Genomic DNA, 57,671 nt, shown 5'->3' with positions numbered 1-57,671 from the left:
TAAGAACCAGCGAGCATCTGGCACGAGAGCGGTTAGCAACCTTGCAGGCACAAGAGAAACTATTGATTTTTCAGCAGGAAACCAACGAAGCACTCGAGCGGCGAGTGAAGGAGCGGACCCTGGCCCTGGAGGAGGCAAACCTTCAGCTGTCACGCCTGAGCCGACTGGATGCCCTGACCCAGTTACAGAACCGAAGTGCTTTTGAGGAAAACTTTACCGCCTCGCTTGCACAGGCCCTGGCAACTGGGCAAATGCTGAGTGTTGTCATGATCGATATCGATCACTTCAAGCAAATTAACGATACCTATGGTCATTCGACAGGTGACGAGTGTCTGGTCAAGGTTGGGCAGGTATTGCTGAATCATACCCAGGGGGCAGGCGATCATGCGGCGCGTTTTGGTGGAGAGGAATTCATTCTACTCTTCATGAATCGCACCCCGACTGAAATGGCAACGCTTGTTGAACGTATTCGACTCGACATGGCCTCCCTCGGCATCAAAACGGACAGCGGAACGCTGCGTTTTACAGTAAGTATTGGCGTTGAATGCCGCTTTCCTCGACCAGACGATACGCGTGTCGACTATTCCAGAGCGGCTGACACAGCGCTTTACCAGGCCAAGGCCGCAGGACGTAACCAGTCTTGTTTTGCCATTACTGTCCATTAGTCAGCACACCTCTCCTGCAACAGGCCAGCCTGCAAGAGACTGGCCTGCGGTATGCGCGATCAGTAGATGACCAAGCGCTTACCAGCCGCGTACATCGGGAGCCAGCTTACCGACGGCCTGGTGAGCCGCCTGGTGCAGCTCCGGTGCGGATGTCTTATCCGACGCGAGGATATTGGCCTCTTCTGCGCTGGGCTGAAGAGGCTTCTGACGGAATAGCAAGGTGTAGAAGGAGGCGGCGCAGGCATACCCGCCTGAGAAAGAGGCATGGCGCCCGTCAGCTATGTACAGCTTGGCCACTGAATCGCTTGCAAACGTACCCTTCCAAGACTCACCGCAAGGGGAGAGTTGGGCGCCCATCTTGCGCGCCAGGCTCACGTACTCCTTATAGATCTGTGGTTGCTTACCCTGTTGATTCTCGTTGGCCCAGGTTTCGAACAGAATCGGCTTAGCATGATGGGCACGGATCAGATCGTTGAATTTCAGTGCATATTCTTCCAGCCGTTCTGGCTGAAGCAATGGCCGAGCGGCGTGCTCCTGCAGGACTACATAGTCATAGGTGTTGCTTGCCAGCTTGCTTTGTACCGCTCCACTGTTCCAGTGCTGCTCAAGGGTATATGAGGGTTTGGCAATCGAGTCCGCCTCGATGGTGCAAGACGATGATGCGCTGTCGTGGGCGCGTGACGCCATTCCCATCAGGGTGGTCGTCAAACTGTTCGCATAGGTGTAGCTGTTACCAACGAACAACATGCGAATGGTGCACGAAGAAGCCTCAGAACTCTGAGCAGCAGCGGCGTAATGTGCGCTGGCGATGCATCCAGCAAAGAGTGTGGCAAGCTTCAGGGAACGGGTGAACAAGACCCTATCCTCCATATATTTGTGAGGGTTAAACAACAGGTTTGGGCTGCAAACGGCATCCTGGTGCGTTTGCGGGGGCGCATTGTGCGAGGAGGAGGCGGTATTTTTAAGGAGTGACTGTGCGGGGAGTCACGTACTGCTATTTGGAACAAGCGAAACGGCGAACGTGTGCAAAGTTCAGGAAAATTAAATCTCCCAAGATTTCGATGATGGTGGCTATTTAATAGCTAAATAATAGCTAAAATCAAGACTAAATAGTCTTATTTGCCTGATAAGAGCAATTTTTTAAGAGCGAGGCTTAGCTCGCTTGTGAGCCCTGCTGAGGCTCAACGACATCCTCATCGATATACCGGCCAGCTTTTTCCTGTTCCAGAAATGCCGCGTACTGATCCTCCGTGATCAGGTTTTCCAGCAGCAGTTGCCAGGCATAGGATTCAGCCGCCTTCTTGTTCCAGCGAATCTCTCCCAAGCTGTCCGGGTTTTTGATGCAGCGGATATAACGCTTCCAGTACGCGTCCATGGTGACTCCTGCTTCCTGCTCATGGGTAACGGGGCGCGTGGTATATCACAACTGATGGATTTGTGAAGCGGTGCGTATAAGAAGTGTCCAGCTTTCTGTTTGATAGAGGCGGCCATGCTGCCTCAGGCCAGCGAACGAGCCGGTCAGGGATCAAGGTTCAGCTGGCGACCGCTATGCCCGGGTTTTTCAAGTACATCGGCGACCTCGGCGGCGAGATGAAGAAGCTCATAATCTTCTTCGAGACTGGTCGAGTCGTTGGCTTCCCGTTCATCCAGAATGGGACAGTTGACCAGCGTCCAGTGAAGCGGGCTGGTATCGAGCCGCTCGTGAATCTTCTGGCAGACACGTCGCCAGCGAGGGTCGACATCCTCATCTTCCAGCGCAGCGAAATCACCTACTAGCATGAGCTGGGATACCTTGCCTTTGCGTAGGCCGCTGATGAGTGCAGCCACAGCATCGATCAGGTAGTTGGGATCTTCGACCTCAATTACTACGCGAGGTGGTTCCAGTACCGCGACGACTGCCTTCATTCCCGCCACCCCCTGGCTGACTTTATAGGCGCTGAACATATGGCCAGAGGTCGATTGGGGATAGGGGCGGGGCGGTAATGCCTTGAGATCCGCCTGTAGCGGCACGGCCTCATGTTCGCGATTAAGCAACTCGTTGATCAACGCCTGGCCCAGCGGGCTCTGCGCGCCGTAGACCGCGACCTTGAGCGCTCGCGCTGCTGCATACGTCATGAGAACCTCGCCTCTGTCAATCCTAGATGACTGACCGGACGGAGCGCCCAAGGTTCTGCCGCGACCGTACCGGCCATCCCACTGCTTAGGCTACATCGGCCGAATTGTCATAGGCTTTAAGAAAACAGTAGGACAATCCTCGTCGCTCTGTAGAAAAATATTGTAGCGCCGCTGAAGACCGCACGTGACTGGCCGATAGCCTCTATAGCCAAACAGAAATCTGTTAGCCAGACCTTATATATCCCCACCTTCAGTAGGGCCGAGTCGTATGCTCAGTAGAATAAAGTTCAGCCACAAGATCCTGGCAACGGCCTCGGTAGTGCTGATTGCTGCCTTCTCGTTGTTCATGACGTACAACGATTATCTGCAACGTACGGCAATCACCCGGGACCTGACCGTTCGCCTCAATGAACTGGGCACCAGTGCCTCCAGCAATATTGCCAACTGGGTAAGTGGGCGTATCACGCTGCTTGAAGGAGAGGCGCAGGCGGTACAGCGTGATCTTGCCCCTCAGGCATTCACTGCAGTGCTGGAGCAGAAAGCATATACCTCAAGCTTTGACCTGACCTATCTGGGGCAGGCGGACGGTACGTTTACGGTTCGACCCTCTATCAGTATGCCTGCCGGCTATGACCCGAGAACACGCCCCTGGTATCAGGGCGCCCAAACCAAAGCCGGTTCGATTCTGACCGAGCCTTATGTAGATGCTGCTTCGGGCGGATTGATCATGAGCCTTGCCACACCCGTCATGCACGAGGGGCAACTGGCAGGTGTTCTGGGAGGCGATCTGAGTCTGCAGACGATGGTGGGTATCGTCAATTCGCTCGACCTGGGCGGTATCGGTCATGCGATTCTGGTGAATAGCGAAGGCAAGGTACTGGTCAGCCCCAGAAAAGAGGAGGTGATGAAAAGCCTCGCTGAGCTGTTTCCCGCCGGTGCGCCTGCACTGGATGGCGCGCTCAAGCAGGTCGAGCTGGACGGCAAGCCTCAGCTTATGGTCTTCAAGCCGGTCACCGGTCTGCCATCGGTCAACTGGTACCTGGGCCTGATGGTTGATGAAGAGAAAGCTTACGCCCCGCTCAAGGAGTTCAGAACCTCGGCCGTGCTGGCCATGGTGATTGGCGTTGTGCTGATCATGCTGCTCCTGGGTGTGCTGATCCGTGTGCTAATGCGTCCGCTCACGACCATGAGCCAGGCGATGCAGGACATCGCACAAGGAGAGGGCGACCTGACCCGGCGTCTGGCCATCAATAGCCAGGACGAGTTTGGTGTGCTGGCCGCTGCCTTCAACCGCTTTGTCGAGCGTATCCATGGCTCGATCAGCGAAGTATCGGCCAGTACCCGCCAGCTCAACGAGGTCTCCCGTCAGGTGCTGGCAGCCTCCAACTCCTCGCTGCACAACTCGGACAATCAGGCCGGACGTACCGGAAGCGTGGCGGCAGCCATCAACCAGCTGGGGGCCGCCACACAGGAAATCGCCCGCAACGCTGCCGATGCGTCCGTACAGGCTACCAGTGCCCGGCAGCAGGCCGAGGAGGGTCGCCGCGTACTGGGCCAGACCCTGACGGCGATGGAAACCCTGTCCGCCAACATCAGCGCCTCCTGCGGCCGTATCGATGAGCTGAACCAGAAGACCACCCGCATCGGACATATCCTGGAAGTGATCCAAGGCATTTCCGAGCAGACCAACCTGCTGGCGCTCAACGCTGCGATCGAAGCTGCACGGGCAGGCGATGCCGGGCGTGGTTTTGCTGTGGTAGCGGACGAGGTGCGTGGTCTGGCACATCGTACCCAGAGTTCGGCCCGAGAGATCCAGAGCATGATTCAGGAGCTGCAAACCGGGGCGAGCGAAGCGGTTTCCACCATGACCGAAAGTCAGCGCTTCAGCGAGGACAGCATGACCATCGCGCAAAAGGCCAACGAGCGGTTGGGCTCGGTAGCCGAGCGCATTACCGATATCGATGGCATGACCCAGTCGGTGGCGGCCGCTACGGAAGAGCAAAGCGCGGTAGTGGAGTCGCTTAATGTCGACATTACCGAGATCAACTCGCTCAACCAGCAGGGCGTGGAAAACCTGAACGCAACCCTGGGCGCTTGCCATGCCCTGGAACAACAGGCCAATCGCCTCGATCAGCTCGTTTCAAGTTTCAGAATCTGACTTAGGAAAAGCCTCGCCATTAAGGCGAGGCTTTCTTTAGTTGTCTTGCAAAGGTGCAACCAGGTTGCTACCAATTTATGCACCTTTTTGATGCGGGTTGCACACATTGTTACCGTTATAAGCACAATTAAAGTGCGAGCTATTCATATGGGTGAAACCATTCAGCAAGCCTATAGCAAGGAATAAGCTTAAAAATCGTGCACATTGGTGGAAGTTCGCTCCAATTTATGGCGTTTAGCAAAGGTGTTTGGTAGCTGGCTCATATATTGCTGCTGAAAGGTTTTTCCGCTTTAGGTAGCACCTATGAGCCAAGTACATAATGAAAAAAGCCTTTCACCCGCTCTAAAACCCCGCCATGTCACTATGCTTTCAATCGCTGGGGTAATCGGTGCCGGTTTATTTGTAGGATCCGGCCACGCCATTGCCGCTGCAGGTCCCGCTGTTCTGCTGGCCTATGCACTGGCAGGCACCCTTGTCGTACTGGTTATGCGTATGTTGGGCGAGATGGCAGTAGCTTCGCCGGACACGGGTTCTTTTTCTTCTTACGCGCAACGCGGCATTGGACGTTGGGCAGGGTTCACAATCGGTTGGTTGTACTGGTGGTTCTGGGTATTGGTTATCCCCCTTGAAGCCGTTGCGGCAGCGTCCATTCTGAACTCCTGGTTCCCTGTAGTGGCTACGTGGCAATTTGCACTGGCTATCACTGCGCTTCTTACCGTTACCAATCTGTTTAGTGTTGCCAAATACGGTGAGTTCGAGTTCTGGTTCGCGCTGCTCAAGGTTATGGCTATTGTTGCGTTCATTGCGCTGGGTGCATTTGCCTTGGCCGGTGGGCTGCCAGGACGGGAAGTCAGCGGCCTAGGGCGCCTGATGGAAATGACCGGTGGGTTTATGCCCCATGGCTTTGGCGCAGTGCTGGGTGCCTTGCTTACGACAATGTTCAGCTTCATGGGCACCGAGATCGTGACCATTGCTGCGGCTGAGTCCAAGAATCCTTCCAAACAAATCAGCAAGGCGACTAACTCGGTTATCTGGCGTATTGCACTGTTCTATCTGGTGTCGATTTTCCTGGTTGTTTCCATGGTTCCGTGGAATGACCCCCAACTGCCTATCGTGGGTTCGTATCAGCGTGCGCTTGAGGTGATGTCCATCCCGCACGCCAAGCTGATCGTGGATGTTGTGGTGCTGGTGGCAGTAGCCAGTTGTCTGAACTCGGCCCTGTATACCGCCTCACGCATGCTGTTCTCGCTGAGCCGTCGTGGCGATGCACCTGCAATGACAGGGCGTGTCTCGGCAAACGGCGTCCCCCGCTCGGCTGTATTGGCCAGCACGGCCATAGGGTTTATGAGTACCATTGCAAACTACACTATGCCTGAAGCCGTCTTTGGCTTCCTGCTGGCAACCTCCGGCGCTGTTGCCTTGCTGGTTTATCTGGTCATCGCCATTTCCCAGCTGCGTCTGCGTCACAAGTTGGAAGCCCATGGCGAGGCGATCGAGTTTCGCATGTGGCTGTTCCCCTACCTGACCTGGGCAGTTATTGTTTTCATCGTTGGCGCATTGACCGTCATGCTGTTCAGCGAGGCGCACCGTATGGAAATCATGGCAACCGGCCTGCTGGCCCTGATCGTGGTCGCCATCGGTAATCTGGTGGGCAAGCGCCATGCGGCAGCCAACCGGGTACCTGCCGCTGTCGTTCAGGGACGCTGAAGGACGCTCAATAAAAACATCTGATACAAAAAAGCCAGGATCGGAGACGGTCCTGGCTTTTTTGTATGCAGCCTGGCGTATTACCCGGCCGCTGCTCGCCGTAAAGCTAGAAGATGCCGCCTCCCTGGCCGGTAAGTACATCGAAGAGCAGCTTGATGTTCAACGCAACGATCAGCAGGGCGATAAACCATGCCAGCGCCGCCACGCTACGACTAATGGCAAAACTGCCCATTAGTGTGCGATTTGATACGAACCGTACCAGCGGTATCACTGCAAATGGCAACTGCATGGACAAAACGACTTGACTCAGGACCAGCAGTTTTGCCGTGCCGCTTTCCCCGTACAGGATGGTAACCGCCACGACTGGAATGATGGCCAGCCCGCGAGTGATCAGGCGACGTGCCCAGTCTGGCAGACGCAGGTTGAGAAAGCCTTCCATGACAATCTGACCCGCCAGAGTGGCCGTCACAGTGGAGTTGATCCCTGAAGCCAATAGCGCTACCGCAAACAGTATCGAGGCGATACCTACGCCCAGCATCGGTGATAACAGGTGGTACGCCTGATCGATTTCTTCGACGTCTGTACGACCTGCCTGATGAAAGACAGCCGCTGCTGTAATCAGAATGGCCGCATTGACGAACAGGGCCAGCATAAGGGCAATGGTACTGTCCGTTACCGCCCAGCGAATACCCTGACGGCGACCTTCTTCCGTACGGGGGTAGGCCCGCGTCTGCACGATGGAGGAGTGCAGATACAGATTGTGCGGCATCACGGTCGCACCGATGATACCGATGGCCAGGTAAAGGGCTTCTGGATTCATCACCACTTCTGCCTGGGGCAAAAAGCCTTGGAGAATCTCGCCCACGGCGGGTTGTGCGAGCATCATCTGAACGCCAAAGCAGGCGAAGATAATGGTCAAAAGGGCGATGACAAAGGCTTCCAGCCAGCGGAAACCACGGCGCATCAAAAGCAGAATGATGAAGACGTCGGCGGCGGTAATGATGGCTCCCCAGACCAAAGGAATACCAAACAGTAGATTCAAGGCAATGGCGGTGCCAATTACCTCGGCCAGATCGCAGGCAATGATTGCTACCTCGCAGGCGATCCAGAGAAGGAAATTGACTGGCCTGGAGTATTGATGTCGACAGGCCTGCGCAAGATCCAACCCCGATGCGATACCCAGCCGCGCTGCCAGCGACTGGAGCAGAATAGCCATCAGGTTGGACAGCAGGATCACTGACAGCAGCATATAGCCAAACTTGGAACCGCCCGCGAGGTCGGTTGCCCAGTTGCCCGGATCCATATAGCCCACGGCTACCATGTAGCCAGGGCCGATAAAAGCCATCAGACGACGCAGCCAGTGCCCGGTTGCAGGAACAGGCACGCTGGCGTTCATTCGTCCCAGGCTGGGGCGCGGTTCTTCCCTGTCACCCCAGGAAAGTGCTGCATAAGTGGCCGACTCTTTCATGTAATGAACGCTCGCAAGGATTGTACAACGTAATACATATGAAACTTAGCCTAGGCTAAGTTTCCAAGCACGGGCAATAAAACTTATCTATTTCAAGGATTGACGGTTAAACATTTTGGCGTTGCAGAGGGGATCGGTCAGAATAGGGCGGCGCTATCCGTGTGTATCGGGCGCTTGATTCATTCTGGAGAATGTGTGGTGAGCAAAGTTCGAGGAGAAGCGGTATCGATGAAACCCCTGGTAGAGGCTTCCGTACACATGGAAGGCTTTCAGCAGGTGCGTGAAGCGCATCGGCAGGAACTCATTGAGGATTACGTCGAACTGATTTCAGACCTGATCCATGCCCATGGCGAGGCGCGCCAGATTGATATCGCCACCCGGATTGGCGTCGCCCAGCCTACGGTCGCGAAAATGCTTAAGCGTCTTGCTACCTGTGGCTATGTCGTCCAAAAGCCGTACCGGGGCATCTTCCTGACGCCGGAAGGGGAAGCGCTCGCCCAAGCCAGCCGTGAACGGCACTACATTGTCGAGTCCTTCCTCCTGGCCCTGGGAGTGGATCCAAGCGTTGCCCGACGTGACGCGGAAGGTATCGAACACCATGTCAGCAGCGAAACGTTGGACATCTTTCGCCGCTTCGTGGAAGCCAAGCACGGCTGACCTTTTATAAGGGCGTTCAACTCAAATCATGCAACGGCTTGTCCAGTGCAGGCCCAACGGTAAAGTCCGAGAATACGATTTCCAGGCCAGCGCGTTCGGGCGTGCAGCAGAACGGTCCGACTTCAACGGCGCTGGAGCCTGGAAAATAGGCCAGCCTTAGCAATGGCCACTCTTGCCCATCCAGCGAATACTGAATTCTCAAGGCGTTGTCCTTGAGAGTCGCCCTGAGCCAGAAGGTATCAGGCTCGCCCGGCAGTGCACCTACAGCCCAGTCCGAATGGCCCAGCGTCAACACACTACCGATGAGGCGTTGGCCATCACTGACCTCTATGCCCGCTTTACACCATGTGGTGTTGTTCAGACGGATCATGAGTCCTGCCTGATCATAGAGTTCGCTGAACCGACCCTCTATCTTCACCATTGCCGTAAAGTCAGCTCCCGCGGCGACATGAAACCAGTGCCCGGTGTCTCGAATAAAGCCATAGTAGGTCTCGCGCCAGAAGTCGGTACGCGCATCCGTTATCACGCGCAGGTGATCATTCTCAAGTGCCCAGCGGCTGGGCTCGTTCAACCATTTGCAGTGATTCCACATGATCCGGGCTCCAGGGGTCAGTGCGAAGGAGGGCTGGTACGATCGGCGTTGTCTATTGTTCTCAGCACCCGGCAGGGATTACCTACCGCCACCACATGAGCCGGGATATCTTTCGTTACGACGCTACCTGCGCCGATGACAGCGCCTTCGCCAATCGTCACACCTGGCAACACTGTAACGCCCCCACCAATCCAGACGTTGTCGCCGATGGTAATGGGATGCGCATATTCCAGACCCTGGTTTCGTCGTTCTGCATCCAGCGGATGGCCAGCCGTGTACAGTCCTACGTTGGGCGCTATGAATACGTTGCAGCCAATGCTGACCTTGGCGCAGTCCAGAATCACCAGATTGACATTGGAATAGAAATTTTCTCCCAGCTCGATGTTATAGCCGTAATCGCAATGAAAGGGCGCCTCGATGAGCACATGCTCCCCTGTCTTGCCCAACAGCGTTTTCAAAATACGCTTTTTGCCCTCAAGGTCCCGAGGATCAAGGTGGTTATAAGCATGAACCTGAACCTTGGCCTCCAGGCGCTGCTGGATAAGTTCAGCATCATTGTTGGCGTCATAGAGCAGGCCGGCGGCCGCTTTTTCGCGTTCATTCATGGCAGGCTTCCTTGATTCGACGTTCCGAATGCAATCGACTGTCTCGTACAGCAGGTGCCAGCAGAACCGTTGCAGCCACCAATACCAGCACAACCACCATGGCCATGCGTAACCCGTAGGCTTGTCCAATGAAGCCCAGCGAGGGCGGGCCGATCAGAAAGGCGAGATAGCCCACGGTTGCCACGGCTGCTACCCGCTTGGCCGACTGTTCGCCAGAGTCGCCGGCAGCAGAGATCCCCACCGGAAAACCCAGCGATGCGCCAAGCCCCCAGAAGAGTACAGAGGCCGCCGCCAAGATGGGGTTGTCAGAGAACGACACGAGGGCAATACCCAACGCACCGGACAGGGCACTGGCCCGTATGACGGCCTCTCGGCTGAATCGCTGGAGGATATAGGTTCCTGAAAAGCGCCCTATCGTCATGGCCGTGGTAAAGCCGGCATACACGAGTGCGCTGGACGCCGGATCGAAACCGTGTCCATCGACCATCAACAGCGGCAGCCAGTCAGTGGCGGAGCCTTCCGCCAGGGCAAGCGCCAGTACAATCAGACCAATCATGATCAGCGTCTTGTCTTTCCAGGGTCTGAAAGGCATGGCCGGCGGCTGCTCTGCCTTGCTTGCGGTATGTGTCTGTCCGGTACCCGGGGGGATGGCGAGGCACGCCCAGACGCAGGGAAGCAGGGTCGCCGCGCCCATGAGAATAAGGTGCCAGAAGACCGGCAGCGAAAGATGAGTCAGTCCCAGGCTGATCAGCGAGCCTGCCAATGTGCCAAGGCTGAAACAGCCATGAAGCGCGGGCAGAAGCGGTTTGCGTGTGGTGGTTTCAAGTTCGGCGCCCTCGATATTGATGGCAATGTCCGAAAGGCCCAGGCCTAGGCCGAACAGGATCATGCCCATTTCACTGGTAGAGGCACTCAGCAGGTCCCGGATATCGGGTGTCCGGGTTACCCATGACGCCAATAGGAGTCCGGGGATCAAAAACAGTACAAACAGAGCGGTACGTCTGCGCCGAATCGCGGGAGTCACGGATTTACTCCATCCTAGATAAAACAAAATCAGGGCTTATGTGTACGTTCGTACACATGGTAGCCTGTTCGTTCCATCCGTCCACCCGACCTATACGGTTACGTTGCATTGTTTTCGGAGACTGACACGGCATGCCCTCTGAACGACGTCTGGATCCTGAGCGAAGGAGTCGCATCATTGATGCCACTCTGGAGGTCATCGCGCGTGATGGCGTGTCAGGCGCTACCCACCGCCGCATTGCAGCCGTGGCTGATGTGCCACTGGGCTCGATGACTTATCACTTTGACGGCATCGAGCACTTGCTCAAGGAAGCGTTCACCCGTTTTGCCTGGTCCATTTCTGCCCGCTTCGATGCTCTCCTGGGCGCAGCCAAGACACCCGAGCAAGCCCTCGACGCCGTGGCTAATGTGATCTGTGGCGATTTCTGGCAGGAAGACAATGGCCGCGTGATGACGCTTTCCTATGAACTCTACGCCTACGCGAGTCGCAACCCCGCAATGAAGTCGATCATGCAGGACTGGATGTTTCGCAGTCAGCGGGCACTGGCGCAGCATTTCGATGCACGTACTGCCAGAACGCTAGATGCTCTGATCGAAGGGCTGACCATACATCGCTCCGTTGAGCAAGAGCCGACGACCCGTGAAGATGTTCTGCGGGTGATCAGGTTGATCGTCAATGGCTGAATGCATTTGTCTACGCGGATTCGCTTGCGTCTAATAGTTAATTATATTAACTATTAGACAGAGGTAACCGCTGCTGTCATCCGGTGTCGCCTCTGTGATTGCTCTTTGACTGCTCCGACAATAAACACAAGAAGGACGCACCATGAAGCGAACCATTACCCACAAGACGCTGGCCGTTGCCGGCTGCGTGAGTGCTTTAGCTTTTGTTATTCCCCTCGCCAGCGCTGACTCCACCCTCTCGTTGCAAGGTAGTTGCACCTCGCTGGCACGCAAGCTTGCCAGGCTTGATAACACTCTGTTTGACACAGCCACGCGGATTGATGCCGGTGAGCTCAAGGTCGGCGGGCATGATATTGCGGCCCACTGCCTGATTCAGGGGCGCATGAATCCTCGAACTGGTATCGATGGCGCCCATTATGCCGTTGGCTTTGAGATGCGCTTGCCCCTGGCCTGGAACGGACGGTTCTTCTATCAGGCCAATGGCGGGCTGGATGGCAGTGTAGTTACCGCTACAGGCGGGCTGGGCGGAGGGCCGGTCACTAATGCCCTCGATAAAGGCTTTGCCGTTCTGAGCTCCGATGCCGGTCATACGGCGCAACAGAACATGACATTTGGCATCGACCCGCAGGCCCGTCTCGACTATGGCTATCAGGCGGCCTTGAGACTGACGCCCATGGCCAAGCAGGCGTTACAGATAGCCTATGGCAGGCGGCCTGAACACTCCTACTTCGGTGGATGCTCCAATGGCGGTCGGCATACCTTTGTAGCCATGAATCGGCTGGCGAACGACTACGATGGCTTCCTGGCCGGCGCACCGGGCTATCGGCTTCCCCTGGCAGCGGTAGCCAGTATCTTTGGGGCGCAGCAGTATGCCAAGGTCGCCACGGATCCCAATGACCTGTCTACTGCATTCACTGCCCAGGAGCGTGCCTTGGTTGCAAAACGCGTCCTGGCACGTTGCGATGCCTTGGATGGTGCTACCGATGGGCTTGTGCAGGATTACCCGCGCTGCCAGCGTACGTTCAGCCTGTGGCGAGATGTTCCCACCTGTCGGGGTGAGCGCAACGGTCAGTGCCTGAGCATTGCGCAGAAGCGTGCCATAGACCCTATTTTCAAGGGAGCTACAACGCGGGTGGGCAAGCGATTCTATTCGAGTTTCCCCTATGACAGCGGTCTTGCGACCAAGGATGTAGCCTCCTGGGAGTTCGAGTCGCCTATCAGCCGTGACTCATTGGCTGTGGGTATTGTATTTGGCGTACCGCCGGTAAGCCCGGCGACGTTCGATGGCAAGTCGCTGGCCCTCAACAGCTCCATTGATGATCTGCTCGCACGAATCACACGTTCCAATGCGATCTACACCGAATCCGCCATGCGATTCATGACACCCCCGGATCCTACCCGTCTTGGTTTACTCAGGCAGCGGGGAGCCAAGGTCATGGTGTATCACGGTGTCAGCGATCCCATTTTCTCGGTTGACGATACTGTAGCCTGGTATGAGGGCCTTCAGAAGGCCAACCGAGGACAGGCAGAGCGCTTTGCCCGCTTGTATACCGTACCGGGCATGGGACATTGCCAGGGCGGACCGTCCACCGATCAATTCGACATGCTGACGCCTCTGGTCAACTGGGTTGAAAAGGGCAGGGCGCCAGAAGAGATCATTGCCACCGCACGCGGCGTAGGTAATGCAGGCGGAGTGAACGCTGACGTTCCGGCGGACTGGTCACCTGCACGGACACGTCCACTGTGTCCTTATCCGCGTATTGCTTTGTACAACGGCACGGGCGATATCGAATCGGCGGCAAGTTTCAGCTGCCGTGAACGGCCCCGTAGTTCGTCTGGAAAAACGGAGCTGTAAGTCTGGTAGAGGCGCTCCGAGGAATGCTTCGGAGCGCTTCTGGTTTACTGGCCGTTTCTGGCCATTTTCAAAGGCAGACCGCACCGTGCATTACTGGTGCGTTGTAACAGGTGTGGCGGCCACATGCCTGGAATAGGCTGGGCCAGACGGATTTTAAGAAACTCGGTCGCGTCTGCTGCCCGCTCGCGACCACCACCGCCCGGAAAGTTGTTGTCGTTGACCACCAGCAGGGTGCGCTCGTCCAGCGGCAGCACGTCTTCGATGGTGACATAGGGGAACGTGAATACATTTGAGCCATCGCCGTTCAGGTCGTCTGGGTCGTCCAGGCGCATCAGATCGACCAGCTCGGTCTTGCGTACCACGCCGCCATTAGGCACGGCACGGGTGTCGATCAGGTAGATCCGCTTGAACGGGACGCCATTGGTAGCTGTGCCGCCGTTACGCTCGATGACCAGAAAGCGATTATCGTCGATGGCTGTCATGTCCCCAATAGCATTGCCAGCAGCTTGGGTACGATAAAAATAGGTAACGCCAGTGAAGCGCTCATGATCGATATCGAATTCGTTGATACGCAGCTGGTTAGCCGGATCACCTGTCACCGGTTTTTCCAGTAGGGCATACAATTTGTCACCACGGGGGTTGATAGCCATACCCTCAAACCCACCCGAGCCGCCCAGGTTGGCCGTGGCCTTTCCTGCCACAACGTCCTTGTTTTCCGGCGCGTAAACGCCTGGGAGTGGGATTTCGCTCCGCAATACGGTTCCTGAGCCGTCTGTCTTGACCAGATAAGGTCCGAACTCATCGCCAAACCACAATGCACAGTTCTTGTCTCGGCGCACGGACTCGACGTCCAGATCAGCACCAGTGATCAGGCGAGAGAACTGAATGGCGGGATCCACTTCGGGATTGGTGCTTTTGTTGTAGTAGTGAGCGTAATCCGCCTGGATAGGCATGGTCAGTTTACGGTTGACATCGTTGAGCGTGATTCGCGACGGCTCGGTAAAGCGAGCCAGAGGCATGCCGGTCAGAGCGTTGCTTGCGGTAATCGTACCAGTACCGCCGCGGCGGGTCTTGAAATCAACCCGTGCGCTATACAGACGCAGCAGGGCATCGGCAGAGTTGGCCTGAGTACCGAAGCCATTGTCTGTCAGGAACAGAAAACTGTTTTCATCAGCGCCTGGCAACACCGCGGAAAACCCCTGTACGGGCTGGAGGCCCTGATAAGGCGGTAGAAAGGTGCCATACGAATTTGGACTGATGAACTGGCCAGAAGTAGGCCCATCGGAAAACGTATCAGGTGGCATGACAGCCCAGCCTACCAGCGTGTTATTGGGAGACGCCAGCGCATGGGTAGACAGCACAGCCGCCAGCGCGACCCAGAGAGGCCGTACTTTTTTCATTGTTATCTTCTCCGTCCAGGAAGTGAGTGCACCGGTCGCAAGCCCATGGCAGCTGCTCCAGTGGTACTGAGCACAATACGGCGCAAGTGTGTCAGGCATATGGCACCGAGCCGCGCGGCTGGCGGTACGTTGACGCCTGTGCCAGAGGGAGAGGTATACGCTGAGGTTATACAGGCTCAAGGTGCGTGAGGCCCTTTCGAGCCTATGAGGTGACGACAAAACATAGCCATGGCTAAAAAGATTAGCTCTATCTATCTGATAGACTTGATAAATTTCTTTGTGTATTGTGGCGGCTTCTTTGGGGAGTAGCCTGCTTTCGAATGCTTCGAAAGTGTTTATGTCAACATTCTCGGCATGCATGCCGTGGCATAAACGACCACCCGGTTGGCGAGACCATTGATATATCTGCGTTCAGGATCGGGCGCGTGGATATGTCATTGGACGTTAGCCCGATCGGTACGGAAATCGTGAATCCAGCTGCTCTCGTCTTACTTGCCTTAGCCATGTCCACGGATGCGTTCGCCGCTGCGGTGGGCAAAGGTGCCAGCCTGCATAAGCCTTGTCTGCGAGAAGCGCTGCGCACCGGTGCGATCTTTGGCACCATTGAGGCCATTACCCCCGTCATTGGCTGGGCTGCCGGCCTTGCAGCTGCTCAGTTTGTACAAGAGTGGGATCACTGGATTGCCTTTACGCTTCTGTTAGGTCTGGGTCTGCGCATGATCTGGTCTGGCGTGAGAGAAGCAGAAGAGGTCGTGGAAAAGCCCACTCAGCACTCGTTCTGGTTGCTCGCCATTACGGCGGTAGCCACCAGTATCGATGCCCTGGCGGTCGGCGTGGGGCTTGCTTTCATCAACGTCAATATCATTGGCGCGGCGCTGGCCATCGGCTTGGCGACCATGATCATGGTGACTATCGGCGTCATGTTGGGGCGCGTGATGGGGGCTGTCATCGGCAAGCGGGCCGAGATCATTGGTGGGGTAGTGCTAATCGGTATCGGCTCGGTCATTCTATATGAGCATCTGACCGCAGTAACCGGCTGATCCGGCTGGGTGCCGTCCGTAATCGTTGATCAATTACGTCCTGTTTCATGTTTTAAAACCAGAGCGCCTGCGGTAGATGTCTGCAGGCGCTCTGGTGTTCTGGGGAAGCGTTCCTGAGAAGGACTGGCGCTTCCTGGCTGCTTCGTTAACGCTGAACGTTAGGGAAGCGCTGCTTCAGGTAAGTATCCACTTCATTAAAGTCATAGCCCTGCTCTTTGGCCTTAAGGGCAAGGTCTGATACACATTTCGGACTTGGCGCATCTGCTGCCTCATCTTTACAGACGTCCGGCTGGGCCTGGGTAATGTATTCGCTGACTGAAGGTCTGGGTTTGACGGCATCGCCATCAAAGGTCTCGGACTTGGGCAGAATGAACTTGTTGACCACGATGGCAAACAGGATTCCCAGGATCGCAAGCGTTATGACATACGTAGCCGTAATGCGTTTACGCTTTGGGACATTCTCTAACTGGCTCAAATCAGCACTCCTTTCTAGAGGGATCGATAACATTGTCCTTCGGTTACGATTTAGTAACCCGCTTGTGACCAGAAGTTCAGCATTTTGCCGTGCAGGACGTTGATCCGAATCAATACCGAGTTGACGTTAGAGTGGGGTAGCAGGTCGGACTGTGGATTTCCAGCGTTTCAGCCTGAAAGGTTTTCCACTTATAAAGTGAATATGCTTGTGGATAATTATGCCTAGCCCATACACGGCAAGGGCTGGACAGAGTTGATCATTTTTTGATCAGTTAGGGCTCGAGCAGTGCCCAGCAGTAACCGGATCGCTTTGATTCATGAGGCGCCGACGCGATAGGGTGAAAAGGTGGGGCTATACCCATTCCTCCAGACTCTCAAACCAAACGCCCCCGTTAGTACGGGGGCGTTTGGTTTCATCGGGTACAGTGCTGTTTAGACCTGAGCGCTGCGCTCCTTGATTTCCTGGTGCAGAATGCGGTCGTTTTCGGAGTAATCGACCGGGCAATCGATTACATGTACGCCTGGTGTGTTCACGCAGCGCTCAACCAATGAGGCGAATTCCGCAGCGCTTTCCACCCGATGGCCCTGAGCGCCATAGCTTTCGGCATAACGGACAAAATCCGGGTTGCCATAATCCAGACCGTAGTCCTCAAAGCCCATCTGCGCCTGCTTCCAGCGAATCATGCCGTATCCGTCATCACGCAGAATGATGACCACAAGGTTCATCTTCAGACGTACTGCAGTTTCCAGCTCTTGGCTGTTCATCATGAAACCGCCGTCGCCGCAGACAGCAACGATAGGCGTCTGTGGATGAACCAGGCGTGCCGCCATGGCAGAAGGCAGACCAGCACCCATGGTAGCCAATGCGTTGTCCAGCAACACCGTGTTAGGCATGTAGGCCTTGTAGTTACGGGCAAACCAGATCTTGTAGATACCGTTATCCAGCGCCACGATACCATCCGACGGCAGCACCTTGCGCAGGTCTGCAACCATACGCTGCGGGTACATCGGGAAGCGGTCATCTGTGGAGCCTTCGGAGACATGAGCCTCGTTGGCTTCACGAATGGTCAACAGGCGGTCGAAGTCCCAGGTTGGTTGAACTTCAATGGCTTCCTTGATTTGCCAGATGGCATTGGCGATATCGCCTACCACTTCTACCTGAGGGAAATACACCGGATCGACTTCGGCCGAGCGGAAGTTGATGTGGATGACCTCCGTACCTCCACGCACCATGAAGAACGGTGGCTTTTCGATGACGTCGTGGCCAATGTTGACGATCAGATCAGCCGACTCCAGCGCACGGTGCACGAAGTCACCGGCCGACAGCGCCGCGTTACCCAGGAAACGGGGATGACGCTCATCCACCACCCCTTTACCCATCTGGGTGGTAATGAACGGAATACCCGTCTTTTCAATTAACTGACGCAGCACGCGCGCCGTCATCTTGCGATTGGCCCCCGCACCGATGACCAGGACTGGGCTGCGTGCGCCTTCCAGCTTGGATATGGCCGCCTGGATGGACTTGTATTCAGCGATGGGTCGGCGGGTCAGGCTGGGTGGAATCGGGGTGCTTTCAGTCTGCTCAGCCGCGATGTCTTCTGGAAGCTCCAGGTGAACCGAACCGGGCTTTTCTTCTTCAGCCAGACGGATCGCTTCACGAATACGCGAAGGGATATTGTCGGCAGAGGCCAGCTGGTGTGTGTACTTGGTGATTGGGTCCATCATGCCGCAGACATCGATAATCTGGAAACGGCCTTGCTTGGACTTCTTGATCGGCTTCTGCCCGGTGATCATCATCATCGGCATGCCGCCCAGGTAGGCATAGGCGCCTGCAGTCACAAGGTTTGTGGCGCCCGGGCCTAACGTCGACAGACACACGCCGGTCTTACCGGTCAGACGACCATAGGTCGCCGCCATGAATCCGGCGGATTGTTCGTGACGTGTCAGGATCAGTTTGATCTGGCTGGAACGGGAGAGCGAGTCCAGCAGGTCTAGGTTTTCTTCCCCAGGAATACCAAAGATGTATTCCACACCTTCGTTTTCCAGACAACGTACGATCAAATCAGAGGCCTTGGCCATCACTTTTTCCTTTAGGTAGGGCGGTTAGAGAAGCTCCGACCCAAGGGTGCAATGCTGATAGTGATTTGTCCATGCCGCATGGGCCGTAGAAGGACAAATTCAGTAAAGAAATTCATTTTTTTGCAAAAAAAGCGAGGCGGAACAGACGAAATGTAGTGGTTTAGCTCAATAGCTACATGCTGACGCCTTAGCCTGACCGGATGATAGTGAAGTGAGGCAATTTATAGCCAGCCTTAGGTTGTCTTTAAGGGTGCAAGGGGCTCTTTCAAATTCGTACGGTAGATCTGCATGGATACGAAAGAGATAACGTTAAGCCTGGGCCGTGACTGGAACCCTTCAGCAACATCAGTAATCAAGCGCTTTTAAGAAGTTGCCCAAGTCTGCTGGCCAGCGGAGCAAACAGTTCCGTCGCCGTATTGCCATATCCAATTACCAAGCCGTTGTCCTCGGGCAGCGGTGACAAGGTATAACGCGACAGAGCCGCTGGAGCCATATTGTAGCGACTGGCCGCTTCAACTACCTTCTGATCACAACAATGTGCGGGTAGACGTAACGTCAGATGCATTCCCGCATTTCCACCCATGAGTTCATAGGGCATAGGGATGAACTGCTGGAGCGCGGTGCGCAAGATCTGTTGGCGCTCACGGTACAGGCGCCGCATGCGGCCTAGATGACGGCTGAAATGTCCCTTCTCGATAAAGGACGCCATCGCCAGCTGCTCATAACGATGTCCTCCACGCAGCATTTCTGTCAGGGAGGCGCGGGTCGCTACCATCAGTGAGTGAGGCAGTACCATGAAACCCAGGCGAAGCGCTGGAAACATGGTTTTGCTGAAGCTGCCGATATACACCACCGGTGCATTCAGGACAAGGCCTTGCATGGCTTTTACAGGCTCACCGAAATGGCGAAACTCGCTGTCATAATCATCTTCAATGATCCAGGCGCCATGCGCTCGTGCCTGCTCAATCAATGTCAGACGGCGGCTTACGCTAAGTACTGACCCCATGGGATATTGATGAGAGGGAGTGGTGTAGATCAGGCGAGGTGGAGCAGTAACCCAGTCAGCGGCTGCTACTGCCAACCCTTCTGTATCGACCCGTTTGGGAACGATATGTAGATCACCTGCACGCATTGCAGTCTTTATACCCCGGTAGCCGGGATCTTCAATCCAGGCCGTATCGCCTGGATTGGTCAGCAGGCGAACAGATAGCGCCAGGGCTTCCTGGGTTCCTTCGGTAATGATGATCTGTTCTGCCGTGCAGTTAACCCCGCGTGAAAGCGAGAGATAACGTGCTAGCGAGGCGCGTAAACGTGGCTCACCCAACGGATCTCCATAGCCCAGACCCGAAGAGCCCGCACGGCTGATCTCCTGATCCAACACCCGTCGCCAGGTAGAGAGCGGAAAGTAGGAAAGTGCCGGGATACCAGGCCGGAGTGCACCGCTGGATTCGGCGAGCGCTGAGCCATTCCCTATCTGCTCAATGCGTCGGGCCAGTCCGGCCGTACATGGCATATCATCTACAGCGGATACAGGCCTCTCGGACAATCTCGCGACTCGGGTACCGGTAGAGCTCGCATGAACATACCCTTCGGTGGAAAGTTGCTCATATACGGCAATGACCGTGTTGCGTGAAATTGATAACGCACTGGCCAGTTCACGTGAGCCGGGCAGCCGAGTGTCTGCCGCCAACTGTCCCTTCAAAATAGCTGATTGGAGTCGTTCATAGAGCTGTGCCTGCAACGACGCCGCTGATGGGGCTCGAGAGAGTGGTGTGCCAAACAGCAACAGGGTTTCACGTATCGTATTCATCAGCTAAGTGTCTGGCTCTATAAAAAAGCTCAAATGTGGCTCTTTTGGCAGAGCCATATCCTGAATACCGTTATAGCTCATTCAACTGTTGGTCAGGTAGATGATGAATCGGGAAGGAATACGGAACGCGTACCAACAACCCATAGGGCAGCCTCTGGCAGAGTGGACAGAGCGTTCATGGCCGTCTCGTACGGTAAAGGAGGGTCGCTATTGTCGCCTTGAGCCACTCAATGCTGAGATCCACGCATCCGACCTGTACGAGGCGTATGGTTATGCAGAAGACGGCAGAGACTGGACCTATATGCTGTCCGGCCCTTTCACTCATGAAGCGGACTATTACCGGTTTGCCGAGCAGGCTGCTGCGAGTGAGGACCCGATGCACTTCGCGGTGGTCGATCTACGAAGCGGTCGCGCGGTTGGGACGTTGTCCCTGATGCGGATAGATCCTGCCAATGGCATTATGGAGGTTGGGCATGTTGCTTTCTCCATACTCATGAAGCGCTCGATACTTTCAACCGAAGCACATTATCTGCTTATGTATCATGCCTTCGAGGACCTGGGCTATCGGCGTTACGAGTGGAAATGCGATAGCCTGAACGAGCCCTCGCGCCAGGCTGCGCTTCGCTTGGGGTTTCAGTTTGAAGGTGTATTCCGGCAGGCTCTGGTCTACAAGGGACGGAGCCGGGATACGGCCTGGTTTTCAATCATTGACACTGAATGGCCGGTACTGCGTAACGCGTTTACAGGATGGTTAGACCCGGCCAACTTTAACGAGGACGGCCAACAGCTCTGTTCCCTTCAGGCATTCCAAAGAAGCGCTCGGGTAAACGATCCACTCGGTTGAACCGACTTGGTTGATTCAGAGAAAAGCCGTAGCAACTTTTACTCCGGCCTTCCTGCGCTTCAAACATGCTGGCCGCCATTGACATGGATCTCGGAGCCATTAATGTACGACGCGCCTCCTGTACATAAAAAGTAGATCAAGGAGGCCACTTCCTCGGGCTTACCCAGGCGGTGAAGTGGAATATCGCGTTGAACGATTTCTTCCGTTCCGGGTGAAAGAATCGAGGTATCGATTTCACCTGGAGCAATGGCATTTACCCTGATGCCGTGCGGGCCGAAGTCGTAGGCCATTTCCCGGGTCAGCGCCGAAAGGGCCGCTTTGGACGTTGCATAGGCTACGCCGGCGAATGGATGAACTCGCGACCCAGCAATAGAGGTGACGTTGATGACGCAGCCCCTGGCGGCCTTGAGCTCATTGAACAACCCTTTTGCCAGCAGGGCGGTAGAAAATAAGTTGACGTTGAATACCTTGATCCAATCGGCGTAGCCCATTTCTAACACACCCAGCCGTGAACCGGTCTCGCTTTTGGGTGAGATGCCAGCATTATTCACTAGCGCGTCAAGACGACCACCCAGTTTGTCGTGAATCAGCGCCAAGTTCTGCTCAACGCTATCGATGTCTTCGAGGTCGAGATGGATATGATTCATCAATCCTTCGGACCAGGGGCAGTCTGCCGCCCAATTCTGGCGTGAAGCGGTAAATACGCGCCAGCCCGCTGCATTGAAGTGCTTGACCGTGGCATGGCCGATGCCACGGCTCGCGCCTGTCAACAATAATGTCTTTTGCGTCATGACCGTCTTCCTGAAAAGGGACACCTATCATAAGCATATCTGCCTATTTGTGGTGTACAGGCGGCCTAGCGGTTAAACCACTGTTCAAGTTCGGAAGAAAGGGCAGAGGCGTACACGTCACAGAAGCACGGTATGAAGTGTGTGCCTACCGGCGTAGGTAGGCACACGAGTAGGCGTTAATGGTCCATTTCGTCTTTAATGATCTTGCCACTGTGCGGGTCTACATGAAACTCATACTTCATGCCGTCCTGCTTGGTGCCTTCCCCTTCCCAATGCCCATCGTCCGCTTCGATCTTGGTGATCTCTGTATAGCCGGCAGCCTTGAGCGCAGCCTCCGCCTGATCTTTGCTGATCCAGTCAGCACCGGGCTGATCGGCCCAGGCTACACCCGCAACACTGGCAGTCAGTAGTGAGGCTGTTAGAAAAGCAGTTATCTTTCTCATGGCGAGTCCTCATGATGGGTACGAGATAATTGAGTGCTCCTGAAGCGTGGAGTTCGCGTGCCTAACGTGTCGCGATACCCTTGAGAACCGACTCAGAACAATCACCGTGAATGTATGGAGCGGTTGCCTGTTCTATCGCCGTAATGGCGGTAAAGGCGTTTACTGAGATTTCCACTGTTCTAGGCCTGAAAAGGTTCAGGCAAAATAATATTACATGTAATGGTCAAAAATACTTACATGTAAGTATTGCACTGCCCTGGATTCAGGAGTAGATTTTCTTACATGTAATGAGTCTGGGAGGTCAGATGCCTCGCAAGAAACCACTGGATGATGCTACGGCCAAGGCAGGCTCCGGCAAGGGTAAAACCACCGCTGATTATGTCCGCGAGATGCGGACGCGATTACGTGAGGCAGGTCTGGTAAAGCGTGAGTTCTGGATTCTTCCTGAAAACGTTAACGCCCTTCGGGGTATCGAGAAAGCGCTACGGCAGCCCTTTTTGGGCGAGAAAGTCAAACTGGAGGACTTTATGACCGAGAACACCAACTGGAGTATCAGCTCGCTGCACAAGGCCCTGGCCGAGCTGGAGGTGGTTGAGAAGGGCGAGATTGTTCTGACCGTTGCTGAAGGTGCGGTGCCCAGCATCAAACTTACCATGACAGAGTATGGCGACCTGCCGATTTACCTGGCGGTCTCCGGTGATCAGGTGTTAGTCGATGCCACGCTGTTCGAGGCGGGCAAAGTCAAGGATACCGTTGAGTTCAACAGCCTGCTGCTGCGTAGCCGGGACATGTTTCCCCTGTCCTCGGTAGGTATCGAATCGGTAGACGGTACAGAGATTTATTGCATGTTTGGCGCCTTGAGTGCGGCTTCTTCCCTGACGGTTATCGTCCAGGAGATCTACACCTTGGCGGAAAACGTGATTCGCGCCGCTGAAGCATTCGAAGACCATATCAAGGCCTGACCCTTTATTCGCATTGGAGTACACAGATGAGCATTTGGAAAAAAGTAGTAACCGCGCTTCGCGGTGGCGCCTCTGAAGTGGGCGAAGCAATTGTCGATCAGCAGGCAATCCGTATTCTTGACCAGGAAATCCGTGATGCCGAAGCCGCCTTGCTGCGGGCTCGTAACGGCCTGGTCGATATCAAGGCCAAGCACAAGCTCTCGCTGCAACGTCTGGATGCCTTCAAGGGGGACATTCAGAACTGGGAAGGCAAGGCGATGGCTGCGCTGGAGAAAGGCGAGGAAGGTCTGGCGACTGAGTGTGCAAACAAGGTAGCCGAGATCGAGGCCCAGCGTGATCAGGAGCAGGTGCTGGCGGATCAGTTCGGCAAGCAGACAGAAGCCCTGCATGCTCAGGTCATCAAGGCCGAAGCGCAGATCAAGGGGCTCAAGCAGCAAGTCGAGATGGCCAAGGCGCGGGAAACCGTTCAGAAGGCACGAGTGGCAACAGCTGCCGCTACAGGTGGTGCTAATGGTTCCCTGGAAACGGCTGTAGATTCGCTGGCCCGGATCAAGGCCCGTCAGGACGAGCAGGATGCTCGCCTGCAGGCAGCTGAAGAGCTCGCCAGCGCTTCCAACGGCGGTGATCTGGAGCGCCGTCTACAAGAAGCCGGGATTGGCTCCAAGTCGGGCGGCGGTGCTGATGTCCTGGCTCGCCTGAAGGCCAAGCAGTCCTCGGGCTCTGCACAATAAGCGTTACAGAAGGGCAGCCGAATCCTTCCGGCTGCCCTTCTGTGTCATGAGAGATGTCGATGCGTACAGGAAAATGCCTGCCGGTTATCCTCATGTTGGCCGGGATCATGGTGCTGGTTCAATTGGTGAACACCTTGACGGCGAACAGCCTGGTACACCACGGAATCATCCCTCGTACAACCAGCGGCTTGCAGGGGCTCCTGTTTGCCCCTTTTCTACACGGCTCCATCCGGCATCTGCTCAGTAACCTTGCGCCCTTTGTAGTGCTCAGCTGGCTTATTTCCAACGAAGGCCTCGAGCGCTATGTTCGGGTGCTCGTGCTGATTGCCATGTTGGGCGGACTGCTGGTCTGGCTGCTGGGTCGGCCTAGTATTCATGTAGGAGCCAGTGGGCTGATCTTCGGTCTGTGGTCCTATGTCCTGGCCCGCGCATGGTTTCAGCGGAGCCTTTTAAGTCTGTTGATTGCTGCAGCCGCCTTGCTGGGTTATGGCGGGCTGGTCTTTGGTTTTCTACCCGTGCCGGGTATTTCGTTCGAGTCCCACATCGCCGGTGCCGTTGCAGGCATAGTGGTCGGGTGGATCATGCATTCGAAGACATTACTGGCTAATGCCAGATAATCTCTACAATAAAGAAACAGGAGGTGCTTTATGAGTTGGATCAAGAGGGCGCTAGGCATGGAGGCGCCGCTCCCTAAGGAAAGGGCAGGTTCTGCACCTATCACCAACGCCAGCCCGCTGGGGCTGACCCGGGAGCGGATGATATGCCTGGACAAATCCCTGAAGCTGCTGCTCGACGGGCACTCGCACGTTACCCTGCCAGGGGATGAAAAGGTCTGGGCGGTGGGTAATATCGACCTTGGCCAGTCCATGCGACTGCTGCGTTTCTATCTGGACGATGAGGACTATTTCCTCCAGATAGTCATGAACGGCCCTAGCAATGATGACATCCAGGACATCATTCTTTTTGGCTATCACAGCGTCACCACGATCAACAGCAAGGCCGAATTGCTAAGCCTTTCGGGGCCGGGCGCAAAGCTGGGTATGCCACTCTATGAGCTCGACGGCGAGGAGTATGAACGCCAATGGGGGACGGAAGACGGCCAGACGGAGCTGACGCCGCTCCTTGAGTACGTCAAAAGTCCAGAGCAGTCTTATCGAATCCGGCATAATTGCATGCTCTACGCACGTGAAATCGGCCTGGTGAATCGTCGGGAGTTTCTGCTCCTGTCGGTCGAGGAAGATGATGAGGGTGTCATCTCGCTGTCGACGGCCGTTGGCGTAACGCTACAACCTACAGACCTTCAGGTCCTCTGATAAGGAAATCTACATGCTTGAAGCACTTCGTCTATCCCTGAACGCTGGCGCGGTAATGGGCTTCATCATCTATATTGTTGTTGCGGCTATCCTGTTCGCCTTGTTCCAGCTGGTTTATACCCGTCTCACACCACACAAGGAATTTGCGCTCATTCGCGAGGGCAATACCGCGGCTGCCATTGCTTTGGGTGGCTCGCTGATCGGCTTTGCCCTGCCGGCGAGCAACATCATTGCTTATAGCGTAAGCGTTCTGGACTTCGTGGTTTGGGTCGTCATCGCCGCGGTCGTTCAGCTGTTGACCTTCCTTGGCACCAGCCTGGTGGTGAAGGACCTTTCTGCTCGTATCGGGCGAGGTGAAACGGCTGCGGCAGTGTATTCAGCCTCTGTCGCAATCAGTATCGGTTTTATCAATTCCGCCTGCATGACGCCGTCGGTCTGAGCCAGGAGGAATAACCGATGAGAAAACGCAGTTCCGTCAAGCTGGTATTGGCCAGTACCCTGCCGCTGGCGCTGGTCGCCTGTGGCAAGTCACAGAATACCGCCACCTACAGCGCCAGCCAGAACTTCAGCTCCGTGCAGCAGTGCGTTGAGGCCAAGGTTCCGGTCGATATCTGTTCGGATGCCTACATGCAGGCGATGGCTGATCACAAGCGCATCGCGCCGACCTACGACGATCAGGCGTCATGCGATGCCGACTTCGTACCCGGTTATTGCCAGGCGACATCCGATGGCAAGTACATGCCCAAGCTGGGGGGCTTTGAACTGGCCATGTCCGGAGACCTGCCCAAGCAGGCTGTCGAGCAGGCGAACAATCAAAGCGGCGGCGGAGGTGGTGGGGGCAGTCACCTTAACGGCCTGCTCATGGGACTCCTGATCGGCAACATGCTTAGTGGCTCGGGTAACAACCACTACTACTCGCAGCCGATTTACCAGGCGCGGGACAACCGCGGCAACTATTACAACTCGACGCTTTCGCGCCAGATTGAGCAGGGTAAAACATTCAGCCGTTCGACGCAGGCCAGGACCAGTCCTACCAACAGCTATACCTCATCTACTCTGGGCAGAAGCCTGAGTCGAAATTCGGGAACATCCGGATCAGCCGTATCTTCCACCATCTCTCGCGGAGGCTTTGGCAGTCAGGCCAGCGCCCGTAGCGGCTGGGGTGGCAAGAGCAGCGGTGGATACAGCAGTAGCTAAGGACATTCGAGCATGAAAAAGATCAGCATCGAAGAGCGCCCGGATTGGCGCGAGATCCTGGAGCGTGAAGGCTTCAACTTTCACACGATCGATGGCGAGCGCTACTGGGATGAACGGGGTTACTACCAGTTCACCGAGGCCCAGATCACCCGCGATCTGGAGCAGCCGACCCGGGAACTGCATGAGATGTGCCTGGATGTCGTCGACCGGGTTGTCGACAGCGAAGAGCTGCTCGAAGGTCTCGCCATTCCCCCGGCCTTTTTTGATCTGGTCCGCAGCTCATGGAAGGAAGGCCACCCGCATTTGTATGGGCGATTCGATTTTGCCTACGACGGAAGCGGGCCAGCCAAACTGCTGGAAGCCAACATGGATACGCCTACCTCGTTGCTTGAAGCAGGATCCGTGCAGCTGTTATGGCTTGAAGATCAGATCGCCCGTGGCGTGTTGCCGCCTGAGGCAAATCAGTTCAATACCATCGCCGAAGACTTGATACGTGCCTTTGCTGCATTTCCTGTCGGTGGGGCTTTCTATTTTTCGGCCATGTCGGGCTCGGTCGAGGACCGCGGTACGACAGATTTCTTGCGTCGAATGGCGGCACACGCCGGAATCGATGCGCGGCATATTAATGTGGAGGATATCGGGCTGACGGCTGAGGGGCGGTTCGTGGACCTTGAGGGACGTTGGATCGAGCGGCTCTTCAAGCTCCATGCCTGGGAGCATATCTTCAGCGAAGAGTTTGGCAAAGCCGTACCACGATGTGATACGCAGTTCGTGGAGCCCGCCTGGAAGTCTTTGATCAGCAACAAGGGTATTCTGCCGCTGTTGTGGCGATTCAACCAGGGACACCCCAATCTGCTGCCGTGCATGGTCGATGCTGATCCAGCAAAGCCGGTTCCCAAAGGTTGGGTGCGCAAACCCTTCTTTTCGCGGGAGGGCGCCAACATTGAAATCCGCACCGATGAGGATCAGGTTGTCAGGGAGGATGGTCCTTATACGGACGCGCCGTACATACTCCAGGCTTTTTCACCGCTCCCACGCTTTGGTGACAGTTACACCCTGATCGGCTCCTGGGTGATTGCCGATGTAGCTTCGGGTATCGGCATCAGAGAAGATGACAGCCTTATTACCAAGGACTCCAGCCGGTTTTTACCGCACGTGGTATTGGGTTGATAGCGGCTATAACCCACCCGGCGTGGCACTGACTGCGCCGCTTGCTGGTATCGCACTGAACCTTCTTTATGGCTCCATCAGATGTTACGCAGGATAAGCCTGTTAGTACCCGGCCATCATTTGCTTGTTACATCTCTGTCTGCGGCGCTCAGCCTGCAGGCCTGCTTCTAAAAATCCTCTCTAAGCGACGGAACTTAGCCGCTATCTGCGGTATTGCCTGTGCTTGGCAATCAGCAGTGTCATTGTATTTTCATCGTGAAGGTTTTTGATAGGCGAGGTTTGTCGGAGTCGGCATCTGGTTCGGGGTGCTTCGTTATGTATTGACGATAGCATTCTGGTGAGAGGCCGAACCCTATAGCCATACCTCATCCATGCCCAGTCTAACCAGTAGGGAGTTTTGCGGCCTGTTTACGTAAGCTCATGTAGTCACTGACTTGTCTGGTCCACCACAAGAAGGAATAGGCAATGACCGTCAAGGCTGTAAGTAATAACGATAACCCGCCAGCAGGCTCGGAGTCAGACAAAGCCTGGAATCAGGCAGTGGAAGATGCCAAGGAGGTCGGCATCCGCTGGGAACGCCCTAAGGACGATACACGTTCGGCTCAGGAAATCATCGACGACAGTCCGCTACTCAAACATCTGGGCAACCAGAGCGGGGTGAAGGACAAACTCAAGGAGCGGGTGGGCGATTTCGAGAAGGACGCTGACGCCGCATACCGGGCTGTCCAGGTGCTTGAGCACGTAGTGAAGATCGATGAAAACGGCAATCGCATCATCGGTGACAGCAATGTCGATAATGATCGAATCGATGGATTCACCAAAGGAGGCGATGCAAAACACGGTACTGAAGCTGGCCGCCTACAAGACTTTGGCAAGTATGGGTTCTCTTTTTTGAAGGGCGAGCTCCATCAGGTCTCTTTAGCTGGTAATAACGATAAGGCTCGCGAGCAGGCAGAAGCGCTGGGTATCCGCTGGGAGCGGCCGGAAGGTGATGATCGCTCCGCGCAAGACATTATTGATTCCAATCCCTTGCTCAAGAACCTGGGCAACCAGAGCAACGTGAAAGATATGCTCAAGGAGCAGGTAGGTGATTTTGAAAAGGACGCCGATGCGGCTTACCGGGCTGCACAAGTGTTGGAGCATGTAGAAACGTTGGACGCCTCTGGTGAGAAGATTGCCGGAAAAGACGTGGGCAATGGCAGTATCAATGGCTTTACCAAGAGTGGTGAGGCGAAGCACGGCACTGAAGCCGGTCGGCTGCAGGATTTTGGTAAGTACGGCTTTTCTAGCCTGAAAGGTGAGCTCAAGGACCCTGCAGCGGTAGCGGGTGACAAGCAGGCCCGTGAGCAGGCCGAGAAGCTGGGCATCGTATGGGAGCTGCCTCCGAACGATAAGCGCTCGGCCCAGGATATTATCGACAGCGATCCGCTACTCAAGAATCTGGGAAACCAGAGTGGCATCAAGGATATGCTCAAGGAGCGAGTCGGCGATTTTGAAAAAGATGCCGATGCAGCCTACCGGGCTTCACAGGTGCTCGAACACATCGAGCGCTACGACGGTGAAGGCAAGGTTCTTTCTGGTAGCGATATTGGCGATGGCAAGATCAATGGCATCACCAAGGGCGGCGAAGCAGAAAATGGCACTGAGGCCGGCCGACTTCAGGATTTTGGCAAGTACGGTTTCTCCAATCTCAAGGGGCCAGAGCTTACCGAAGAAGGGAAAATCGATTTTGCACGCGAAAGTGCAGGCCTGCCACCGGATACCGAAACGGATGTCGCCAACCTGGAAACTACCACAACTGATCCAGCGGACAAGAACCGCAAACTTACAGTGAGCGAACTGACGTGGCAGAACCTGCTCGCCGATTGGAAAAAGGGAATCGACAACGGCAGCATTGCCAAGGACGATGACCGCGCCAAGCTCTATAACGCCTTGCGTGCTCAGAGCGCCAGCGAGAACGGGTTGGACATGGTCGTGCTGGACATGTCGATGGGACAGGGTACAGCCAAGGTGAGCGGTAAAGACCTGTCTTCCATCATTGATAAGGCCAAGGTGGACGAACAGGTCGGCAAGCTCTTCGGCTCGGAAAGCGTACAGAAGGATTTCCAGGCTCAACAAAGTAAGGCCCTGGACGCACTGCCGAACAAGGACGCGGTGCGCGAAAAACTCGAGACCATGGCCTTCTCCGAGGAGTACTCGCGTTATATCGCCGAACTCAAGAAGAATGGCAAGGATGAACTGGCGGAGGCTGACATCGGCAAGACCTATGCTTCGCTGGCGGCCTTCGACCCGGACAAGGCTGCGCAGTTTTCCCAGCACATGATGATCGACGCCACGACAATTGATCTCGACAAGCTACTGGCCGATCCCTCGGGAATCAACGACGAAAACACAGTTCTAGCTACCCAGGACACCATCAAGACGCTCCTGACCGCACTGAAAAAAGGCGGTATCGACATATCGCGGCGCACCGTGGAAACCGAGCGCTTCGTACAGGAGTTCCTGGGTAACAAGCAGACTGCAAAAGCATTTGGCGAAGCACTCAAGGAATTGGGGGCGACCTTTAGCAAGAACGGGGTCGTGACGGCGGATGACATCAACAAGGTTATGAGCAAAGACGTCTACAAGACCTTGGGTGAGGGCGCCCATGGCAGCATGCTCAAGACCATTACCGAGCTCAACAGCAACGGTGCGTTGGGGTCTGCAGGTGGTCTGATTTCCCTGGCTTCCGGGATCTACCAGATTGCAGGCAAGGGCGGCACACTGGCGGATACTCCAGAGGAGCGTCTGGCGATTGCAAAAGACTTTGTCAGTGTCTTGGGCGCAGGGCAGCACTTTGTGAATCTGGGCAGTAATATCGTCGATAGCATCTGGGGGACCAAGATCAACCAGATGATGGGGTTGGACAAGTCCTTGCCGCAGATCTTTGGTAAGGATGTACCGGAAGGTTCTGGCAGAAACCTGAGCCTTGTGGAAGGTGATTTGAAAAAGATCTATGAAGGCTTCAACGCAGCGATTGATGCGGCCCCTGTTCCCGATCAGCAGAAGCTGGCAGCAAAAATGGATCTGACGCCGGAGCAATGGACAACGCTGAACGAAGGCTTCCGTGACGGCTTTGCCAAAAATCCGGGGCTCAAGGGCAGCACCCCTACCAGCCGTGGCGTTTCGGCATTCCTGCGGGTCATGGATGCAGGCGCTAATACCTTCACCGGGGTCGCTGACATTGTGCTGGGTGGCTTGAAGATCAAGTCAGGTCTTAACAGCAACGACAAGGTCGCTGTGGCGCAGGGTGCTATTACTGTTGCTGCGGGCGCCTTCAACTTTGCCGGTGGCGGCGCACAAATGGCCGCGGTCATGGGAGCCAACGCCGTTCGTGCCCTGGCGGGGCCGCTGCTATGGGTTGGCGCAGCATTGACGGTGGCGCTGACGCCCTTTCTGATCGTCGAGGACATCAAGCACAACAACCGCATGGATGCTCATCGCGAAGATTTGCAAAGCCTGATCAACGATCTGAATGATCAGAACCTGCTCACCGCCGATGGCAAACAACGCTTCGAGTTTCTGGATGAGTACATGTACAACTACGGCCAGCGTGACGCACCGGAAGATCTAAGTATCTTCGAGTACCGTGAAGAGGAATATGAGTTCTTTGCAGACGGAGGGCATTTGCCGTCGCCCGGTTTCGACGACGTCGAGCATGAAGATTACAAGGGGGATGGTGCCAACCTCGATACACAACTGGCGTAAGCGAATAGCGATGAGTCGAATCAAGGACTGAGCTGCGACTCACAGCAAAACAGCAAGGCGGTCCAGGGAAAGGCCCGTCTTGCTGCCTGTCTTACTTGACGCCCGCCTGTAGCGGCGTTATGCCCTGCGGCCTAATCATCTGCCCCTATATAAGTGGTACCGACCAGTCCGGACAAGCTGCTAGTCAAGAGCATGACAGGGACACCTGCATTGATCTGGATTTTCAAGCGCCCTACGGATATCCGGCGTATCGTGAGACGGTCTTGCACATCGCCTGGAGAAAGCATGCAAGACCGCAATGTTGAACGATTGGCGCAAGCCGATCAGCCCTTGTGGTAGCTTGGCGCAAGTTTGTAGACCGAGGTATTCAGCCCCTCGAAGCGTGCCTTGAGTTGGAGAGCCAAATACAGAGAATAATGTCGGGACTGATGGAGATTACCCCCATGGAACCAGAGGTTGTCTTGCTGGGTAGGCTTCCACATATTACGCAGCTCTCCCTCGTACGGGCCTGAATCCTTGGTGGTACCTGACCCAAGCCCCCAGCACCGGCCTACTTTGTCAGCCACTTCCTGTGAGATCAGCTTGGCGGCCCATCCATTCATCGAGCCGTAGCCGGTGGCATAGACGATGAGATCAGCCGGTAATCGGCTACCATCGGTCAGGACTACGGCGTCTGGCTCGATATGATCGACGCCCAGTCCCTTCCCGCTCTTGAGCTTGATAGTGCCATTGGCGATGAGCTCCGACGCCCCAACATCAATGTAATAGCCTGAGCCGCGGCGAACATATTTGAGGAAGAGGCCGGACTCATCGTCCCCGAAGTCCAGCATGAAACCGGCTGCGCTTAACCGCTCATAGAAGTCCTTGTCTCGTTCCTTCACACGGTCGAAGGCCTTGCGATGGAATTCAGGCAGCACACGGTAGGGCAGGGAAGCGAACAGCATGTCGGCCTTGTCTGCCGTGATCCCCTGCTCAAGGGCATCCTCGGAGTAGAGGGGGCCGAAGACGATTTCCATCAACGAATCGGAGCGTACGATATGGGTGCTGGAGCGCTGCACCATGGTGACGTCCGCACCGTTTTCCACAAGATCGGCGCAAATGTCGTGGGCCGAGTTGTTGGCTCCGATAACGACTGCCCGTTTGCCACGCCAGGCATCGCCTCCTGGGTATTGGCTGGAATGATACTGCTGCCCGGCAAACGTCTCCGCTCCGGGGTAAACGGGAACATTGGGTACGCCCGACATACCGGTTGCCAGAATCAGCTGGGTAGGTTTAAGCGTAATCGGCTGGCCTTCACGTACCACCTCTACGGTCCATTGCCGCGCAGTCTCGTCATAAGAGGCTTTGACGCATTCGGTCTTTGCCCAGTAATTGAGCTCCATGACTTTGGAATACATCTCCAGCCAGTCGCCGATCTGATCTTTGGGCGTAAAGACGGGCCAGTGATCAGGAAAAGGCAGGTAGGGCATGTGGTCGTACCAGACGGGATCATGCAGGCAAAGCGACTTGTAGCGACCACGCCACTGATCGCCCGGTCGTTCAGCCTTGTCGACGATCAATGTAGGAACGCCAAGGCGCTTGAGCCGTGCGGCAAGCCCCAGACCGCCTTGCCCACCTCCGATGATCAGGCAATAGGGTTGTTCGGTGATACCCAGTGCCGCCTCCTCGTCACGGCGTTTTTCTAGCCAGTTGCGCTTGTCGGTATGACCATGTCCATGCGTTGCACCCATAGGGCGCCGCCGCCCGGAAGGCTCCTCGAACCCTTTGAGTTCACGCATGGTGGTGAGGAGTGTCCAGCACAGCCCGTCTTTGAGCCGCACATAACCTTTACCACGGGCAACGTCTGTTTCCAGACGGATCCAGCCTTCGAGTACACCGTCGGTTAGAGTCGCCTCGCCCTCTAGCGTCCAGTGATCAGGTTGGGTCTGTTCGAGGCGCTCCTCAAGCATTTCACGAATCGCGTTTTTGCCCTCCAGCGTAATCAGGTTCCAGCTGAACAGCACCAGATCACGCCAGTGGCAGTCATCGGCAAACAGCTCAAGTGTGCCATCGATGTCTCGTGCAGCAAGGCGGTTGCCGAAGCGCTCTACCCAATTGGAGAGCTGGGCTGTCGGGGATTGCGCTTGAGATGCGGCTGTAGGATCAACATGAATATTCATAGGTGTCTCCTCCCGGACTAATTGTTGTTGTGCGCAGTCCGCCCCGGGTCGGCAAGTCCGCGTCGGCTCAAACAGGTCTGTCGTGACGGGGTTAGTTAGGCCGTGCAACGGGCAAGAGGGTCAGGGCTTCCCGGTACCAGGCACGCTGGCGTAGGAGGGATTGTTCAGCGGGCGTAGCGTGCTGCTCCCTTGAATCGATAATGGATGGCCTTGGCGTACCGTATGGCAGGGCGCAAACGTTCCTGGTGCAGAAAAAGGCGTAACGCATGAATGGACTCTCCTGATCGTTGTTGTTGTGCAGGGGAATACATAGGAGAGTGGAGCAAGGATAAGGCCAGGTTTGGAAAACGCTTACCTGCTGTGGTGTTGCCGATACGGTTGCGGCTATCCCAGGTCAGCCCGTGTATCGGTCCTGGCCTAAGAGGGTGACATTTTGTACCGCTTCTGGCCTACCAGCCTTAGAGGCTTGAATGACCTACACTAGACATTGAACCTTGCCGCCTGCATAGGGAGAACAACAAGAATGTCCCAAAGGCCTCATACTTCAATACCTCCTTTTTCAAAAGCACTAGCCAGCTTGCCTTCAGGCTCTACAGACCCGGTTGTCGTACGCTCCTGGCAGCGCTGCCTTGAGCACTACCAGCTGGATCCTGCCAGTCCCCAGGCACCTTGCGTCATAGAGCAGCCGCGCCTGGTTGATCACCGAGAGCCGCTGTGTAACCTCCTTGGCTTGGCCCGTGGGCAGATGAACACCCTTTACCAGCAGCTGGGCGGGGCAGGACACACGATCTTGTTGACCGATGCCCAGGGCGTGGTGATTGAAAGCGTCTTCCATGAGGCAGAGCAAGTTCTGCTCGAGCGTGCTGGCCTGTGGCTTGGTGCGGTATGGAACGAAGATATCGAGGGGACCAACGGGGTGGGTACCTGTCTGGTTGAGCGCCAACCCATCACGATTTTTCGGGAGGAACACTTTCGCAGTCGCCATACGGGTTTGACTTGCTCGGCGATGCCCGTCTTTGATCCGGCCGGAAATCTCCAGGCGGTACTCAATGTTTCTACGGTTCGCGAGCAGCAATCGCGGCAGAGCCAGTTTCATACGATGGCGCTCACGACACTTTCGACAAAACTGATCGAAAATGGCTTTTTCCTGCAGCATTGTAAGCAGGACTACCTGCTGCGCTTCCATACCCAGCCCGAGTTTCTCGGTCTGCTTAGCGAGGGGCTCCTGGCATTCGATGGAGGGGGCCGGATTACCGCAGTTAACGAGCCGGCCCTGAACCTACTGGCCTCCCGCCGTGAGGCGTTGCTGGGTCAGTCGCTGGAGGGCGTGCTTGACATCAGACTCGATGAACTCCTAGCCTATGCGCAGCCGCAACCCAGTACCTATTGGTCGATATGCACCTTGAGCGGCGTGTTGCTCCATGCACAGGTACGGGGCATACAGCTGCGTACAGTTGTAACGCCTCCGCCGGTTCGCCGCGCAAAGATCGAGGGGCTATGTCTCGCCGATCATGCACTACATGCGGCGTTCGATCGGGCGCTCAAGGTGTTGGAGCATGATGTGCCGGTTCTTCTCTATGGGGAGACCGGGACTGGCAAGGAGGCTTTCGCTACTGCGCTGCACCGTGCCAGTTCACGTGCAGGCAAGCCATTTATCGCACTCAACTGTGCGGCCATTCCCGAGGCGCTGATCGAAAGCGAGCTGTTTGGTTATTGCGGCGGAACATTTACCGGTGCACGCAAGGAAGGCATGGCAGGCAAGCTCCAGCATGCCAATGGCGGCGTCCTGTTCCTTGATGAAATTGGCGATATGCCGCTTGCCCTGCAGACCCGGCTACTGCGTGTTCTAGAGGAACGTCATGTCGTTCCGTTGGGAAGTACCACACCACAGCCGCTTGATATTCGCCTGATCAGTGCCAGCCATCGAGACCTCAAGGCGCTGGTGGCGGCGGGTCAGTTTCGGGAAGATCTCTATTACCGCCTGACTGGCCTGCAAGTCACCCTGACGCCTTTGCGAGAACGAAGCGACAAGGCTGATCTGATCGATCATCTGCTCCGAGAGGAGGCTCGTGGCAAAGAAATTCGAGTGGAACCGGCAGCCAGGCAGGCGCTACTGGCGCAGCCATGGCCCGGCAATATTCGTCAGCTGAGAAACCTGTTGAGAACGCTTGTAGCCTTGAGCGAAGGGTGCTGGATCGGCCTCAGGGATGTGGCAGCCGTTCTGCCTCTGGAGGCACCTGCAGAAAATGCATGTAACCCTTTGGGGACAGCGGAGCGTGATGCCCTGGTTGCAGCCTTGCAGGCTGAGCACTGGCATCGAGGGCATGTGGCTGAGCGGCTCGGTATCAGTCGCAATACGTTGTACCGCAAGCTCCGTAAACACGGGCTGATCAACCGTTAATTAAGGTGGCATCTCTCACATCAACCGGAAGGCACCAGGCCGATTAACGGCTACATTAAACGGCTCAGCATTCCAGATTCGCCTTGCCCCGATTGTGACAATCGGGGCGCGCTTGAGAGTTGGTTTTCTCGTCTATACGACCTTCACGAGACTATCTACTGACAAGCGGCCTGCCCAAGCTCTACCAGCTTTCCACCTTGCCTCAGTTCTGCTGCATCCACCACTCTGACGAGCCTTGCAGGCGTACCGTACTGTTTGGCACTCAGGCAAACGGACTCGGCCAGCCGGAACTGCAAGGTATGATCATCGACAACACCTATCTGCAGCAGGGACGGTGTAACCCAGCGGGCTTCCTTGATAGGGCTTTTCTTGTTCGAGACCAGTGCATGAATCAGTTGCTGCCGCTGAGCGACATCAGTAGTTCCCGCTTGAGCCTCGCGCGGAGTTGAAGCGGCACGAAGCCCGAGATAACCCAGGGCAGCGCCCACAATCATGAGCAGCAACAGTACTTTCCTGGCTTTCGACATCGTTAGCGGTTTACCCCAGGGAAACAGGTCAGTCATCTCGTCTGCAATCAGGCAGGGCAAGTCGTTTACCCGATCATCAATGCAAGCTCTTGCAGGACCATCGCGCACGAACCAGACGGGCAAGCTAGCTACCGATACAGATGCCGAAAGTTATAGGGGTTGGACACATATCCTTTCTAAAGATTTTTTCTATCGGTCCGATAGAGAGTGTGATGCCTTGCAAGGGCAGCCTCTGGCTGCGCTCATCCTGCTTAACGTGCAGCCATAAAAGCACGACGGTAGGTAATCGACTGAGCTTCGTACCATTGATATCGAAGCAGACTCTGAGGTGAACATCGTGCTCCGAAACATCCCGTTGGGTTTCAAGCTTCTGCTGATTCTCATATGCCCCCTTCTCGGCTTCCTATGGCTCGCGACGGCGAAGGTGGTTGATAGCTACCAGACCTTGCAGGAGATGAATCGAACGGTGGAAGCGAGCACGGTTGCCCAGAAGGTAAGTCAGTTAATTACTGTGCTGCAGCGTGAGCGCGGCGCAAGCGGTGTTTATCTGGGCAGCAAGGGAAATGCAATGCGGGATATGCTGCCTCGCATGCGTCAGCAGACGGATGAAGCTATGGCGGCCTTGCGCGCGCTTTCTGGAAGTGCCAGAGAGATTCGCGACGCCATGGCTGGATTGGATGGTTTGAAAGCCACCCGTGACCAGATTGATACGTTGGGCATCACCAACCGTGAATCAGGCTCGCGGTTTACCAAAATCATTCAAACGCTGATTGGATTCACTCATTCACTGGAGCACAATGTGAATGAGCCATCGCTTGCCCGAGCGTTATCCTCGCTTAATGAATTCATCGAGATGAAGGAGCGGGCAGGTCGTGAGCGGGCCATGCTAGGTGTCGTGTTCAACCAGGATCGATTCGATTCTGATCTGCTATCGACTTTCAGCCGTAACCTGGGTGAGTTTTCCGCCTACTCCGAGGCCTTCAGACGTAACGCGTCTGAGGCGCTTGTGCGCAAGCTTGATGAAAAGATGCAGCAGCCCAGCGCGCTTGAGGTCGCACGTCTGCAGCATCTGGCGTTCGAGACGCCAATCGGCCAGTCACTGGGTGTGTCTGCCGAAGGATGGTTCAAAACCTCGACGAGCCGAATCGATCTGATGGGCGAAGTAGAGGAAGAGTTGGGACAGCAGGTGGGCGCCCTGGCAGCCAAGGCGCAACATCATGCGTCAGCCGTGCTGTGGACAACGCTGGGTGTCGCAGTGCTTGCGCTTTTGGTCGTCTCGGTGCTGTCCTACCTGATCATTCGCAACATCAGCGTTGCCGTAAAAGCGGTGAACAATGCGCTGCTAGCACTTTCGCAACGCGATCTTACTGCGCGATCCGATTACAAGGGCAAGGACGAATTTGGCGAGATTACCCATAACCTCAATCGTATGGCTGACGAGTTGGGTCAGGTGATTCAAGAGATTGGTAACGCCACCACGCAAGTTGCGACGGCCGCGGAAGAATCCTCAGCGGTCACGCTTCAGACCAGCAAGAGCATTGAGCGCCAGCGCCAGGGTACTGAGCTTGTTGTCACTGCGATCAACCAGATGAGCGCGACCGTGCGGGAGGTGGCTCAGAGCACCAGCGATGCCGCCAGCATGTCACAAGAGGTCAACCAGAGCACAAGCCAGGGGCGACGTGAAGTGGAAAGCACGATCAGTGTCATACGCGAACTGTCTGCGCAGGCCGATCAGACCGCAGCCATCATCAGCGACCTGAAGCGAGAAAGCGACTCCATTTCCACGGTGCTTGATGTGATCCGCGGCATTGCGGACCAGACCAATTTGCTGGCGCTCAATGCGGCCATCGAAGCGGCACGGGCCGGCGACCACGGTCGGGGCTTTGCGGTGGTGGCTTCCGAAGTACGTATGCTGGCTCAAAAGACACAAGAGTCTACTGGCAATATTCAGCAGATGATTGCAAACCTGCAGACAGGCTCTGATCGCGCTACTCAATCGATGCAGGAGACTGTAGGCAAGGCTCGCGCGGGCGCCTCCAACATCGAGCGGGCCGGTGATATGCTCACCAGGATTGCCGAGGGCGTAGCCAGTATTAACGATAGAAACCTGCAGATTGCTGCGGCTGCGGAAGAGCAAAGCGCCGTAGCGGAGGACATCAACCGCAACATCGTGGAGATCAACGATGTGGCTATCCAAGTCAGCGCAGGTGCCGAGCAGACTGCCGCAACCAGTCTAGAGCTGGCGCGTCTGGCTGAGCACCAGCAAAAGCTGGTAGGTCGGTTCAGGTTGGTGTAAACCGCACGTGTAATCGATTGACTCGTTTTGCTGAGCTACGCTTGGTTATCGTTATCAGCCGATCCGGCTAGTGTTTGAGTCATCTGAACGTTTGTCAAAGACAGACGTTCAGGCTCAACAGGCGGGTATCAAAGACGTTATCTTTAAAAGACAATTAGCTGCCTGCCGGTTACTGTACCGGCAGTGCTCTTATGGCGACCTTGTTTATTTATCAGCCGGTGCCGCCTGAGAGGAGCCTGACTGCGCGGCACCGGATCTCTTGTTCCGACTGGGTATCTTTGGCCTTGTCCTGCTTATTGTGGCCTCATGATGGCCAACTGCGCATCCTGCCGCCGCACCTGCACTGCCGTGATGTCTGGCAACATGGCCGGCAGCGCCTCCTACGACAGCCTCCGTAATCAGCTCAAGTGGCTGGCCCGCAAGTCCTTCGAGGGATAGGGTAGCCGCGTCTGTAGCAAGCGGTCTCCAGACGATTGCGGCATAACATGAAGAGGTGTCGGCGAGCGAAAAAAAGTGTTTGACTTAGAGCGCACTCTAACCTCTAGGATCCTCCCCATGGACTCGAATTTAACGATAGATGAAGTTGCCAAGCGTACTGGTCTGACGGCTCACACGTTGCGCTACTACGAGCGTATCGGGTTGATTGCGCCTGTTAGCCGAGCCCCTGGCGGCCAACGGCGTTACGCAGCATCAGACATGGCCTGGATCAGTTTTCTTCTAAGGCTGCGTACCACCCAGATGCCTATCGGAAAAATGCTGACCTTCGCAAAGTTGCGTGCTATTGGAGACTCAACCGTATCCGAGCGCCGCCGCTTGCTGGAGGATCACCTGGAGGAGGTACTTGTCCAGATCGAGGCCATGAAAAAGTCTGCCGATGCCCTGCAAGCCAAGGTCGAGCACTACCAGGCGCTGGAGCATTCCTGACATAACCCTTAGCTACCATGGAGAGACGCCTGATGAACACTGCAACGCGCTATGAACGCGGACTTGAGAGGTTAAAGGAAATCGATGGTGAGGTAGGCGAGCGTGTCGTCGCCAGTCTTGCAGACATCGCTCCGGACTTTGCACGCTATCTAATCGAGTTTCCGTTTGGAGACATCTACTCTCGTCCCGGTCTTGACCTTAAAAGTCGAGAAATTGCAGTGGTGGCGGCGCTCACGGCTATGGGGAATGCAGCGCCTCAACTCAAAGTACATATCCAGGGCGCGCTGAATGTAGGTGTTTCGCGTGAAGAAGTCATTGAAACCATCATGCAGATGGCGGTCTATGCAGGCTTCCCAGCGGCATTGAACGGACTGTTCGCAGCCCGAGAGGTCTTTGCATCGCTAGATACTTTGGATCAACCAGTAGCGGAACCAGAGCATTAAGGCCGCCAAGGCTTGGGTATTCATAAAGACCGTTTGATTCAAAGCGTTTCACGGATTCAATGAAGCCCTACAAGTGCTGTCCAACGATAGGGTCATTTAGGACCCCACTCGAGGTGTATATGAATACTCAACCAATCGACACATGGCGGATGCAGGGCTCTGATCCATTAGGTCCGGGTGATGAAGTAGGTGCGAACGATGACGAAATGGCGCCACTGGACCCTGACCAGGCACCTGACGAGGCCGATGAAGAAGGTGGCATCTGATAGAGGGTTACCTCAAGTCCTGCCAATGCAAGGCTTGAGGTATCAGATTAACGGTCGGATTGTTAATACAGTATTTGATGTGAATCCTGTCACAACATGATATCTCTGCGCAGCAGCAATCGCTGCTCCTGCAGAGGCATCATTATGGTCAGGTCAGGCGGTGGTTTCTTGGTAAGACAAGGAACCGCATTAGCGGTAGGTGCAGCTGTTCTTTTTCTTTTATTTGGCATTATGGGTTGGCTGCTTGAATACCTGTCCTTTGGGATGATGTGTATGCCTATAGCGCTGGGAATTGGGATTCTGACCTTTTTATGTTTAGCGACGATTACCTATAGCCTGCTGGACTGATCTGCGTAAATGAACGCTCGGTTTTATGCCGAGCTTTTATTGTTCAGCTAATTAGACGAGCGGAAACGGTGGTGCGAACACTTCTTGGTTTGACGACTCCAAGTTATAAGGCCGCTTTGGCCTTATAAGAAAGGAGATGCACCATGGCTACGTATGAGCACGCTGCACTAACAGCGCAAAGCCCTGATCCGCTTAAACCAGACGATACAGGTATTGGTGGCGATGTGGTTGATCCCGCTATGCCAGACGATACTTTGGATGATGACGATGTAAATCGTCCCTTGTAGTTGAATACTTGAATAGAAGCCCGGTTATATAACCGGGCTTCTTGCTAACAGCGATCAAGATCTTCCCACATCTTTTTCCAGTACGCGTCCGCTTCGCTGTGTCGTGATCTCAAGGCCGTTTCGAGCTGTTTCCGTTCATCCGATTGATGAGGTGCTGCGCATTCGAGATATTGAGTGGCTGCTTCTTGTACCCGTTGCTCAAGTTGATTCCACTCTGTCACAGCTGCCGTCCACGACTTGCCCGTCAGTGCTTCATACTTTTCGTGCCCATCCATACGGTCGTCCTCAAGAAGATGCATGTTGATAGACACGGTTTTCAGGCTTCAATTTCAATCCGTCATGGTTAGAGTGTTCATTTGCGCTGCGTAATTAGCGCTCTGCGGTAACTTTGGCGCCAAACATTTAAATGTACGGACTAAAATGATTTGGCTGAACTAGTGAGGTACTACTAAAAATATTGCAGAGCTATCTTTCTAATTATCGATACTGTCCTCGAGATAGCTTGGTTTTCTCATTGACCTCAAGGTTGCATTTGCACACGTTTAAAAACGTTGTTAGGCCTACAGCTATCAAGCTTCCAGCAGATAACTTTCATACCAATCGAGTTTTTCATTACTCCTTTGCCCCACCTTGATTGGCAAATACCACCTATTGCTTTCGCTGGAGCAAGGCCGTTATGAATATCAAACAAAAACTTACCTGCGCATTTGCGGCCATTGCCTGTACACCTGTGCTTCTGATAGCGGTCGTTGTGGCTATGAACCTGCGCAGCCAGGCTCAGGACGACTTCATTGACAGCAGTAGTCGTGAAATTCGCCAGATCGACAATGCTATGCAGCAATTTTTTGCCGGCATCAGCCAGAACGTTGAGTATCTTGCCAAGCTGCCCGCTGTGACAAATACAGAGCCACTCAAACGTTATATGCAGCCCAATGCTGATCAACTGCCAACACCCAGCAGCAACGCGGTAATGCTTGATCTTTTTACTCGATTTGCCACTACGCATCCCGCTACGGCCTATTTGTCAGTAGGGCAGGCTGATGGCGGCTATGCACTATGGCCGGACGATCCTAAGCTCAGCAATTACGATCCACGGGTACGACCCTGGTATAAGACCGCCATGGATAATCCGGGCAAAACGGTACGGACATCAGCGTATTACTGGGCACCTGACGATGTGGTGCTAATGGGAACCGTACGCACCATAGACGATGCTCAGGGCAGGCCAGTTGGCGTGCTTGGGCTGGATGTGTCGCTCAAGCAGCTGACCGACCTGGTTAAGCAGATCAAGTTGGGTGATAGCGGCTACCTTATGCTGGTCGAAGACAATGGTAACGTACTGGTCGATCCCAGCCATGCAGAGCATAACTTTAAGTCGCTAAAGGATTTAGGTAATGAATACGCTCGCTTGGCGAGCGCTACGAGTGGACTGCAGCAAGTTGAACTTGATGGTGTGCAGTACATGGCAAATGTCTGGTCTTCGCCAGACCTGGGCTGGCGCTTCATCGGGTTGATTCAGCGCGACGAGGTGATGGCTAGAACGTCGAGCCTTACTTGGCAGATCGCTTTGATCGCTACGGTTTTGGTTATTATCTTTGCTCTGGTGGGCGCCAGCTTCGCCGGTTTGATTGCAAAGCCAATCCGCAGCGTAGCCGATGGGCTGGAGGGCATTGCACAGGGTGAGGGTGATTTAAGCCGGAGTTTGACCGTTCGTGGCAAGGACGAAACAGCCCTGCTTGCGCGTTGGTTCAACCAGTTCCTGGACACAATCCGTCAGCTTGTGCAGCGCGTCAGCAGTGCATCGACAGGGTTGCAGCAAGCCTCCCACGACAGTACACGCGTCGCGCATCAGATTAACGATGCTGCAGGCCGGCAACGCGAAGCCGTAGAGCTTGTTTCTACTGCATTCAATGAGATGGTTGCTACAGCCAACGAAGTGGCGCGCTCTTGTAGTCAGGCCGCGGTATCGGCAGATACCGGTTTCCGCGAGGTACATAATGGTCAACTACAGATCGACGAGGCTACAGGAAGTGTTGCGCAGCTAAGTGACAACCTCGCGCAGGCTACCCAGGCGATGCTTGTTCTGGAGCAGGACAGCAAGAACATTAATGCCATCCTCGACACAATCCGCTCGATTGCCGATCAGACAAACCTGCTGGCCCTGAACGCTGCCATCGAGGCGGCTCGAGCAGGCGAGCAGGGCAGAGGCTTTGCCGTAGTGGCCGATGAGGTTCGAGCGTTAGCCAAGCGCACGTCTGATTCAACCGGAGAGATTGACGGGCTTTTGGGTGGTCTGGCGCGGCGCACCCAGGAAGTCACGAAACAGATGCAAAACAGCTTGTCGATGTCCCATAACAGCGTCGAGCGCATTCAATTAGCCAGGGTTAGCTTTGAGCAGATCCGCTGTTCGGTCGACAATATCCGCGATCAGAACATGCAGATATCTGCGGCTGCCGAAGAGCAGCATCAGGTCGCCGAAGATATCAATAGACATATTTCGCACATTCATGACGACGCCTTGGTGGTAGAGCGGTTGGCTCAAGCGGCTCGTACAGATGCCGCACGTCTGGAGCATCTTTCAGAGGAGCTACATGGATTGATCGGAGGATTTCGGACGTAATCAGCCTTCAGGAGGGGTACGCATAGTTGCAAGCCCCTCCTGACACCGCCAGGTATGGATGTGAGAGCCCGTAGCTGGCGTTGCGGAAATGCTATTAGCAACGAGCTAGAACGCCGGCGTAAGCCATAAAGCGCATGGTTAGCTCATGAAAAGCACAAGCTCAGCCGGTTTGGTTAATGCGCTAGTCTTACAGCTCAACCTTTGGGTCGGATAGAACGCATTGCAGCGCTGATTATCCAATGACTGTACTGCGATCCTGAGCGATCTTTCTCCTGGTACTGAACCAGGCGTTCAGATAGACATGGACATAGCCGATTCAGCCTTTCGTTTATTCAAAAAGAGCGTTCCGCTTTGTTTTCCTGCACGTCACTTTGCCTATCAAACGCATGCAAGATTTCCTGAAAAAAGTCTTTTTCCTGTGTCTCCTATAGCTCAATCCAGCGTCTAGTTGATGAGCATAGCCTTCATCTACAAGGCGGCGTTTGGGTTTTGACCGGTAACACGATTAGTTGAAACATGAACGCCGTATCGTCAGGACCGTTGGGCCTGCTCTACAAGACTTAGGGGAACCCCTCCGTGATTAGCGGTTCTAGTCTTAAGTGGTAGTGCTTTATAGGTAGAGGAGAGCCAGTCTATGAAGGCAATCCGTATGTTGGCGGCAACCGTGGCCCTTGGTGTAACAAGTGGTCTTGCATGGGCTGATCTGCCTCCTGTGATCACGATGGGCCCCGGCTTCAAGATCGTGGTGAATGGTGCAGAAGTGCCGGTCTTCGGCTTTGACCGTTGCCCGCAGGCCGCTCTGGATCCACAGAATACCTTCCATATCCCTGGCGAGCAGGCCAAGGCCTGTACCGTCATTCCCAGTTACCAGAGTGAAGTCAAAGTCCGCATGATGCTGCGCTCCGGTCCGGTCGTGGAAACCTGGGGGGTCATGCGTTATGGCAACATGCTGGGCTTTCGCCGGCCCGGCGGCGATCTTGTCGTTCCGGCGACCTGACCGTTAAGCTGAGGTGATACCCGGCAGCACATGGCTGCCGGGCAGGGTTCAGCCGATCAGTTCGGCAAACGCCTTGTCGGCTTCAAGCACGTCGGGTAAGGCAGCAAACAGCTTGTCTGTATCTAGTCCGTTGAACAGGGGGCCGGTCAGATGTTGCTGCGCCTCAGGCGTGGCACCATGGGCTTCGTAGACATCGCTGATCGCTACTGCTTGCGCCACAATGCGTGGGTAATTGTCCGCCTCGACAGGTGCCTGGGTGGGACGACCTTGATAAGCGATCGCTTGTTGAATGACCCTGGGTAATTGCCAACGCTTTGCCAGCTCTGCTCCTACTTCTGGATAGCCAAAGCCCAATTGCACGGTCTCATCCGCTGCTCGTCCCGTAGCGTCCTTTTTAGGTTGCTTGTTCAGCTTGGCTGCATAGTCAGGCGCACCCGCCTGAATCAGCAGCTCACCAATGTTATGCATCATGCCACAGGTAAAGGCTGTGTCCGGGTCTTTGCCCAGCTGCTTTGCCAGGAGTCGACAGATACTGGCTACCCGAAAACTGTGAGTCCAGAACGCTTTTAGGTTATAGCCTGAGTCCACCTTGAACGCGCCTGTCATGGAGGACGCCAGAACCAACGTACGAAGCGTATTGAAGCCCAGGCGCATGGTGGCATCTTCGATGCTGGTCGAATCACGAGCACCCTTGAACCGGGCCGAATTGGCGAGGCGTAATACCTTAGCGGCAATGACGGGATCCCGCTCTACATTACGCGCAACACTGCCCAGGCTGGAGGACGGGTTATCGAATTGCTGGATGAGATCCTGGGCGACCTTGGGCACGCTGGGCAGGTTGTGAATCTCATTGAACAGGGTGTCGATATTCATGAAGGCTCCTTGTTGCCTGAACGGTATATTCCAAAGCATAGAAAAGCTTTGCCAAGTCGCTAGGGGTCAGACGTCGGCTCGCTGGGGCAGGAGACGTGTAATAGTCCAGTAAAGTGCGGATCCTTATCTTCAATCCCTGCTGCAATAACCCTAAGCGCTCAGCCAGCCTGAACAAAGTGGCCATAGACTTGCCCAACAAAAAGGGCACCCACTGCACAGGAGAAGACTGATGGTTGAATTCCAAAAGGCACCGGACGACCCGGAAATCGATCCAACCCCTTCACCACAGGATGAGCCAATCGGTGATGATCAGCGTGAGCATGCCCCCGATGAGCGTCTTCCTCAAAAGAATCCGACTGACCCGGAGTACAGCTGATGGACAACGATCCTCATCGTCATTTCGATGACGGTGTTCCAGACGAGACTCACCCGGACGAGATGCCTGCGGAGGATGACAATACGCCGCCGGTAGACCCTGTGGGAACCTGTATTTAAGGATAAGAGCCCGGTTCAGAGGCCTTTCGCAAGGCGCCTGAACCTGGCCAGCGTCAGCGGTTAACGCTGTGTCAGTGTCGCAGTGTTACCCGTACCGCTCTGGCTAATGGTCGCTATATCGCCCTGAGAAGATTGGGTTACGTTCATACTGTTGGCTGAGCCATTCTGAGAGAGAATGGCCGAATAGCCTACGCCGGTTTGCGTAGCCGTAATCGTGTTGGCATCACCCGACTGTAATACATACAGTTCGTTGTCATCGCCTGTCTGAGTAAAGTACAACTCGTTGTCTGTTCCTTCCTGCAGAGCGGACAAGACATTGCGATCACCTTTTTGACCCGGGTCGTAAATAGTTTCACCGTTGCCACGAACTAAATTGCTAGTACCAGTTTGAGTAACACTCAGGACGTTGAACGAGCCTTCTTGCCGTACGTTTGTTGTATTCAGATCGCCCGATTGATCTACACGAGCCATCATTCCGGTTGCCCTGCCGTTACCCCAAACACTGTCTTGCGTTACATCTGCCGTATTGCTATTCCCTTCCTGATTAATGGTTGCCGTAGCGTTATCAGCCAGCTGAGCGATGTGAGCATCGTTGTTATTGCCGTACTGGTAAATCGAGGCTGTCAGATAATCAGCAGAATATTGAAAAATGTCGCCAGTGTTGCTACTGCCCTCTTGAACAGTAGCCTGGGTGCTGTAATCAGCGCTGTACTGTTCGTTGGTCGAGTTGTTGTTATCGCCACTCTGCCGGGTAAAGGCGTTGCCATAAGAGGACAAGGTTTGAAAGATACCTGCGTTATTTCCAGAACCGGTTTGTTCAATTAAAGCCGTATTCTGATCCGCCTTACCATAGAACCCATAACCACGATGCTCGTAGTCACTCTGAGTGATATAGGCGGCATTATCATTACCAGACTGGTATACCTGGCCAATGTTTAAACTGCCGCCTTCCTGGATAAATTGCGTCCTGTTACCAACGCCCTCTTGGTAAACCGTGCCGCTGTTTTCAGTACCGGACTGCTCAATGAATCCGTAACCGTTTTGCCCTGTCTGCGTTTGCGTAAAGTTATTGGACGTACCGCTCTGTTCGATCGTGGAGGTGTTGTTTTCGCCGTTCTGATTAAGATCTACCGTGTTGTTTTCTGCATGAGCGTGCAGGGTGAGGGTAGCCAGTACGGCAAGGGCGAGGGGTTTGAGCGCAGGCATTGAAAAATCTCCCTATGTCAAAGTCATGAGACCGCTGAAATCGTTATCAACTGATGACGGCTCACCCACAACTGCATAGGCATCTGGCCTGCGGGTATCTATCAGCAAATGGCTGGGAGCCATGAAAAGCGCATCAGAACGGGCAGGCAAGAATTCTGGTCTTCCCTAACCAACACTCAAATGAGTCAACATGGCACCCAACCGGTGCGTAAAGCAGCTTGAGTATAGGAACGGCTTTGGAAGGATGCCAACAATAGTCAGGCTATTTATTAGGTTGCCAATCATAAGAGTTTTTGAGGACGCCGTTTTCTCACTGTGGTCTCATAGACGCGCATATCGTTGCGTCTTGCCATAATGTAAATGCCATACAAAACAATGACTCGAGAACAGGCCCTTGCTGCGAAATACCATAAAACATCCTGCCCGGCTGGTGCCGTTGGCCTTCCTGATTACCATACTGATAGGCACGTCATTACTCATGTTGCCAATGGCGCGAGCCGGTGAGGCGAGCGCTCCCTTTCTGACGGCCTTGTTTACTGCGGTTTCGGCAGCCTGCGTGACCGGTCTTGTCACCGTAGACACTACGACGTATTGGAGCGGCTTCGGTCAGGTCATCATTCTTGTTCTGTTCCAGATCGGCGGAATCGGCATCATGAGTGGTGCAACCTTGTTGGGTCTTCTGGTTAATCGACGCTTGCAACTGAGCAGCCGATTATTGGCCCAGAGTGAAACCCGCCTGCTTGGGCTGGGTGATGTCGTTGAGGTGCTGCGATTGGTGTTGGCCGTTACGCTCACAGTCGAGTTGACGATAGCTGCACTGCTCGCTTTCCATCTGCATTTTGCTTATCAGGAGCCTTGGGAGAGTGCCGCATGGAATGGTATTTTCCACGCGATTTCGGCGTTCAATAACGCCGGGTTTTCTACTTACTCAGATAATCTGATGGGGTTCGTCGCAGACCCTATCGTGATTCTTCCCATCACTGCTGCACTGATCATAGGCGGCATCGGTTCTCCCGTACTGTATGAGCTCAGGCACATGCGCCGGAAAAACCGGCCATGGTCTGTTCATACGCGCATTACCTTGCTGGGCTCGGCGCTCCTGTTGATCATCGGTACAATAGCCATGCTGGGATATGAATGGAATAACGCCGGCACACTTGGTCCACTCGACACAGGGGCCAAGCTGTTGGCCGCCTTTTTCCATTCTGCTGCCGCGCGTACAGCTGGGTTTAATAGTTTAGACGTCGGGCAATTCACCACGGAGACCTTGGCTATCCATTACATCCTGATGTTTATCGGGGGCGGTAGCGCGGGTACCGCTGGAGGTATAAAGGTTACTACCTTCTTTTTACTGTTCTTTGTGGTTTGGGCAGAGATCCGGGGTAACACGGATACCGCAGTCTTTAACCGACGGATCGCTTCGGAAACGCAACGCCAAGCACTGGTTGTTGTTCTTTTGGGAACTGCTATGGTCGCGAGTGCAACACTCATTCTGATCAGTGTGACCTCGTTTCCTCTTGAAAAAATCGCGTTCGAAACAATTTCTGCCTTTGCCACGGTAGGTCTTTCCACGGGAATCACGGCTGATCTTCCTCCAATAGGGCAGGTCGTTATCATCGTCCTGATGTTCGTAGGCCGCGTCGGGACGATTACCGTGGCAACTGCCCTGGCCTTGCGTAGCCGAAACAAACCTTATCGCTATCCTGAGGAACGCCCCATTGTTGGATAAACTGTTCTCGTCGACCCGCAGTGACAGCGTGGTCGTTATCGGTCTGGGCCGCTTTGGTGCCTCTGTTGCCGAATCGTTAATCGACATGGGGCATGAAGTACTAGGGCTGGACGAGGATGCAAGCCTCGTCCAGAACTGGTCCGACCGGCTGACCCATGTCGCTCAAACCGACAGCACCAATATCGAAGCCTTGCGCCAGTTGGGCGTTGATGAATTCATACATGCTGTTGTTGGCATTGGTAGCGACCTTGAGGCCAGTGTTCTAACCGTCCTGGCGCTTCAGGAGCTGGGTGTGAAAGACATCTGGGCCAAAGCCATGAGTGCAAAGCATGGACAGATTCTTGAGCGAATCGGTGCTCATCATGTTGTCTATCCAGAGGCCGCCATGGGAGAGCGCGTGGCTCATCTGGTGACAGGCAAGATGTTCGAATTCATCGAGTTTGAGGATGGTTTCGCCATTGCCAAAACCGGAGCGCCACAGGAAGCCCATGGAAAAACGCTAGCCGAATCGGCTATTCGTACACGCTATGGCGTGACCGTGATCGGTCTTAAGCGGCTCAAGACAGACTTCGTGTATGCCAAGGCAGATACACGGATACACGAAGGTGACTTCTTGATCGTAGCGGGCACGACCAAACTGGTGGAAAAGTTTTCAGCTCAGGTTTAACGCCGTATCAATAAAGTCTCTTGATGGTCCCGTGTTGGTCGACATCCGCTCAGCTTTACTGAGCGGATGTCATTTCAGCGCTTTATGAATCAACTTCCCAGCTGATTGGCAAACTGCTCTACCGCACTTACTACCTTCTTGGCGCCATCCTGAATTTCCAGAATTACCGAACCTGCTTCGTTAGCCAATCCAAGACCATGTTCGGTCTGACTTTTGCTGGTTGCCATGCTGGCAACTGCGGCTTCGGCCAATGACTGGTTCTGTTGTACCACATCGACAATTTCTTTGGTTGCCAGGCTGGTTCGTCCAGCCAATTGGCGTACCTCGTCAGCGACCACCGCAAACCCCCGACCCGCCTCACCGGCCCGTGCTGCTTCGATGGCTGCGTTCAAGGCTAGTAGGTTTGTCTGTTGGGCGATGCCGCTGATGGTCTGCACAATGGTATTGATTAGCAGCGACTGTTTGCTCAATGCCTCGATTCCGTTGGATGCCACCTGAATCTCATCGGCGATCTGGCGCATCACGCTTACCGTATCCTGAACTACCGAAGCGCCTTTGTTAGCTGTATCGTCGGTATGCAGCGAAGTGCGGTAAGCGATATCGGCAGCTTCGGCAACCGCCATCTGCTGGTTGACCTGCTCGGTGATGACCGTAGCAAATTTCACGATCTTGTAGAGCTCGTTGCGTGTGTTGAACACTGGGTTGTAGCTTGCTTCGAGCCACACCACACGGCCCATGCTGTCTACACGTTTGAAACGGCCGGAGGCATACTCGCCCCGATTCAGCCGCCGCCAGAATTCACGGTACTCTTCGGAATTGTATTCTTCCGGCTCACAAAACATCCGGTGATGCTTGCCCTTGATCTGCTCAAGACGATAGCCGATCCCTTGAAGGAAATTATCGTTCGCATCGAGCACCTCACCGGCTGGGTTGAATTCAATTACGGCTGTGGAGCGGCGCAGTGCCTTGATGAGGCCCGCATTCTCAGTGGCCACATCTACAGATTCGGTCACATTGCTTGCTAGGCAGATGACTCCGGCAGCTTTACCATCCTGGTCTTTTAGCGTCTGCCATACAGCACGCAGCCACACCAAGTTGCCATCCGCTTTGGAAAGTCGATAAAGACCGCTAATGTGTTTGCCCTGTTTGATGGCAGCTTGTAAGCCCTTATAGCATTCCAGTTGTTTAACGTAAGGAGGAATATATTTATCGAGGGGCTGACCTACCATTTCTGATTTTGAATAGCCCATCGCTTGAAGAAATTGTTCATTGGCGGTCTGGATGATGCCGTTGTTGTCCAGCCTCAATGTCATCATTTCTGCTTCAAGTGCTTCTCGAATCTGCCGTAATGAGGCATTTTCTTCTCGGAGAGAAGCAAGTTCTTGTTTGAGATGCGAGTTGAACATGGCTAAACCAGAGGTGAGTAAGGATAAATAGCTTTTCGTATCTATTATTTTTTTCTTAACGTTAACCAGTTAATAGTGGCGACAGGCGGTTGCATGTTTAACGCCCCCCAATATGCTGAAACGCTTTTGCAGGTAAAAACAACACTTAGTGATTGAAAGGTTTCGGACAGGAGGCATTGATAGCCTATAAATATCAAGTCTGCTTATTCATTAGCGTGGTCACTATCTCTTACGCTGGTATACATATAGGCACGCCTTTGAAGCGCCAATATAAAACAGGAAAGATAGGCATGAGGAAGTCTTTAAATGCTATTAAAGATTAATCTTCGTTTATTTTTAATAAACGTCTTCTAGCAAAATTAGAGTCATGGCCTGTTATTGAAGACACAGCGAGGTATAGACCGTTATACGTAGCGGATATCCTGTCAAGAAACCAGCTTGACCCTATCAGACGTTAAGGGCTATCCGTGCAGTTATAAAGCAATCATCGATTGGGCCGCGCCTTGGCAATCCACTGTATTTGAAGACGCATACGATGAACTTGCCGTATACCCGTTATCACGGACAGCTCGCTTGAGAAGTGCCCGTCCCGAGTGCCTGAAGCTACCATCAACCGGGCGAAGGCAGCAGGCGCAGCAGACGACCAATCAAGCCCCAGCGCCTGGTGACATAGACGTGCTTGGTACGCGTCCTGATGGCGCCATATATACAATCGGCGGCTTTTTCAGGCGTGGCCACCCAGAAGGGTTTATCAGCTTTCAACATGTCGGTGTCGACAAAGCCGGGACACGCCTCGGTTACTGTCACAGGCAGTTTATGGTGACGTGCCAAGTCGCGCAGGCCATCCAGGTATGTCGAGACGAAGGCCTTCGAGGCGCAATAGGCGGTAGCGCCCCCGTTGGCGCGGAGCTTGGCAATGGATGAAATTCCTATCAGGTGACCCTGTCCCTGCGCTATGAAATGCTTCATGGCTATTTGGGCCATGGCCGCAAAGCCCAGTGCATTGACAGCGATAGTTTCTTCATCGAGCTGCCAAGTCAGGTCCGGATTGACATGGCCTGTCCCCGCACTGATGACTACCAGCTCAACGTGACCTACCTGCTGGATAAAGCCTTTCAGAGCTATCCGGGCTCCGTCTATTTCCATCAGGTCCAGTGGGCAAATGATGGCGTGATCACCTAGTTCCTGGGCGAGTGCTTGAAGGCGTTCAGCTCTTCGCGCAGCCAAACCGACCCGCCAGCCTTCTGTTACCAAACGGCGCGCCAGTGCCTCACCCATTCCGGAGGAGGCGCCTATAACGATGGCGCCAGGGCGATACGCAGGTGGTTTCACTTCCATTGAAGATAATCCTTGAGCAGTACGTTGGGAAAGCCTAGCACTACACCCGGCGTCTAGTTAAATGGGTATGTCATACATGCATCACGCGGTTTCTGACAAAAATGTCATTGCAATGACCCGTTTCTGACCGTGCGGCCTGGTTAGGGTATATCGATCCAACCAAGGAGCCCTGTCATGGACAGAATCGTTACATTCACACTGCTCATGCTGGCAGTCGTAAACGCAGAAGCCGCCTTACCGAAACAGGCGGAGCTGGATTTGGCCACAGCCCGTCGCCTGCTGGACGCTGCGCCCTGTCATGCTGCAATGGCAGCGCTTGATCGCGGTGGGAACCCCATTCTTATTCAGCGCGATACCCTGGTGGGCCCTCATAACGCAGATGCTGCCGGCCGCAAGGCCTATACCGCATTGTCTACCAAGACAGCGACACGCCTGCTGGCTGAAAAGGCCCGTCAGAATCCGGAGGCTGCCAACCTCAATACCTTGCCTGAGCTATTGCTGCTTGGAGGCGGTGTGCCCCTCTATGAAGGCGACGCGCTGGTAGGCGCTTTTGGCGTAGCGGGTGCTGGCGGCGCTGTCCAGGATGAGCAATGTGCGACCGAGGCTGCCTCGGCGATAGGTTTGAAAACTACCCCTTGAAGGAGAACCACCATGAAGACTTTGATACTGGCACTGGGTATGACGGCAATGTCCGGCATGGCTGTCGCCGCCAATAATCCACTTAGCGTACATGTGCTTAACCTTGAGACTGGCGTACCCTCATCCGGTGTGAATGTAACGCTTGAGCGTCACATGGGAGAAGCTTGGCAGCCGCTGGCGCAAGGCACCACCAACGAGCAAGGTCGCATCGCTGAGCTGTATCCCAGTGATAAGCCCTTACAGAAAGGTGAGTATCGAGTGGTTTTCAAGACCGGCGAGTATTACAAGAAAACCGGCCACGAAACCTTTTTTCCTGAAATACCTGTAATCTTTGAAGTCAAACAAACGGACCAGCACTATCACATCCCACTGCTGCTCAGCCCGTATGGTTTCAGCACCTATCGGGGTTCATAGGGCGTCAGTCAACGAGTCCTGAGAAGATGTTGCCATTGTGTCGGTATCCACTGAATGATACCGACCCTTCACGATAGTGCTGGCGGAGAAGACGATACCGTTTTGCTAAACAACGGTACGCCTACTTTTCCAGGCAACCGGGTTGATCGCGTTTGGATTTACGCTGGGGTCCAGCGTGGCCCTCGTCGTAACGAAGCGGAGAGGGAAGGCTGAGAGATTTGATCAGGGTGCACCAAGGTGTACGTCCAAATCGAAAGCGATTACCGGGGCTTTTTCCTGGCCTGTGACCACTCGGTCCGCTGGCTAGCTCTCTTCCTGCCTCGGCAAAGCGTTGGACTACAGCATCCTCATCAATCTGGCAGAGTGAGCCAATAAAGGTTCCTGATAGAGACCTAGCGGGTGCTGCTAACGCTCCGCCTTTATGGCAGAGCGGATGGCTTCCAGCAGCATCTTGCAGGCGGGATTGTCATTATCTGTACGCCATACCAGATGCAATTCGCTTTGTATGCCGTCGCCCAGATCGATTTCCCTAAAGACCACCTCCTTGAAGACGATATTGGTGGCGCAGCGAGGTACAAACGCCAATCCCATCCCCGCGTTGACCAACGCCAGAATGGTGAGCGATGAGCTTAGCCATTGAATGTATTCCGGCTCGACGCTGGCGGAGCGGAACATACCGGTCAGCAACTCGTTGAAGGGGGGATAAGCTGAGTGCGAATACATGAGAAAGGGCATCCCATGAAGGTCCTGCACGGTTATCACAGGTGCATGAGCCAAGGGATGGCTGGCGGGTACAGCAAGCACGAACGGCTCACGAACCAGGCATTCGGTTTCATAGCCCGGCTGCAGGAGTGGTGCACGGACGATACCCAGGTCGATACGGCGTGCCCGTAGCGCTTCGTGTTGCTGAAACGTATTCATCTCCGTCAGGGAAACCTTGACGTTGGGCTGACTAAGACGGGCTTCGGCAATGACCTTGGGAAGAAACTCATAAACGGCGCTGCCAACGAAGCTGATGGTAACCGAGCCGATGTCGCCTTCGGCAAAACGTCGCGCGGCAATTGCAGCCTGTTGTGCTCGCTCCAGAAGTGCCTGGGCTTCGATGAAAAAGGCTCTTCCCGCCGCAGTCAGGGCTACGCTGCGCGTATTTCGAGAAAAGAGTTCTACGCCCAGGCTATGCTCAAGTAACTGAATCTGCCGACTTAACGGCGGCTGCGTCATGTTCAACCGCTCTGCCGCACGGCGAAAGTTGAGTTCTGTGGCCACCGTGGTGAAGCAGCGGAGCTGAGCGAGTTCAAACATTGATCTAATACCGGTATCAATCAAGACCTAATATAGATTAGACAGTAACAATATCGGCCTCCATTATCGACGCTCTCCTACAAAAACAATGAGCGGGAGTCGCCCATGAGTAATGTCCAGTCTTCCGTGGACTCCACGGTGCTAACCCGTGCGGTCTCCAAGGTGAAGCGGCATGTCTTGCCGCTATTTGTCGTCATGTTCATCGTCAACTATATCGACCGGGTCAATATCGGCTTTGTACGTAGCCATCTCGAGACCGATCTCGGGATTGGTGCCGCTGCCTATGGTTTGGGTGCCGGCCTATTCTTCATTGGCTATGCGCTATTCGAGGTCCCGTCCAACATGCTCTTGCAGCGGTTCGGTGCCAAGGCCTGGCTGACGCGCATCATGTTCACCTGGGGTATTGTCGCAACGGCCATGGCGTTCGTACCCAATGAAACCTGGTTCTATATCCTGCGATTCCTGCTTGGCGTTGCCGAGGCGGGGTTCTTCCCTGGGGTGGTTTACTACTTCACCAAATGGCTGCCTGCTGATGAGCGTGGCAAGGCCATGGCAATTTTTCTGAGTGGTTCAGCCATTGCCTCTATCCTCTCTGGTCCGTTGTCTGGCGCCCTGCTGGGAATAACCGGGCTGGGGATGTCCGGCTGGCAATGGATGTTCCTGATAGAAGGCTTGTTCTCGGTCGTACTGTGCGGTTTTGTCTGGTTCTGGCTGGATTCCCTGCCCAAGGATGCCAAATGGCTGAGCACGGAAGAGCGCAATGCACTGACTGACTGTATCGATGAGGAGCAACGCCAGCGCGAATTGGCAGTAGGCGAGAGCAAGGCTCATCCTTCAGCGTTCAAGTTGTTGCGTGATCCGCAAATCGCGCTGTTCTGCTTTCTGTATTTTTCGATCTCGCTGACGATCTACGACTGCACTTTCTGGCTGCCAAGCATCATTCGCTCCATGGGCGGGCTGGGCGACTTCGAGATTGGTCTTTTCAATTCCATTCCTTGGATCATTTCCGTCGTGGCCATGTACCTGTTCGCCAGTCTGGCGTCCCGCTTCAAATGGCAGCAGGCCTGGGCATCATCGGCTTTCATCATTGCAGCCATTGGGCTGTTCGCCTCGACGATGGGGGGGACGGTGTTTGCTTTTCTGGCTATCTGCTTCGCCGCTATCGGATTCAAGGCAGCGTCATCACTGTTCTGGCCGATCCCCCAGTCTTATCTGGATGCACGTATCTCGGCGGCAGTCATCGCACTGATCAATTCGGTAGGTAGCCTGGGCGGTTTCGTTGCGCCTGCCACGTTTGGCTTTCTGGAGGAACGAACCGGCTCGATTGAGGGCGGCCTCATTGGTCTTGCCACGGTCTCCTTGATTGCCGGCATCTTGGTCTTCATGACCAAGACGAGAAGAGGTCCTAGCGACGGTATCAAAGCCAAGGTGGCCGCTGTGCCTGCTTGAGTAAAGGACGGGCCTGCCGGGCAGCCCCGGAGGCCCTCTCTAGTTTTCAGGAGTTCTATCATGAAGATCAAACACATCCGTGTAACCCCGATTGCCTTCAAGGATGCGCCGCTGCTTAACGCCAGTGGTATCCATGAGCCTTATGCGCTGCGTTCGATCATTGAGGTCGAGAGTGATAACGGTTTTATAGGCTTGGGCGAAAGCTACGGTGATGCACCGGTGCTTAGCGTGCTGCAGGCCATGCAGGAAAGCCTGCTCGGCCTTGATCCTTTCGATCTCAATGGCTTGCGCGCCCAGGTCATCCAGACAGTGGCCCGTCTTCAACCGGGTGCCAATCCCGGAGCAGAGTTGGCGCCGGGTTCACACCCCAGTAAACAAGTGGCAAATGCGTATTCGGCGTTCGAGGTTGCCTTTCTGGACCTACAAGCCCGTTCGATAGGGGTGCCCTTGGTAGATCTTCTGGGCGGCGCCGTACGTCGGGAGGTCCCCTTCAGCGCCTACCTGTTTCTAAAATATGCCGAGCATATTCAGTCACCCTATAAGCCAGACCGGTGGGGAGAGGCGATCAGTCCGGAGCAGGTAGTCGCCCAGGCGCGTACCATGATCGAGGAAAACGGATTCCAAAGCATCAAGCTTAAGGCGGGAACCCTGCTGGGCCCCGAGCATGAGGTTGCCTGTATGAAAGCGCTCAAGCAGGCTTTTCCTGGCATACCTCTGCGCATCGATCCAAACGGCAACTGGTCACTCGAGACTTCGATTCGCATGGCGGAGCTGTTAGGCGATGATCTCCAATACTATGAAGATCCGTGTCCAGGCCTTGAAGGGATGGCTGAGCTGCATCGGCGCACAGGCCTTCCACTGGCGACCAACATGGTCGTGACAGATTTTGATGAGTTCCGCCGCAGCATCGCGCTGAACAGCGTACAGATTGTGCTGGCGGACCATCACTATTGGGGTGGCCTGCGTGATACCCAGATCCTTTCCCGTATGTGTGAAACCTTTGGGTTGGGCGTTTCGATGCATTCCAACTCGCACTTGGGCATCAGTCTTATGGCAATGACGCATGTAGCGGCTGCTGTACCTAATCTCTCCTATGCTTGCGACACACATTATCCTTGGCAGGAGGCCGATGAAGAAGTTATCAAAGGTGGCAAGCTACCGATTCGCAATGGGTGCGTTGCGATTACAGACGCGCCCGGACTGGGCGTTGAGCTGGATTATGACCAGCTGGCCAAACTCAACGACCAATATCTTACCTGCGGTATTCGCCAACGTGATGACGTCCGGCAAATGCAGAAATATGACCCCGACTGGAAAGCATTAAAGCCTCGGTTCTAAGAGCCGCTAACAAAACC

The 57,671-nt window shown here is 54.8% G+C and carries 51 protein-coding genes, 3 pseudogenes and 1 riboswitch (1 of these 55 running past the window's edge); of the genes and pseudogenes, 32 read left to right on the top strand and 22 right to left on the bottom strand.

Annotated elements, in window-relative coordinates; all coding sequences use genetic code 11:
- Positions 1–665: the 3' portion of a sensor domain-containing diguanylate cyclase gene (locus tag B3729_RS21145; RefSeq protein ID WP_286788936.1), read on the top strand. 1,198 nt of this gene lie to the left of the window's left edge; the window shows 665 of its 1,863 coding nt (coding positions 1,199–1,863); its start codon lies beyond the left edge, outside the window; its stop codon occupies positions 663–665.
- Positions 666–743: 78 nt separating this feature from the next.
- Here B3729_RS21145 and B3729_RS21140 read toward each other — a convergent pair whose 3' ends face one another.
- From B3729_RS21140 to B3729_RS21130, 3 genes are all read right to left on the bottom strand, one after another.
- A complete protein-coding gene (locus B3729_RS21140; protein ID WP_019366715.1) occupies positions 744–1,520 on the bottom strand; it encodes a hypothetical protein in 777 nt (258 codons plus the stop codon).
- Between the two features lie 298 nt (positions 1,521–1,818).
- Positions 1,819–2,040, bottom strand: a complete 222-nt coding sequence (locus tag B3729_RS21135; RefSeq protein ID WP_010798821.1) for a hypothetical protein — start codon at positions 2,038–2,040, stop codon at positions 1,819–1,821.
- Between the two features lie 143 nt (positions 2,041–2,183).
- Positions 2,184–2,780: an NAD(P)H-binding protein gene (locus tag B3729_RS21130; protein ID WP_286788935.1), complete on the bottom strand. Its 597-nt coding sequence runs from the start codon at positions 2,778–2,780 to the stop codon at positions 2,184–2,186.
- A gap of 268 nt (positions 2,781–3,048) precedes the next feature.
- Here B3729_RS21130 and B3729_RS24880 point away from each other — a divergent pair.
- The 3 genes and pseudogenes from B3729_RS24880 to gabP form a co-directional block, all read left to right on the top strand.
- Positions 3,049–4,080, top strand: a pseudogene (locus B3729_RS24880) (HAMP domain-containing protein); the annotation flags it as partial.
- A 69-nt stretch (positions 4,081–4,149) separates the two neighbouring features.
- A complete protein-coding gene (locus B3729_RS24875) occupies positions 4,150–4,938 on the top strand; it encodes a methyl-accepting chemotaxis protein (protein ID WP_372238925.1) in 789 nt (262 codons plus the stop codon).
- A 303-nt stretch (positions 4,939–5,241) separates the two neighbouring features.
- Entirely contained in the window at positions 5,242–6,645 is a 1,404-nt protein-coding gene (gene gabP, locus B3729_RS21120; protein WP_286788933.1) for a GABA permease, read from the top strand.
- 106 nt (positions 6,646–6,751) lie between these two features.
- Here the strand turns inward: gabP and B3729_RS21115 are convergent, their stop codons facing one another.
- Positions 6,752–8,113 carry an Nramp family divalent metal transporter gene (locus tag B3729_RS21115; protein WP_125889141.1) on the bottom strand — a complete coding sequence of 454 codons (1,362 nt, stop codon included), beginning with the start codon at positions 8,111–8,113 and terminating at the stop codon, positions 6,752–6,754.
- A gap of 228 nt (positions 8,114–8,341) precedes the next feature.
- Here B3729_RS21115 and mntR point away from each other — a divergent pair, with 228 nt between their 5' ends.
- Entirely contained in the window at positions 8,342–8,770 is a 429-nt protein-coding gene (mntR, locus tag B3729_RS21110; protein ID WP_414704029.1) for a manganese-binding transcriptional regulator MntR, read from the top strand.
- Between the two features lie 16 nt (positions 8,771–8,786).
- Here mntR and B3729_RS21105 read toward each other — a convergent pair whose 3' ends face one another.
- From B3729_RS21105 to B3729_RS21095, 3 genes are read right to left on the bottom strand one after another with little or no spacing between them, the layout of a single operon-like run.
- Positions 8,787–9,362: a DUF1349 domain-containing protein gene (locus tag B3729_RS21105; RefSeq protein ID WP_150346267.1), complete on the bottom strand. Its 576-nt coding sequence runs from the start codon at positions 9,360–9,362 to the stop codon at positions 8,787–8,789.
- A 17-nt stretch (positions 9,363–9,379) separates the two neighbouring features.
- The gene (locus B3729_RS21100) at positions 9,380–9,967 is read right to left on the bottom strand and encodes a sugar O-acetyltransferase (RefSeq protein WP_150346268.1); all 588 of its coding nucleotides are present in this window, start codon (positions 9,965–9,967) and stop codon (positions 9,380–9,382) included.
- On the bottom strand, positions 9,960–10,991 hold the full coding sequence (locus tag B3729_RS21095; protein WP_286788931.1) for an MFS transporter: 1,032 nt from the start codon (positions 10,989–10,991) through the stop codon (positions 9,960–9,962). Before B3729_RS21095 ends, B3729_RS21100 begins: the two co-directional genes overlap by 8 nt.
- A 131-nt stretch (positions 10,992–11,122) precedes the next feature.
- Here B3729_RS21095 and B3729_RS21090 point away from each other — a divergent pair, with 131 nt between their 5' ends.
- Complete coding sequence (locus B3729_RS21090; protein WP_286788930.1) at positions 11,123–11,674, top strand: TetR/AcrR family transcriptional regulator; 552 nt, start codon at positions 11,123–11,125, stop codon at positions 11,672–11,674.
- 142 nt (positions 11,675–11,816) lie between these two features.
- A complete protein-coding gene (locus B3729_RS21085) occupies positions 11,817–13,529 on the top strand; it encodes a tannase/feruloyl esterase family alpha/beta hydrolase (RefSeq protein ID WP_286788929.1) in 1,713 nt (570 codons plus the stop codon).
- A gap of 44 nt (positions 13,530–13,573) precedes the next feature.
- On the opposite strand, the gene B3729_RS21080 is transcribed toward B3729_RS21085, so the two are convergent.
- On the bottom strand, positions 13,574–14,929 hold the full coding sequence (locus tag B3729_RS21080) for an esterase-like activity of phytase family protein (protein ID WP_286788928.1): 1,356 nt from the start codon (positions 14,927–14,929) through the stop codon (positions 13,574–13,576).
- A 293-nt stretch (positions 14,930–15,222) separates the two neighbouring features.
- Positions 15,223–15,387: riboswitch (yybP-ykoY riboswitch) on the top strand.
- Between the two features lie 9 nt (positions 15,388–15,396).
- Here B3729_RS21080 and mntP point away from each other — a divergent pair.
- Positions 15,397–15,969 (top strand): manganese efflux pump MntP, encoded by a 573-nt coding sequence (gene mntP, locus B3729_RS21075; RefSeq protein WP_286788955.1) that lies wholly within the window; start codon positions 15,397–15,399, stop codon positions 15,967–15,969.
- Between the two features lie 145 nt (positions 15,970–16,114).
- On the opposite strand, the gene B3729_RS21070 is transcribed toward mntP, so the two are convergent.
- The 3 genes from B3729_RS21070 to B3729_RS21060 form a co-directional block, all read right to left on the bottom strand.
- Positions 16,115–16,444, bottom strand: coding sequence for a hypothetical protein (locus B3729_RS21070; RefSeq protein ID WP_010798807.1), 330 nt, complete (start codon positions 16,442–16,444; stop codon positions 16,115–16,117).
- Positions 16,445–16,875: 431 nt separating this feature from the next.
- A complete protein-coding gene (locus B3729_RS21065; RefSeq protein ID WP_010798806.1) occupies positions 16,876–18,522 on the bottom strand; it encodes an acetolactate synthase large subunit in 1,647 nt (548 codons plus the stop codon).
- 352 nt (positions 18,523–18,874) lie between these two features.
- A complete protein-coding gene (locus B3729_RS21060) occupies positions 18,875–20,332 on the bottom strand; it encodes a PLP-dependent aminotransferase family protein (protein WP_286788927.1) in 1,458 nt (485 codons plus the stop codon).
- Positions 20,333–20,432: 100 nt separating this feature from the next.
- On the opposite strand from B3729_RS21060, the gene B3729_RS21055 reads away from it, so the two are divergent.
- Positions 20,433–21,176 carry a GNAT family N-acetyltransferase gene (locus B3729_RS21055; protein ID WP_286788926.1) on the top strand — a complete coding sequence of 248 codons (744 nt, stop codon included), beginning with the start codon at positions 20,433–20,435 and terminating at the stop codon, positions 21,174–21,176.
- A gap of 59 nt (positions 21,177–21,235) precedes the next feature.
- Here the strand turns inward: B3729_RS21055 and B3729_RS21050 are convergent, their stop codons facing one another.
- Positions 21,236–21,967: an SDR family NAD(P)-dependent oxidoreductase gene (locus tag B3729_RS21050; RefSeq protein ID WP_197873576.1), complete on the bottom strand. Its 732-nt coding sequence runs from the start codon at positions 21,965–21,967 to the stop codon at positions 21,236–21,238.
- A 176-nt stretch (positions 21,968–22,143) separates the two neighbouring features.
- Complete coding sequence (locus B3729_RS21045) at positions 22,144–22,410, bottom strand: PepSY domain-containing protein (protein ID WP_197873577.1); 267 nt, start codon at positions 22,408–22,410, stop codon at positions 22,144–22,146.
- 305 nt (positions 22,411–22,715) lie between these two features.
- On the opposite strand from B3729_RS21045, the gene B3729_RS21040 reads away from it, so the two are divergent.
- The 8 genes from B3729_RS21040 (at position 22,716) to B3729_RS21005 (ending at position 31,530) form a co-directional block, all read left to right on the top strand.
- The gene (locus B3729_RS21040) at positions 22,716–23,372 is read left to right on the top strand and encodes a YjfI family protein (protein ID WP_010798801.1); all 657 of its coding nucleotides are present in this window, start codon (positions 22,716–22,718) and stop codon (positions 23,370–23,372) included.
- A 26-nt stretch (positions 23,373–23,398) separates the two neighbouring features.
- Entirely contained in the window at positions 23,399–24,103 is a 705-nt protein-coding gene (locus B3729_RS21035; RefSeq protein ID WP_010798800.1) for a PspA/IM30 family protein, read from the top strand.
- Positions 24,104–24,162: 59 nt separating this feature from the next.
- A complete protein-coding gene (locus B3729_RS21030) occupies positions 24,163–24,720 on the top strand; it encodes a rhomboid family intramembrane serine protease (protein WP_010798799.1) in 558 nt (185 codons plus the stop codon).
- A 30-nt stretch (positions 24,721–24,750) separates the two neighbouring features.
- Complete coding sequence (locus B3729_RS21025) at positions 24,751–25,416, top strand: DUF2491 family protein (RefSeq protein ID WP_010798798.1); 666 nt, start codon at positions 24,751–24,753, stop codon at positions 25,414–25,416.
- Between the two features lie 13 nt (positions 25,417–25,429).
- Complete coding sequence (locus B3729_RS21020) at positions 25,430–25,855, top strand: DUF350 domain-containing protein (protein ID WP_010798797.1); 426 nt, start codon at positions 25,430–25,432, stop codon at positions 25,853–25,855.
- Positions 25,856–25,872: 17 nt separating this feature from the next.
- Positions 25,873–26,613, top strand: a complete 741-nt coding sequence (locus B3729_RS21015) for a DUF1190 domain-containing protein (RefSeq protein WP_010798796.1) — start codon at positions 25,873–25,875, stop codon at positions 26,611–26,613.
- Positions 26,614–26,625: 12 nt separating this feature from the next.
- The gene (locus B3729_RS21010; protein WP_286788925.1) at positions 26,626–27,783 is read left to right on the top strand and encodes a glutathionylspermidine synthase family protein; all 1,158 of its coding nucleotides are present in this window, start codon (positions 26,626–26,628) and stop codon (positions 27,781–27,783) included.
- Between the two features lie 465 nt (positions 27,784–28,248).
- On the top strand, positions 28,249–31,530 hold the full coding sequence (locus tag B3729_RS21005; protein WP_286788924.1) for a hypothetical protein: 3,282 nt from the start codon (positions 28,249–28,251) through the stop codon (positions 31,528–31,530).
- A 323-nt stretch (positions 31,531–31,853) separates the two neighbouring features.
- Here the strand turns inward: B3729_RS21005 and B3729_RS21000 are convergent, their stop codons facing one another.
- Positions 31,854–33,689 (bottom strand): NAD(P)/FAD-dependent oxidoreductase, encoded by a 1,836-nt coding sequence (locus B3729_RS21000; RefSeq protein WP_286788923.1) that lies wholly within the window; start codon positions 33,687–33,689, stop codon positions 31,854–31,856.
- A gap of 523 nt (positions 33,690–34,212) precedes the next feature.
- Between B3729_RS21000 and B3729_RS20995 the strand changes: the two genes are divergently transcribed.
- Positions 34,213–36,090 (top strand): sigma-54-dependent Fis family transcriptional regulator, encoded by a 1,878-nt coding sequence (locus tag B3729_RS20995; RefSeq protein ID WP_286788922.1) that lies wholly within the window; start codon positions 34,213–34,215, stop codon positions 36,088–36,090.
- 155 nt (positions 36,091–36,245) lie between these two features.
- Here B3729_RS20995 and B3729_RS20990 read toward each other — a convergent pair whose 3' ends face one another.
- Complete coding sequence (locus B3729_RS20990) at positions 36,246–36,653, bottom strand: hypothetical protein (RefSeq protein ID WP_286788921.1); 408 nt, start codon at positions 36,651–36,653, stop codon at positions 36,246–36,248.
- A gap of 301 nt (positions 36,654–36,954) precedes the next feature.
- Between B3729_RS20990 and B3729_RS20985 the strand changes: the two genes are divergently transcribed.
- The 5 genes from B3729_RS20985 to B3729_RS20965 all read left to right on the top strand — a co-directional run bounded on the left by B3729_RS20985 (position 36,955) and on the right by B3729_RS20965 (position 41,181).
- On the top strand, positions 36,955–38,913 hold the full coding sequence (locus tag B3729_RS20985) for a methyl-accepting chemotaxis protein (protein ID WP_286788920.1): 1,959 nt from the start codon (positions 36,955–36,957) through the stop codon (positions 38,911–38,913).
- 555 nt (positions 38,914–39,468) lie between these two features.
- Positions 39,469–39,837 carry a MerR family transcriptional regulator gene (locus B3729_RS20980; RefSeq protein WP_286788919.1) on the top strand — a complete coding sequence of 123 codons (369 nt, stop codon included), beginning with the start codon at positions 39,469–39,471 and terminating at the stop codon, positions 39,835–39,837.
- 32 nt (positions 39,838–39,869) lie between these two features.
- Positions 39,870–40,280 carry a carboxymuconolactone decarboxylase family protein gene (locus tag B3729_RS20975; protein ID WP_286788918.1) on the top strand — a complete coding sequence of 137 codons (411 nt, stop codon included), beginning with the start codon at positions 39,870–39,872 and terminating at the stop codon, positions 40,278–40,280.
- Between the two features lie 119 nt (positions 40,281–40,399).
- Entirely contained in the window at positions 40,400–40,546 is a 147-nt protein-coding gene (locus tag B3729_RS20970) for a hypothetical protein (protein ID WP_010798786.1), read from the top strand.
- A gap of 491 nt (positions 40,547–41,037) precedes the next feature.
- On the top strand, positions 41,038–41,181 hold the full coding sequence (locus B3729_RS20965; protein ID WP_286788917.1) for a hypothetical protein: 144 nt from the start codon (positions 41,038–41,040) through the stop codon (positions 41,179–41,181).
- Positions 41,182–41,225: 44 nt separating this feature from the next.
- On the opposite strand, the gene B3729_RS20960 is transcribed toward B3729_RS20965, so the two are convergent.
- On the bottom strand, positions 41,226–41,456 hold the full coding sequence (locus tag B3729_RS20960) for a hypothetical protein (protein WP_125889124.1): 231 nt from the start codon (positions 41,454–41,456) through the stop codon (positions 41,226–41,228).
- 401 nt (positions 41,457–41,857) lie between these two features.
- On the opposite strand from B3729_RS20960, the gene B3729_RS20955 reads away from it, so the two are divergent.
- Positions 41,858–43,801 (top strand): methyl-accepting chemotaxis protein, encoded by a 1,944-nt coding sequence (locus B3729_RS20955; RefSeq protein ID WP_286788916.1) that lies wholly within the window; start codon positions 41,858–41,860, stop codon positions 43,799–43,801.
- A 634-nt stretch (positions 43,802–44,435) separates the two neighbouring features.
- Entirely contained in the window at positions 44,436–44,798 is a 363-nt protein-coding gene (locus B3729_RS20950; RefSeq protein ID WP_010798781.1) for a hypothetical protein, read from the top strand.
- A 48-nt stretch (positions 44,799–44,846) separates the two neighbouring features.
- Here B3729_RS20950 and B3729_RS20945 read toward each other — a convergent pair whose 3' ends face one another.
- Complete coding sequence (locus B3729_RS20945) at positions 44,847–45,671, bottom strand: HDOD domain-containing protein (protein WP_286788915.1); 825 nt, start codon at positions 45,669–45,671, stop codon at positions 44,847–44,849.
- A gap of 229 nt (positions 45,672–45,900) precedes the next feature.
- Between B3729_RS20945 and B3729_RS20940 the strand changes: the two genes are divergently transcribed.
- Positions 45,901–46,047 carry a hypothetical protein gene (locus B3729_RS20940; protein WP_010798779.1) on the top strand — a complete coding sequence of 49 codons (147 nt, stop codon included), beginning with the start codon at positions 45,901–45,903 and terminating at the stop codon, positions 46,045–46,047.
- A gap of 179 nt (positions 46,048–46,226) precedes the next feature.
- Here the strand turns inward: B3729_RS20940 and B3729_RS20935 are convergent, their stop codons facing one another.
- Complete coding sequence (locus tag B3729_RS20935; RefSeq protein ID WP_286788914.1) at positions 46,227–47,372, bottom strand: hypothetical protein; 1,146 nt, start codon at positions 47,370–47,372, stop codon at positions 46,227–46,229.
- 394 nt (positions 47,373–47,766) lie between these two features.
- Here B3729_RS20935 and B3729_RS20930 point away from each other — a divergent pair, with 394 nt between their 5' ends.
- Together B3729_RS20930 and B3729_RS20925 are read left to right on the top strand one after the other, a co-directional pair.
- Complete coding sequence (locus B3729_RS20930) at positions 47,767–49,101, top strand: TrkH family potassium uptake protein (protein ID WP_286788913.1); 1,335 nt, start codon at positions 47,767–47,769, stop codon at positions 49,099–49,101.
- Positions 49,091–49,768 (top strand): potassium channel family protein, encoded by a 678-nt coding sequence (locus tag B3729_RS20925; RefSeq protein WP_074829063.1) that lies wholly within the window; start codon positions 49,091–49,093, stop codon positions 49,766–49,768. Before B3729_RS20930 ends, B3729_RS20925 begins: the two co-directional genes overlap by 11 nt.
- 89 nt (positions 49,769–49,857) lie before the next feature.
- Here B3729_RS20925 and B3729_RS24870 read toward each other — a convergent pair.
- From B3729_RS24870 to B3729_RS20915, 3 genes and pseudogenes are all read right to left on the bottom strand, one after another.
- A pseudogene (locus B3729_RS24870) lies at positions 49,858–50,286 on the bottom strand (methyl-accepting chemotaxis protein); the annotation flags it as partial.
- Positions 50,287–50,403: 117 nt separating this feature from the next.
- Positions 50,404–51,174, bottom strand: a pseudogene (locus tag B3729_RS24865) (PAS domain-containing protein); the annotation flags it as partial.
- Positions 51,175–51,783: 609 nt separating this feature from the next.
- Positions 51,784–52,512 (bottom strand): SDR family NAD(P)-dependent oxidoreductase, encoded by a 729-nt coding sequence (locus B3729_RS20915; protein WP_286788911.1) that lies wholly within the window; start codon positions 52,510–52,512, stop codon positions 51,784–51,786.
- 174 nt (positions 52,513–52,686) lie between these two features.
- Here B3729_RS20915 and B3729_RS20910 point away from each other — a divergent pair, with 174 nt between their 5' ends.
- Positions 52,687–53,151 carry a heme-binding protein gene (locus B3729_RS20910; RefSeq protein WP_286788910.1) on the top strand — a complete coding sequence of 155 codons (465 nt, stop codon included), beginning with the start codon at positions 52,687–52,689 and terminating at the stop codon, positions 53,149–53,151.
- Positions 53,152–53,163: 12 nt separating this feature from the next.
- On the top strand, positions 53,164–53,565 hold the full coding sequence (uraH, locus tag B3729_RS20905) for a hydroxyisourate hydrolase (protein ID WP_074829043.1): 402 nt from the start codon (positions 53,164–53,166) through the stop codon (positions 53,563–53,565).
- Between the two features lie 405 nt (positions 53,566–53,970).
- Here uraH and B3729_RS20900 read toward each other — a convergent pair whose 3' ends face one another.
- Positions 53,971–54,867, bottom strand: a complete 897-nt coding sequence (locus B3729_RS20900) for a LysR substrate-binding domain-containing protein (RefSeq protein ID WP_286788909.1) — start codon at positions 54,865–54,867, stop codon at positions 53,971–53,973.
- Between the two features lie 105 nt (positions 54,868–54,972).
- Here B3729_RS20900 and B3729_RS20895 point away from each other — a divergent pair, with 105 nt between their 5' ends.
- The gene (locus B3729_RS20895) at positions 54,973–56,316 is read left to right on the top strand and encodes an MFS transporter (protein ID WP_286788908.1); all 1,344 of its coding nucleotides are present in this window, start codon (positions 54,973–54,975) and stop codon (positions 56,314–56,316) included.
- 60 nt (positions 56,317–56,376) lie between these two features.
- Positions 56,377–57,654, top strand: coding sequence for a glucarate dehydratase family protein (locus B3729_RS20890; protein ID WP_150346291.1), 1,278 nt, complete (start codon positions 56,377–56,379; stop codon positions 57,652–57,654).
- Positions 57,655–57,671: the final 17 nt, after the last annotated feature.

Origin of the sequence: Pseudomonas sp. UBA3149 (assembly GCF_002364655.1) — a bacterium.
In the GTDB taxonomy this organism is placed as follows: domain Bacteria; phylum Pseudomonadota; class Gammaproteobacteria; order Pseudomonadales; family Pseudomonadaceae; genus Chryseomonas; species Chryseomonas luteola.
The sequence above is the reverse complement of the archived record's forward strand: the minus strand, read 5'-3'. Positions and strand labels throughout refer to the sequence as shown.

What these genes read in the sequence shown, in the direction of transcription:
- B3729_RS20955 (WP_286788916.1), top strand. Translation starts at nt 41,858, where the DNA reads ATGAATATCAAACAAAAACTTACCTGCGCATTTGCGGCCATTGCCTGT.
- B3729_RS20890 (WP_150346291.1), top strand. Translation starts at nt 56,377, where the DNA reads ATGAAGATCAAACACATCCGTGTAACCCCGATTGCCTTCAAGGATGCG.
- B3729_RS21060 (WP_286788927.1), bottom strand. Translation starts at nt 20,332, where the DNA reads ATGAATACGATACGTGAAACCCTGTTGCTGTTTGGCACACCACTCTCT.
- B3729_RS20900 (WP_286788909.1), bottom strand. Translation starts at nt 54,867, where the DNA reads ATGTTTGAACTCGCTCAGCTCCGCTGCTTCACCACGGTGGCCACAGAA.
- B3729_RS21005 (WP_286788924.1), top strand. Translation starts at nt 28,249, where the DNA reads ATGACCGTCAAGGCTGTAAGTAATAACGATAACCCGCCAGCAGGCTCG.
- B3729_RS20975 (WP_286788918.1), top strand. Translation starts at nt 39,870, where the DNA reads ATGAACACTGCAACGCGCTATGAACGCGGACTTGAGAGGTTAAAGGAA.
- B3729_RS21135 (WP_010798821.1), bottom strand. Translation starts at nt 2,040, where the DNA reads ATGGACGCGTACTGGAAGCGTTATATCCGCTGCATCAAAAACCCGGAC.
- B3729_RS21030 (WP_010798799.1), top strand. Translation starts at nt 24,163, where the DNA reads ATGCGTACAGGAAAATGCCTGCCGGTTATCCTCATGTTGGCCGGGATC.
- B3729_RS21115 (WP_125889141.1), bottom strand. Translation starts at nt 8,113, where the DNA reads ATGAAAGAGTCGGCCACTTATGCAGCACTTTCCTGGGGTGACAGGGAA.
- B3729_RS20980 (WP_286788919.1), top strand. Translation starts at nt 39,469, where the DNA reads ATGGACTCGAATTTAACGATAGATGAAGTTGCCAAGCGTACTGGTCTG.
- B3729_RS21130 (WP_286788935.1), bottom strand. Translation starts at nt 2,780, where the DNA reads ATGACGTATGCAGCAGCGCGAGCGCTCAAGGTCGCGGTCTACGGCGCG.
- B3729_RS20910 (WP_286788910.1), top strand. Translation starts at nt 52,687, where the DNA reads ATGGACAGAATCGTTACATTCACACTGCTCATGCTGGCAGTCGTAAAC.
- B3729_RS20915 (WP_286788911.1), bottom strand. Translation starts at nt 52,512, where the DNA reads ATGGAAGTGAAACCACCTGCGTATCGCCCTGGCGCCATCGTTATAGGC.
- B3729_RS21010 (WP_286788925.1), top strand. Translation starts at nt 26,626, where the DNA reads ATGAAAAAGATCAGCATCGAAGAGCGCCCGGATTGGCGCGAGATCCTG.
- B3729_RS20970 (WP_010798786.1), top strand. Translation starts at nt 40,400, where the DNA reads ATGAATACTCAACCAATCGACACATGGCGGATGCAGGGCTCTGATCCA.
- uraH (WP_074829043.1), top strand. Translation starts at nt 53,164, where the DNA reads ATGAAGACTTTGATACTGGCACTGGGTATGACGGCAATGTCCGGCATG.
- B3729_RS20940 (WP_010798779.1), top strand. Translation starts at nt 45,901, where the DNA reads ATGGTTGAATTCCAAAAGGCACCGGACGACCCGGAAATCGATCCAACC.
- B3729_RS21045 (WP_197873577.1), bottom strand. Translation starts at nt 22,410, where the DNA reads ATGAGAAAGATAACTGCTTTTCTAACAGCCTCACTACTGACTGCCAGT.
- B3729_RS20960 (WP_125889124.1), bottom strand. Translation starts at nt 41,456, where the DNA reads ATGGATGGGCACGAAAAGTATGAAGCACTGACGGGCAAGTCGTGGACG.
- B3729_RS21090 (WP_286788930.1), top strand. Translation starts at nt 11,123, where the DNA reads ATGCCCTCTGAACGACGTCTGGATCCTGAGCGAAGGAGTCGCATCATT.
- B3729_RS21025 (WP_010798798.1), top strand. Translation starts at nt 24,751, where the DNA reads ATGAGTTGGATCAAGAGGGCGCTAGGCATGGAGGCGCCGCTCCCTAAG.
- B3729_RS21080 (WP_286788928.1), bottom strand. Translation starts at nt 14,929, where the DNA reads ATGAAAAAAGTACGGCCTCTCTGGGTCGCGCTGGCGGCTGTGCTGTCT.
- B3729_RS21035 (WP_010798800.1), top strand. Translation starts at nt 23,399, where the DNA reads ATGAGCATTTGGAAAAAAGTAGTAACCGCGCTTCGCGGTGGCGCCTCT.
- B3729_RS21100 (WP_150346268.1), bottom strand. Translation starts at nt 9,967, where the DNA reads ATGAATGAACGCGAAAAAGCGGCCGCCGGCCTGCTCTATGACGCCAAC.
- B3729_RS21105 (WP_150346267.1), bottom strand. Translation starts at nt 9,362, where the DNA reads ATGTGGAATCACTGCAAATGGTTGAACGAGCCCAGCCGCTGGGCACTT.
- B3729_RS20995 (WP_286788922.1), top strand. Translation starts at nt 34,213, where the DNA reads ATGTCCCAAAGGCCTCATACTTCAATACCTCCTTTTTCAAAAGCACTA.
- B3729_RS21055 (WP_286788926.1), top strand. Translation starts at nt 20,433, where the DNA reads ATGATGAATCGGGAAGGAATACGGAACGCGTACCAACAACCCATAGGG.
- B3729_RS21020 (WP_010798797.1), top strand. Translation starts at nt 25,430, where the DNA reads ATGCTTGAAGCACTTCGTCTATCCCTGAACGCTGGCGCGGTAATGGGC.
- B3729_RS20935 (WP_286788914.1), bottom strand. Translation starts at nt 47,372, where the DNA reads ATGCCTGCGCTCAAACCCCTCGCCCTTGCCGTACTGGCTACCCTCACC.
- B3729_RS20965 (WP_286788917.1), top strand. Translation starts at nt 41,038, where the DNA reads ATGGCTACGTATGAGCACGCTGCACTAACAGCGCAAAGCCCTGATCCG.
- B3729_RS21000 (WP_286788923.1), bottom strand. Translation starts at nt 33,689, where the DNA reads ATGAATATTCATGTTGATCCTACAGCCGCATCTCAAGCGCAATCCCCG.
- B3729_RS21065 (WP_010798806.1), bottom strand. Translation starts at nt 18,522, where the DNA reads ATGGCCAAGGCCTCTGATTTGATCGTACGTTGTCTGGAAAACGAAGGT.
- gabP (WP_286788933.1), top strand. Translation starts at nt 5,242, where the DNA reads ATGAGCCAAGTACATAATGAAAAAAGCCTTTCACCCGCTCTAAAACCC.
- mntR (WP_414704029.1), top strand. Translation starts at nt 8,342, where the DNA reads ATGAAACCCCTGGTAGAGGCTTCCGTACACATGGAAGGCTTTCAGCAG.
- B3729_RS21050 (WP_197873576.1), bottom strand. Translation starts at nt 21,967, where the DNA reads ATGACGCAAAAGACATTATTGTTGACAGGCGCGAGCCGTGGCATCGGC.
- B3729_RS20950 (WP_010798781.1), top strand. Translation starts at nt 44,436, where the DNA reads ATGAAGGCAATCCGTATGTTGGCGGCAACCGTGGCCCTTGGTGTAACA.
- B3729_RS21015 (WP_010798796.1), top strand. Translation starts at nt 25,873, where the DNA reads ATGAGAAAACGCAGTTCCGTCAAGCTGGTATTGGCCAGTACCCTGCCG.
- B3729_RS20990 (WP_286788921.1), bottom strand. Translation starts at nt 36,653, where the DNA reads ATGACTGACCTGTTTCCCTGGGGTAAACCGCTAACGATGTCGAAAGCC.
- B3729_RS20895 (WP_286788908.1), top strand. Translation starts at nt 54,973, where the DNA reads ATGAGTAATGTCCAGTCTTCCGTGGACTCCACGGTGCTAACCCGTGCG.
- B3729_RS20945 (WP_286788915.1), bottom strand. Translation starts at nt 45,671, where the DNA reads ATGAATATCGACACCCTGTTCAATGAGATTCACAACCTGCCCAGCGTG.
- B3729_RS21040 (WP_010798801.1), top strand. Translation starts at nt 22,716, where the DNA reads ATGCCTCGCAAGAAACCACTGGATGATGCTACGGCCAAGGCAGGCTCC.
- B3729_RS21085 (WP_286788929.1), top strand. Translation starts at nt 11,817, where the DNA reads ATGAAGCGAACCATTACCCACAAGACGCTGGCCGTTGCCGGCTGCGTG.